Below are 57671 nucleotides of genomic sequence, written 5' to 3'. Positions count from 1 at the left end.
TGTCACATTAGAAACGTAGATCTTACCAAAAGGTTTAATTTTCGTGAAGTCGGGAGACTACCATGCCAATCCAACTTGATCGCCGGTCTTTTCTGGCAGGCACCGCTGGCTTAATCGCAATGCACCCGTTTTCGGTGCAAGCTGCAAACAACCAAGTTCATCTGCGTTTGATGGAAACAACAGACCTGCACGTCCATGTGTTCCCTTATGACTATTACGCAGACAAACCACGTGACACTGTTGGTCTCGCCAGAACCGCTTCAATTGTGAAAGACATCCGCGCAGAAGCGACTAACTCGCTTTTGTTGGACAATGGTGACTTTTTGCAAGGCAACCCGATGGGCGACTACATCGCTTATGAAAAGGGCCTGAAAGAGGGTGATACACACCCGGTGATTGCCGCGATGAACGCGGTCGGCTTTGATGCCTCGACGCTTGGCAACCATGAATTTAACTATGGTCTTGAATTCCTGGGCAAAGCACTGGCGGGCGCAAGCTTCCCTGTTGTCTGCGCAAATATCGCCAAGGAAGTGGGCGCAACCCCACGCGAAGACAAAACCTTGCTGAAACCCTATGTGATCATGGATCGTACCGTGACCGATGGCGCAGGCAACAGCCACCAGATCAAAATCGGTCTGATAGGGTTTGTTCCTCCGCAAGTCATGAACTGGGATCGTCGCCATCTGGAAGGCAATGTTCAGGCGCGCGACATTCTGGAGTGCGCCCGCGCCTATGTGCCGGAGATGAAGGAAAAAGGCGCAGATGTGATCATCGCCCTGTCGCATTCCGGTATTGGTGAGGCGAATGAAACCGAAGGCATGGAAAACGCCTCTGTGCCCTTGGCAGCGGTTGAAGGCATTGATGCGATCATGACCGGCCACTCGCATCTTGTGTTCCCCTCCTCAAGCTACGCAGATTTTGCGGGTGTGGACGCTGACAAAGGCACAATCCACGGCAAGCCTGCCACCATGGGCGGCTATTGGGGCAGCCATATGGGCCTGATCGATCTGATGCTGGAGCGTGATGGCAATGGCTGGCGCGTTGTTGGTCACGCTTCAGAAGCGCGTCCTATTTCACAACGTAACGAAGATCGTTCCATCACCGCGTTGGTTGAAAGCCAGCCTGATGTTCTGGCGGCAGCGCAGGCTGATCACGATGGCACCCTGGCCTATGTGCGCCGCGCAGTTGGCAAAACGGATGCTCCGCTGCACAGCTACTTTGCACTGGTGGCAGATGATCCATCCGTGCAGATCGTGTCCATCGCACAGACCTGGTACATTGAGCAGATGCTGAAAGGCACCGAACACGAAGGCCTGCCGATCCTCTCAGCTGCGGCCCCGTTCAAAGCGGGTGGTCGTGGTGGTCCTGAGTATTACACCGATGTGCCCAAGGGCGATGTTGCGATCAAAAACGTGGCAGACCTTTATCTTTATCCCAACACTGTACGCGCGGTGCGCGTGACTGGCCAACAGGTTAAAGATTGGTTGGAACGCTCTGCCGGGGCCTTTAATCAGGTGGAAGCAGGCAAAGCAGATCAGCTGCTTTTGAACGAAGAGTTCCGTTCCTACAACTTTGATGTGATCGATGGCGTGACCTATGAAATCGATCTGAGCCAACCTTCGATGTTTGGCCCCAAAGGTGAGCTGCTGGATGCTGCAACCAACCGGATTGTAAACCTGCAGTACAATGGCGCTGCGCTGGATCTGGATGCAGAGTTCATCGTCGCAACCAACAACTACCGCGCGTCAGGCGGTGGTGATTTCCCCGGTGCCAAAGGCGACACTATCGTATTTGAAGGTCCCGACACCAACCGCGACGTCATTGTGCGCTACATCGTGGAAAAAGGCACCATCAGCCCACGCGCAGACGCAAACTGGAAGTTCACCGCCCTGCCCGGCACCTCTGTCTTGTTCGACACAGGCCCAAAGGCAACGGATTATGCCGACAGCGTGCCCGGCGTTTCGATCGCCCCTGCCGGCGAAGGTCCAAACGGGTTTGCGCGGTTCAAAATCGATCTCTGATCGGATCCCAACGGCAAGTCTGATCATCGGAAGGGCTGCGCGATTGCGCAGCCCTTTTGTTTGGAGCGGGCAACGGCCTCTGCCTAAAACATAGCTGGGCGACGACACTTAACCCCATACGGGGTGGCGCAAAGAGAGAAGGCCACCCAATCGGGTGGCCTTTCTAAAATCATATATGTTGTGAAGCTTACTCTTCGTCGAGTGCTTCAACAGCTTTTTGCAGGTCTTCTTTAGAGACTTCTTTTTCTTCCACTTTTGCTTGCTCTGCAATGTGGTCGATCACTTTGTCTTCAAAGAGAGGCGCACGCAGCTGTTGCTGCATTTGCTGGTTCTGTTGGATGAATTCAAAGAACTGGCGTTCCTGACCAGGATACTGGCGCGCTTGCTGCATGATCGCTTGGGTCATTTCGGCATCGGTCACTTCGACCTCTGCTTTCTGGCCCAGTTCTGCGAGCAACAGGCCCAGACGCACGCGGCGCTCTGCCAGTTTGGTGTGCTCTTCGGTGGTTTCGATCTCGGGGTGATCGTGACCTTCTACCTCAGGGTTTTCGTCGTGCCACAGCTGATGTGCAATCTGCTTGGCTTCTGCTTCCACCAGGGATGGCGGCAGATCGAAGGACACTAGATCATCCAGCTTGTCCAACAGGCCACGCTTCATGACAGCACGTGCTGCACCGGCGTATTCTGCTTCCAGACGCTCAGAGATTTGGCCTTTCAACGCGTCCAGATCTTCGGCGCCAAATTTGGTTGCCAGCTCATCATTGATCTCAGCCGCTTTAGGCGCTTTGACCTCTTTGATGGTGCAGGTAAAGACAGCTTCTTTGCCCGCGAGATGCTCTGCTTGGTACTCTTCAGGGAAGGTGACGTTTACGTCTTTTTCTTCGCCTGCTTTGGTGCCAACCAGCTGCTCTTCAAAACCGGGGATGAAGGAGTTGGAGCCCAGAACCAATGGGTAGTCATCGCCTGCACCGCCGTCAAAGGCTTCGCCGTCAACTTTGCCCAGGAAATCGATCACAACCTGATCTTTGTCTTCGGCTGCTGCACCCTCTTCGCGGGCTTCATAGTCGGTTGCGGTTTCGGCCAGGTTTGCCAGCGCTTCGTCAACCGCTTCGCCTTCTGCTTTGACAACCAGCTTTTCCAGCTCAACGCCAGACAGGTCAACCTCAGGGATGGCAGGCAGCGCTTCATAAGACATCTCAACGTTGACGTCGTCGCCGGGCTTCCAGTCTTCGTTGGTCATTTTCACGTCAGGCTGCAACGCAGGACGATCACCGCTGTCTTCGAAGTGCTGGTTCATCGCGCCGTCAACAGCTTCCTGCATGGCTTCGCCCATCATGCGTTCGCCAAACTGCTTTTTCAGCAGTGCCAAAGGTACCTTACCTTTGCGGAAGCCTTTCATTTCGACTTCAGGCTGCGCTTCAACCAGTTTTTCGTCAACCTTGGCATTCAGCTCAGCACCGGTGATGGTGATGGCATAGCCGCGTTTCAAACCTTCGTTCAGTGTCTCGGTGACCTGCATCTTGTTCCCCATGAGAGAGTTTTGAGCATACGCACGGGGGCGCCGCTCACAGACAATTTCTGGCCTTCTATTGACAAGGCGCGCGCGGCGCAAGAGCCATTGGCCGATTGAAGGCCTGATCACGCTGCATTCAGCGCATTTCCGTGTAAAATCCGCTTTATCCGTGACGTAAAAACGCAAAACACGCCCGCAAGGGACGTGTTTCATATTCAAAGACTGTCGTAGTTTAAAAGCGCCAGCGTGCCCCAGCGATGACAACGTCCAGATCCTGGAAATCGGTTCCGCTGGTATCATCATAGGAATATTCGCGGTAAGACAGGTAGGCCTCAAGATTGAGCTTGTCGATATCCTGCACAACACCAATACCCCAGCTTTCAGCGCTGTCGCCATCTGTGACCGTGTCAGAGCCGTCATAGTAATCGATGAAGAACGAGCTTTCACCGACCGACAGCGCATTTACCGCATAGCCCAGTTTGACATAAGCATAATCACCGCCAATGTCGCGATCCCCGGCAGCAAGCGCGACAGAGACATTGGTTGGCTTGTGTTCAACGGCAAGAGAGCCGATGACATCTTGAATGTCTTCACGACCGGTCTGCTCATCCCAGGTTGCGGCCAGCGCACCTGCGATACGGAAATCGCCTAAATCGTCATTGTTATAGCGCAGGCTGATATCAAACACTTCGCGATCGTTGTTCTCGGCCAGAATATCGGTGCCAAAAGAGGCGGCAAAGCGGAACCCGCCAAAAGTTGGCGTATCGTAGCGCACACGGCCCAGACGACCGCCATCCAGATCAATGATCGAGCTGCCGACTGTAACGCCGCTCAGATCACCGGCAGAGGTGCGAAAGGCAAAGCCACCGGCAAAGTCATCAACTGCAGGTCCGCCAATGATATCTGTACCTGAGAAATCAACCTCAGCTGCGCCATCAGCCGCCGTTGACCCCTGCCCGAAAGAGAATGTGCCGTATTTGGGCGTATCAAGCGCAAAATCGATGCGCCGCAGATCGGTCCGGTCCCAATCGACGTTTGACCCGCTGTCGCCTTGCCCAAACGCGCTGGACGAGCGCAGACCCAGAGCCGTTTCGAATTGGAAGCGCAGTGTGTTTTCCCCCAAAGGCTGGCTCAACCGGAAGCCAACGCGGGAATTCAGCGCATTGTTGTCAACGAGACGATCAAAGGTCTGCTCGCCATCGTCAACCGACTGCAGGAACAGGTTGAAGTGACCGTAGAATGTGAACGTCCCGCCAGACGCGTTTTCATATGTCGGGCCTGCAAATGCAGGTGCCGCAGCAACAGTGGTTAAAAGAGCCGCGAGCGCGGTGTGCTTGAGTGTCATATCAGAGACCTCCTGTTTTCTGTACGGTCACGCGCGAAGCTGCGCCTTCTTCGATAAAATAACCTAGGCAAGATATGCTTCTGCAGACTTGAAATCGGTTGTGATCGAGTTAGGGACAGAGTCTTGAATTTTTCTCTAATTTTCAGAACCATGTTCCAAATTCGAAAATTCGAGCTGCGTCTTTGTGTAATTTGCCACACATAGCGCGCGGTCAAAATCACATGTTTGATAGCTGTTTGTTACCTCGCGCTTTTTTGCCAATATTAATGTGCAATAATAAACAGAATAAATTCACCACCCCAGAGTTCATCGTTGTTGCATCACGCCCATCTATTTTAAGAAAACCTTAAATACTTGACGGCCTAACGGGCACATTTCTGCCATTTTCCCTGCCTACCCCTGACCTACGCGCACTGGCTGAACTGCGCGCTGGGGTGAGTTAAGGAGAAAAGATATGTCAAAATCATTGGCGCTTGAGGAGCTCGGCCTGCGCCGTCGGATGCTCTTTCGTTTGCTACGTGGCTTTAGTTTTGATGCGCCGGTAGCCCGCAATGAAGCAATCAGCGAAACGGTTCCAAACTGGATGATCACGCCAGAGTTCAATCCGCGCTGATCTTGACGTCTTCACAGCAGATATACACAAAAGAGCCCGCTGCCATTTCTGGCAGCGGGCTTTTCATTTTCCCAAATGCAGCGCGTTTTAGAAATGCGCTGATTTGGTGGTTGAAGGCACCTGCAAAGGGGGTGCAAATTTGGTTAGGTCAATCCCATCAACTGCTTTGGTGTATTCCGCAACGGTGGGCGTGCGACCCAGAATGGCGGAGAGCACCACAACAGGTGTGGAGGCCAGCAAGGATTCACCTTTCTTCTCGGCGGTATCTTCCACAACGCGGCCCTGGAACAGGCGGGTTGAGGTGGCCAGAACAGTGTCCCCTTTTGCCGCTTTTTCCTGGTTGCCCATGCAGAGGTTACAGCCGGGGCGTTCAAGATAGAGAATGTTCTCATACTCGGTGCGGGCCTGTGATTTCGGGAAGAGATCATCAAATTCAAAGCCAGAATAGCGCTGCAGGATATCCCAATCGCCCTCTTCCTTCAGCTCATCAATGATGTTGTAGGTTGGCGCTGCAACCACCAGAGGGGCCTTGAATTCGACCTTGCCCTGATCTGCTTCCAGATTTTTAAGCATCTGTGCAACGATCTTCATATCGCCCTTGTGCACCATGCAGGAGCCGACAAAGCCCAGATCAACCTTTTTATCGCCGCCATAGTAAGACACAGGGCGAATGGTATCGTGGGTATAACGCTTTGAGACATCTGCGTTGTTCACGTCAGGGTCAGCGATCATGGGTTCAACGATTTTGTCCAGATCAACGACAACCTCGGCAAAGTATTTTGCATTGTCGTCAGCTGTCAGCGCGGGCTTGTCACCTGACTGGATCTCAGCAATGCGCGCATCTGCTTTGTCGATCAGGCCCTGCAGAACCTTGCCTTCGTTGTCCATGCCCTTTTCGATCATGATCGCAATACGCGATTTCGCCAGTTCCAGCGAGCCGATCAGGGTTTCATCGTTGGAGATACAGATCGAAGCTTTGGCCTTCATCTCTGCGGTCCAGTCGGTGAAGGTAAAGGCCTGGTCAGCAAGAAGCGTGCCAATGTGAACTTCGATCACACGGCCCTGGAAGACGTTATCGCCATGCTGATCAAGCATCTGCAACTGGGTTGCGTGCACCACATCGCGGAAATCCATGTGATCCGCCATAGTGCCTTTAAAGGTCACTTTGACAGATTCAGGAATGGGCATGGTGGCTTCGCCAGTCGCCAAAGCCAGCGCCACGGTGCCAGAGTCCGCACCAAAGGCAACGCCTTTGGACATACGGGTGTGGCTGTCGCCACCGATGATCACATCCCAATCATCCACGGTGATGTCGTTCAGCACCTTGTGGATCACGTCGGTCATGGAGTGATAGCTGCCTTCGGGATCACGCGCGGTGATCAAGCCGAAGTTGTTCATGAACTTCATCAGCTTAGGGATATTGGCCTGTGCCTTTTTGTCCCAAACAGACGCGGTGTGACAGCCAGACTGATAAGCACCATCCACGACAGGAGAGATCACAGTTGCAGCCATGGCTTCCAGCTCTTGGCTGGTCATCAAGCCAGTGGTGTCCTGTGAACCAACAATGTTGACTTTGACGCGCACGTCAGAGCCTGCGTGCAAAGTTGCACCCGGCGTGGTGCCAACAGCATTGCGGTTAAAGATCTTTTCAACCGCGGTCAGGCCTTGGCCTTCGTTTGAAATCTCTTTCGATGGAGCAAAGACGCGTGGCATCTCAACACCCAGAGTTTCAGCCGCAAATGTCTGCAGCTTTTTACCAAAGACAATCGCGTATGACCCACCAGCAACCATAAATTCGGTCTTTTGCGGGGTGAAGGCAGAAGCGATATCCGCCAGCTCTTCGCTGCCATCTGCGTTCAACAGTTTTTTGGTCTTGCTGTTGATTTTCATCACAGTGCCAGTCTCAACAGAGAACTTCTGTTCCAGCACCGGATTGCCATCATTGTTCAGAATAACCTTGCCGTCTTCATCCGTCTTTTTAACCCAGTTTTTCAGGTCCAGACCGATACCGCCAGTCACGCCAACTGTGGTTTGGAAGATCGGAGAGATGCCGTTGGTACCCGCAACCACAGGCGCGATGTTGACGAAAGGCACATAAGGAGAGGCTTTTTTACCAGTCCAAAGTGCAACATTGTTCACACCAGACATCCGCGAGGAGCCCACGCCCATGGTGCCTTTTTCTGCGATCAGCATGATCCGGGCGCCGGGGTGCTTCAATTTCAGCGCTTCGATCTCTTGCTGCGCCGCCTCAGAAATCATGCATTTGCCGTGCAATTCACGATCAGAGCGCGAGTGCGCCTGATTGCCGGGAGACAGCAGATCGGTTGAGATATCCCCTTCACCAGCGATATAGGTGACGACTTCGATTTCTTCTTCCAGCTCGGGCAGCTTGGTGTAGAATTCCGCCTTGGCGTAGCTTTCCAGAATACCCTTCGCAACTGCGCTGCCTGCCTCATAAGCGGCTTTCAGACGATCTGTATCCGCGTCATAAAGGAAAACCTGCGTCTTCAGAACATCTGCAGCCTGAGCAGCAATTGCAGCATCATCCCCCAGCGCCAGATCCAGCAGCACTTCGATAGAAGGGCCACCTTTCATGTGCGACAAAAGTTCAAAGGCAAATTCAACCGAGATTTCTTCAACCTGTGCGACACCCAGAACGATTTCTTTCAGGAATGCTGCCTTAACGCCTGCTGCACTGGTTGTACCGGGCAAGGTGTTGTAGATGAAAAAATTCAGTGAGTCCGCACGGTACGCGTTGCCCTGATCTTTGATCTGATCAACAAGTTCCTGCGTCAGCGCACCATCATCGATGGGCTTTGGGTTCAAACCTTGGGTTTTGCGAGTTTCGATCTCTGCTAAGTAATCTGTATAGAGGCTCATGGCTATCCCGAAGAGTAAGCTGTGGTAAAGAGTGAGCAGCGGGGCTCAGACTGATCTGAAGACCCCGAGATGGGGTTGTATGCGTTAGTATACAAGACAGTCTGAAGATGCAAGATATCCGATAGTCACATCTTTAATGACTGACAGGCGCCCGCTTTGACCTTAGGCGCAGGCTCTGCTTTAAGTCCTATATCGCAGTTCGCAAGAGATTGATTAATATTCTGCTCTCTTGTTGCGTTAAATAATCATATAGGCGCTAGATGCCTCTCGCACGTAAAATCGTGCCCCAAGACCGTGCAACAGCGCAAAGACGAACCACAAGATCGGTATATTTTATGTCTGATACGATCGCTAAATCAAGCTGTTGCACCCCGGCGCGCAGCGGACCAGATCTCCCCCCTGTCCCGATCGCAAGAAACGCAGATGTGGCAGCGCGCCTGCGGGCACAGGCCTGCGCAATCCCCGGTGGCACGGCCCTTGTTGGGTGTCGCAAAGAAATCATTCCCGGAGACGGGGAAGCGCCTTTACGAAAATCCCGGATCAAACCTTTCCGCATGACAGCGACAACCGTCACCAACGCAGAATTCCAGGCCTTTGTAGAGGCAACTGGTTATATCACCGAAGCAGAGCGGATTGGTTGGTCTTTTGTGTTCTGGCAGAATGTGCCGCCCGAGGTTGGCCCAACACAAGGTATCTTAAACGCGGAGTGGTGGCGCAGGGTCGATGGCGCAAACTGGCGTGACATCAACGGGCCAGATACCGCAAAAACGGCCTGGCAGCCGGATCACCCTGCAGTGCAGCTGTCGTGGAATGATGCGCGCGCTTATTGTGACTGGGTTGGTGGCCGCTTGCCTAGCGAAGCCGAATGGGAACATGCCGCGCGTGGCGGGTTGGGAGAGGTGCGGTATCCGTGGGGAGACGAAGAACCGGATGACGGCACGCATTTGCCCTGCAATATCTGGCAGGGTGATTTTCCACACCACAACACCGGCGCAGACGGCTACCTGGCCACTGCCCCTGCAAAATCCTATGCGCCAAATGGCTATGGTTTATACAACCTTGTTGGCAATGTCTGGGAGTGGACAGCAGATCCCTATCAGGTCAAATCCCTAAAAAAAGACGTGCGCGCGCGGCTTTCGACGATGAAGGGCTATAAGCTGTCCAAAGGTGGCTCATACCTGTGTCATAAGTCTTATTGCTACAGATATCGTATTGCCGCACGATCCGGGAACTCTCCGGACAGCGCGACCCCCCATCAAGGATTTCGCGTGATCTGGCCCGAGCGCTCCTAGTGCTTATGCGATATGAACCACCTGTGTGTTAAGGCCTCGAAAGCTTTTGCAGCCAATCTGTCACTGCCGCGACCTCTGGCCCAGTCAGGGGGCGGTTGATCACCCCATAGGCAAAAAGCTGCGCGGGCGCAGGCAAGACCCGCAGGCCAGCGGCGATGGTCTGCCCCGGCTGCAGTGTCACGCCTGTCTCATCAGCCCAAAATTCGGTTGCGTTGCTGCCCAGATCAGGAAGAACAGTGGTGAGCGCATCATCCACCTGATCAAAGACCAGATGTGATGGCGGATCTTGCCAAATGGGTTGCTGCGCAGATCCGCCACTTTGCACCGCATGCCCCGCATAAACCGCACGGAGAGAGATGTCATCAAAGGTGATGGATCCTGCGGGATTTGCGCCCCCCAAATTCATATAGCCCGTCTGAGTATCTTTGGCCGCGACGAAATAGCTATGCAATCCCGGTGTTTTATCCAAGACCTGATAGGCAAAAGGCCCACCGGCCGGACGTAAGAAAAGATCACCTGTGTAATCGGATGCCGAAATCCGATAAGTTAGCCGATAGATCGCGCCGGTGCGCGCAGGCTCTGCCAGAGCAACAGATGCTCCGGCCGCCAAGGTGCCATATGTGCGTGTTGAGAGTTCGGGGCCAAGGCTGTCCTGCACAGGATCAGAGAGCGGACCATGCGACTGAGACAGCGCAAGCGCAACCCGATCCCCTGCCCTTACAACAGGTATCTGTGCTGCCAGATCCTGAAACATTTGACCGGCTTTGAAATCAAAAAAGGCCCCCTGTTCGCCGCTGGAAAACAAGGTGCGCGGCGAAAACCCCCGCACCCGTTGTGCAGCAACACTGGTGACACCAACGCCGAAACCAAGGCTCACCATCAAAGCCAGCCCACAACAGTTGCTGTGGTGCCTGTGGCCTCGACCCCAACGGCGGAAAATTGCAAAAGCTCGCCCGTGGTGACCGGATAAGACAGCACAGTGCCCGCCGCATCGCGAATAGAAACGGTTCCTTCAGAGAGCGCCTTCAGCACACGGGGCCGAATTGCGAGATCTACGTCATCTTGCGGCGTGATGGGAAAATGACGTGTGCAAGGGCTATCAAAACTGCGCGTGCGGTCGGAGAATGGATCGATCTGAGGCATTTGGAGGTTCCTTTTTCTATCTCAAAAGGCACCATAAAAGCGCAACCTTTCGCAGCGCCTACCTCAGCGTGCGCTGCCCCTGCAGCTGCTCCGAGGCCCATGACATACACGGCATACGAAGTGATGCGCCGCGCGCCCACACAAAGCACTAAAACGGCATTCAAGGTGCCGCAAACCGTGCAACAATATACCACGCGGCCAACAAATTCTGATTTAATCCATCGGTTTGTCGGTCGATGTGCGCAGCAATCAGCCTATTGTTAAAACACAACTTAAAGTAACGGATTGGCAGAGCCATTAAACGCTGTTAACCACAATCTGAGCGACCGCGTTAAGACTTGTTAATTAATTTGAGGGTTCGAACAGATGACCACATATACCGTTGATGCCATTTTTGCCCGCTATGATGATTTCGGTGATATCATTGATGTTACATCCGGTTCTGTCTCAGCCGTCACACAGGGGCGGCAAAACAGTTTCTCATACAGCACGCTAGAGAGCTTTAACGGCATTTCTCAAATTCAATTCGACGTCGACAGTTTTTCCAGTCTGAATTTCAGCAGTAGTGCAAGACTAGACCCCAACAACATTTTTGCGCTCATCTCGGAAATCGAAACCGATTTTGGCACCTCAACAGTTCTTATCCTGTCTTTCTTGCAAGGCAGCGTCGAACACGAATACACAATCGTGCTGGATGGTGCAGAAATCCCGGTGCCCAGCTCTCCGGCGGCTTTTGAACAGATCGGTGCGTCAATCAGCAGTTTCTCGATTCCAGACGGTGCGTTTTCAGATGGGATCGATATCCGATACTCCTCCCTTCAAGACGTAGAAACCACACAAAATGATCTGTTCCAAGGCACCGGTTTTGAAGATCGCTTTAACGGCGGTCGTGGCAATGACCGTTTGATTGGGTTTGGCGGCGACGACGTTCTCTTTGGGGGTTTAGGGCGCGATCGCTTGGTCGGTAATACCGGGCGCGACGAACTGAACGGCGGCGCGGGCCGTGATCGCCTGCTTGGGGGCGGCGGCAATGATACTTTGGCCGGCGGAAACGGCAACGATGCCGTGATTGGCGGTGCCGGGCGCGATGTTTTGAATGGCGGCGCGGGCAACGACCTTTTGGTGGGCGGCAGAGGCCTTGATACCTTTGTCTTTCGTGGCAGATTTGGGTCAGATGTGGTCCGAGACTTTAATGCAAACCAAGATGGCGAAGACATTGATCTGTCGGCTGTCGGCACCATCCGGAACTTTAACGACCTGAGCCGCAATCACATTGAACAGGTCGGCAATGATGTTGTCATCGATGCGCTGAATGGCAACACCATCACATTGCGCAATGTCCAGCTTGATGATCTGGATGCAGGTGATTTCATTTTTTAATCCCTCCTAAAGGGTGGGCGGCGCGTCGTCGCCCACACTAGGGTTTGCGACACCTACATCTGCGTTACGTCCACTCAAGAACACAACCTAAACCAGAAATTCAAAAAGACCTTTTTCTGACACAGTTGGCCATTAATGTAATTTTAAGGCCTTAATTCTCGCACATTTACACATCATACTTGTTTCAAAGCCCTGATATCGGAGCTCTTCCTCGTGACCGGGGCTGAGAGCTTTTAATGAAAGACGTTTGTTCATGTGTGAACTCTGCATTCTGACACAGAATTTTGACCCAGCCCGCCACACGCATAACTTGCCCTGGGGCACGCCAACGAGCGACGATACAGAGGTGGTTGTTCCCCCGACAGGCACCTTGGATGAGTTGGCCGACTACCTGACAGATGGGTTTTGGGAGGATGTTGGCGGCACTGGGCGCAGCTTTGATTTCTCGCCGGGCGAGAACACAGATTATGTGGTCACGGTCAATCTGACCGAGTTGACCAATGTGGGTCAACGTCTGGCGCGCTGGGCGCTTGAGACCTGGGAAACCGTTGCAGATATACAGTTTGTCGAAGTGCAATTTGGCGGCGACATTCAAGTAGATGATGAATTCGACGGGGCTTTTGCACAAACCACCACGGATCGAACTGGCACGGAAATCACAGAGGTTTTTGTCAACGTCGACAAGACATGGATTTCAGATTTTGGCAGCACATTAGATTCCTTCACCTTCTCAACCTATGTGCATGAATTTGGCCACGCGCTGGGCCTTGGCCATCTAGGAAATTATAATGGCAGCTCTGGCGCCGTTACATTTGCAAATGATAGCTATCAGCAGTCTGTTATGTCGTATATCCCACAAGATCAGGTGGATGCGACAAACGCCAGCTTTGCAGAGCCGACTGGGCCGATGATGGCTGACATTCTGGCCATTCAAAGCCTCTACGGTGCCTCTACGATCACTGCAGGAGACACCGTTTGGGGGCAAGGTGGCACCTACTCCCGTCATTTTACCACCTTGTTTGCCGGCATTGATGACGAAGACGACAGCACACAGGAAGCAGGCCCGATCGCATTTACGCTGTTTGATGATGCCAATGACGATGGGGTAGATCTGATCGACCTGCGCCCAAGTACGACAGATGATGTATTGAACTTAAGAGCCGAAACATTCTCTGACGTCGGGGGGCTCACTGGGAATGTAGCCATTGCCCGCGGATCCGCATTTGAAAATGCCCGCATGGGATCAGGCAGTGACATCGTGATCGGCAATACGCTTGATAATATGCTGTGGGGGCATCGGGGGGCAGACAATCTGTATGGTGCCAGAGGTAATGATACCCTCTTTGGTGGTCGGGGCCGTGATGAGCTTTTTGGCGGCGGCGGGCGCGATAACCTTTTTGGCGCTCAAGGGAGAGATGACCTTTTTGGCGGCCGTGGAAGAGACGCCTTACGCGGCGGCAAAGGCGATGACTATCTGGATAGCGGTGCTGGCAACGATGTGATGACCGGTGGCGAAGGGCTGGATCAGTTCTTTTATGGATTTGGTCATGATCGGGATCGCATCACCGATTTCAGTCTTGGCGAAGACGAGCTGTTGTTCAGCGCAATCGACTTTGAAAATTACAACGCTGAGCGCTTTGTTGAAACCTACGCCGTTGAGCAGGCAAATGGAGTGGCTTTCGAATTCGGTCAAAGCGTATCGCAGGGTGCAGACTACAATGATCGCTTGGTGCTGGTTGGGGTCTTTGACCTCGACGCGCTGGTTGATGACATCGTTTTCATCTGATCGCATTCGACCTGCATAGATCTTGCAGCTAGGTATCTCGACACTGGCTGCCTTTCACAAAGGCAACTGGGTCTTCCTGATACACTGCGGTTGCAACCACTGACAGGCAGCTTTCTGGTTTGATATCTGGTGGCACGTTGACGACCTTTGTCAGTGTCCCCTCCCCAACACTTAGCCAACAAATGACACCAAGCAAGTTATGCGGAACCGCATCAGAGAGGCTTCCGCCCATATCTGTTTGCTTGCTCGTCTTCCGGAGTAAAGGTCTGCAGTGAAACCACTTTGATACCAGATAGATCTTTTTCAAAGCGGATGCCCAAAAGGTAGGCCGAACCATCTGGACGTATAAGTTTCCAGTAGCGGAAAAAAGCCATAAATTTATGTCGCCATCCAGCTGGATGTTTAAGAAGCTTTGTAACATCATCATAGCTGTGGTGTCGTGCTAAGCCATGAGGAAGATCAGAGGCCCAATTTTGAAAGAATACACATTGCGTTAGGACTTCGGTCCTGTCGTTCATGCCCGCGCTATCTAGACTAGAAAACATAACAGTCAGGCCAAGAGCGTCTTCGCGATCAATCTCAATCCGGCCAGTATCGTTGTAAGAAAGATGGTTTTTGTCCTGTTCGAGCGCATCGATCAACTGTGTGACGGGAGCCGCTGTCATAGGCTGATAGAGCAGTTCTAGGAGTGTATTCGTCTCGAGAACGTCATCGAACCTCATGTCTTGCGCTACATAGAGATTACCCCCAATTTTGCCGACGGTATCCTTATGATTGACTTCAACATATTGGTACCATTCGCGGAAATTTTTGTGCTCTTGCATCTGTTCTAGGTAGAGATTGGCCTCCTTGATGTCGAAAAGCATAGAAAGGCCGTTGTGAAATTCCTTCAGGCTTGTATCGAATGCAATTCTCGTGTCTTGGAGTGTTTCGAGAGAATGATCGTTCCTCAATTCTGCCAAGTCCGGGTGCCAATTTGACCGCGTTTGCCAGACACGTTCTGTCGATTTATCGACTGAGGGAAACATGTACTGGTCAAGCGCCATCAATGCAAAAAAAGCCGGTAGGCTGGGCGCGACCATAGAATAGTGACCGTCTGCTGAAAAAAAGACAACTGGCGGGTCACCAGCCAGTTCTGGATAGCACCAAAGTGCATATTGCCCGCCTTCTCCATCCTGCGCAAATTCATAGAATTGCAAGCTCAGGACCTTTTTCAAATCCTCAGGAACAGACATCGCATAGCAACAGTCGTTCAGTCTGGGCATAAAGATTGAGTTCACGGACTGCACCCGATCCAGGTCATAGACATGCTGGGTCTCACACCATGTTTGCACGAACTCTAGAATTGCGATGGAATTATCGTCGAGATGAAACAAAACAAACCTCTTTCGAGCGTGTACATGGTATAAAAAATTTACGGTTAGAACGTTCAACGCCAGCGCAACAGGCGGGTTTCTATAAGACCGATCAGGGCATTTATGCACACGCCCAACACTGAGAGAATGACGATCCCCGCAAACAGGCGTTCCAGATCGTAAAGCGATCCAGCTTCTAAAATATATGCTCCGATCCCATATTCTGCACCTAGCATTTCTGCCGCAACAAGCAAAATGATTGCGATCGAAAGGCTGATCCTAAGACCGGACAGAATGCCAGGCAGCGAACTGGGGAAAATGATTTTTCGCACGATAGACCACCACGGTAGTCCGAAGCTTTGCGCCATGCGGACCAAGGAGCGGTCTACATTGTCAACGGCTCCATACGTTGCAACAACTGTTGGTGTGAAAGTGCCAAAAGCGATGAGCGCATATTTCGATCCTTCCCCTATGCCGAACCAAATTACAAAAAGAGGAAGCAATGCGATTTTCGGAATAGGGAAAACCGCTGCAACGAGGGGAACAAGCCCGGATCGCACGTGGGAAAACAGACCAATAAGTATGCCGATAGATATGCCCAGACAGGTGCCGAACAGCGCTCCAAAGGTCAGACGCGCCAGAGAGGGCGCAAGATGCTGAAACAGAAGACCAGATGAATAAAGGTGCGTCAGCGTTTCAAGCACATTTGATGGCCTTGGCAGCGTAAGCGGTGAGATCCAACCGGCGCGCGTGCCCAATTCTGCGAAGGCGACCAAAAGGACAAATACAACTAAACCGACCCACCTTTTAGGAGAGGGTGCAAATCCGCCACCTCGAAAGACGATGCGTTTCTTTTCAATCTCAGACACGTAGCAGTTCCTCATCCGCTGCACGTGCTTCATCACGCAGAAGCGTCCACAGATAAGTTTGATGGGTCTCTAGATCCAGATCGCCGGTCTTTCTTTCAGTGAGTGGCTTTTTAATATGAATAACGTCACGAATTTTCCCCGGGCGACGTGATAGGACCACCACCTGATGGCCAAGGCGAACAGCTTCTTCCAGATTGTGCGTCACATAAATCGCGGTGAAAGGTCGTTGCTGCCACAGGTCGATAAAGTCCGCCATCAACAACTCTCGGGTTTGACTGTCCAGCGCGGACAGTGGTTCATCCATCAACAACACCGCGGGGTTCACCGCCAAAGCCCGTGCAATCGCAACGCGTTGTTTCATTCCACCAGAGAGTTGTTTGGGGAGCGCGTGTGCAAAGTCCGTGAGTTTGGTGCGAGCAAGCATATCTGCGATGATGGCTGCTGCCCTTTGCCCAGATATATTGTGATGTTCAAGAACGAGGGAAATGTTGCCGTAAACCGAGCGCCAAGGCAAGAGTGCGAAATCCTGAAAAATATAGGTCAACGGATTGAGGCACCCTTCGGGTGTATGACCTGATTGCAGGATCTGACCTTTTTGTGGCTGTTCCAATCCCCCGGCAAACCGCAATAGCGTAGACTTGCCACACCCTGACGGGCCAACGATACAGACGATTTGCCCATTTGGTACAGTAAAATTGATGTCGCGTAGGACTTCGGTGGGGCCATAGGAATGACTTATATCCTCTAGGATAATTTCCAATGCTCAATCCTATCTTGTAAGATATGCAAGGCGCTAAATTGCGCCTTACACTAAGGTAAGCTTACGCTTTGGTGATGTTTACATATGAGGGGTCAACCAGTGCATCCAGCGGAATGTGATCACTGACCAGACCTTCAGATTTGAACCAATTCAATTGGTCTTGAACAGAGTGGATGTTTAAAGCGGCCTCCGTAGCCAGACGCATGCTGCCATTCACGATAGAAGGGGCTGCTTTGGCTCTTTCCCGATCAGTATATACATATTTGTGGATCAGATCGATCATATCGTCCTGGTTGGCTGTGCCGTCGATCATTGATGCTGAATAGTCTTTCACCCCTTGTGAGTAACCGGCGAGGAAATCTGTAGTCTGCGCGCGCTCTTCTGCAGCATTTTTTGCAGATGTGAAAACAGTGGTTACCTGATAGTTTGGAATATAGTCAGATACATTGCCGACAATGTGCCATGCGCCAGAAGCAGCAAGCGGTTTTGCGATATGAGGGACAATTGACCAGCCTGCGACTTGGCCAGATTTCATCGCCCCAATAATCGCGCCTACTTTCTGCAGAGGCGTAAAGCGAAGTTTTATATTCTCGGCCGCAGCCATTTTTGCGCCCATGTAGTGAAAAGAGGATCCAGCCTGCGTAAGCGCAAATTTCTGATCATCAAGGCTCTTCAGGGTTTTGATGCCGGATTGATAAGCTGCATCAGATATCAGATATTTTTGACCATCAATTCCCGCCTCTTCCTGAAGCGCGCCGCCGATCACTTTGATGGCGCCCTTGTCTGCGAGATTGATCAGCGCACCTGAGATCGCGGTTATAGCATAGTCAATGCTGCCACTTGCGATGGCAACCGCCATAGGTTGGGCCGCCTGAAAAAATTCAAATTCCACGTCCAGCCCGGCCTCATCGAAATAGCCGCGTTCTTTGGCGATAAAACTACCGGAGTGCGAGGTGAACCGAAGTGCGCCAACTTTAATTTTACGTCCACTTGCCACTGCAGGGGCAGCGAGCCCACCTGCCGCGACAGATCCGGTCAGAAGGGCGAGCGCACGACGGCGGCTAAATTTGAGCATGGTCTTTCCTTTATGTTGTAGATCAATTTTTTTCGTCAAAATCTTGAGACAGCTTTCAGCCCTTTTTGCCCATTTGTGTCGCAAACAAGAGGCAGAGCAGGCCCAAAAGCCAAGGGAGTGCAGCGAGCGTCAGGAACTCTGAATCAAGATAGTCACTGAATTCGGGGCCACAGCCCGTTACATTGATTTTATAGGCGCACCCAAGCGCAACCACATAGGTCCAGGCGACCAGAGGGCCCAACAATAAGACCCCTGCTGCAGTGAAGAGGACGTATTTCATAGAATGTCCCAGTGTCTAAGTGATAAATCAACATGTGTTCTATAGCACATGCTTCGGTTTGCTCTGAACGGATGGAAGATGTTCACCATGGGTATATGGACGGCGCTCTCTTTGTTCTTAGCGCGGAACCGTATCGAAATGCAGCCATAAGGTTTGGCCACATTGGCATATGACGCTTCGCCCTTTTGCGTGTTCGTCCGACCATGTTATGTACTGCACCTCATCTGCCTGCAGCGTTCTATTGCAAGATCCACAACACAAAGACAGGAAAGCTGCATCTGCAATACGTTCAGAATAGCGCCGATGAAGAAAAGATGATGGCCTGGTGATTGTGAGGCCCTGCGTTTCTGCCTCTAGAAGGGATCCAAGCATCGTTTCGCATTCATTTTTCATCTGCTGCTGTATCTTGGAGTCCGGGTTTCGCTCTAAGCTCCTTTGGTGAAGGGAAATCGCTGCGCGCAAGTCGGCTTCTAAGGTCGCATCAAATACCGTGAAGGTAGTCGGATCTGCAGGCGCTTGCCCCGAAGTGTGGTATTGGGGAACTCGAAAGGTGACATCCATGACGATTGCGCGGTTCTAATAAAGACAACCAAAAGTATGACATTTGTACGCACAGTTGCTTAGAACTGTAAGGCTCCCAATCAAGAAAACGAGTTTCATCCGCATGTTGATTTCCTTTTTTGATACTATTGAGAATACAGTGTTGTGCGCAGGACTTGAGAAAGTCCCACTTCGTTTAGTGTTCTAACACAAGTTCAACTCTGCGATTGCGCGCCTGACCCGCAGCTGTGTCATTGCTTGCGATCGGGGCCGCAAAGGCAACGCCAATTGCCCGCAGACGATCAGATTCAATGCCAGCGCTGTTCATCAGATATCGCTTAACGCTTTGCGCCCGAGCTTCTGATAGCTCTCTATTGTGGTGGAATGTGCCTTGATTGTCGGTGTGACCAACCACAAGAAACCGCGAACCTGGGTTGGCCTTCAGATAATCCGCTATCGTTTTAAGTGCAGAGTTTGAGGCTGATGTCAAAGCTGCACTATTGCTTTCAAACTCCACGCCCTGCAGCAAAGCACTACCTTTTGTGGAGATTTCAGTCCGGAGTTTGTCCTCTGAGATCGCGAGTGTGAGTTCGTTTCCTGAACCTTCTTCATAGATATCAAAGGCATATTGGACATTGGCCGAATAGACGGTTTTGGCCGCAATTGCCCACAATCGCAGATCGCCCTTTTGCGCAGAGAGCATCCCAAAGCTTGCTTTGTTTAAGTTGTAGATGTCCCTGAACGCTGCAAATCGATTTTTCGCGGTCGTTTCTGACAAGATCTGATGTTGAAGGAAAGAGCCGCATTCAGCATTTTGTGCGGTGGCGTGGCATATCATCTCAATGGAAAATCCACGCTGTTGCAAGCTGCTTTTCAACGATCGAATGACTTCGAGCGACGTAATAGGCACTGAAGATGGCAGCTCATATACGATTGTCGTCCGCTTGCCTTGAACTTTCCAGGCCTCAAAGCTTTCAGGATTGGAATAAGAGTTTATGGAGCGCGGTATCAGGCCTTCCCCATAACTTGTTTCAGTGAAACCTCGAATTTCAGACTGGGGGAAGCGACCGATCTCAGGGTGGTCAAAACTATTGGGGATATCTTCGGCCTGCGCGGTTGAAAGTGTGGTTGTAGCCAGAACAAACGCAGCTAGATTTCTAAAAAACATCAATTTATTCCTGAATACTAAAAGGTAGAATGGCCCGGCGCTGACAAGGGGGAACCGCCGGGCCAAGTACCAGCGGTTTTAACAACCTGTAATCGTTACAAAAATGAAATCATTCTTTTCAACAACTTCGAAAACCCCATCTTTCATAGCGTCGTCGAGCGCTTCTGTGACCTTTCCGTGGAGCAAGTCGTCAAGTTTTGCACGTTTGGCGGGTTTGACCTTTGCCATTGCAAACAGGGTTTCTTTGACGTCTTTTTGCAGTTGCTTTTCCATATCCCGACTGAATTGAACTGTGCACTTATCGCTCCTGACTTGCATCCAATCGCGAACAACCGAAACGATCTGCACATCACTGATCCCATTCACCCGGCGCGTATTTGCATCCGCAAGGGAGGGTTGGGCCAGCCCTGACCAGCAGAAACACGCGAGAACAGCTGCAACACGGAATTGGCGGTGAAATTGCATTCCAAAGATCTTTCTTATGTTTGATGATGTCATAATGCGGGAAGCAGAGAGTTTGTTGCCCCAGTCAATACCTGGAATTTAGCAGTGTGAGGGGCCGCCATTTTGGGCTGAGTATTTGTAGACGCGGTCTAAATCATCCAGCATATCGACGAGGTCCCACGCATTATCAACCCGGTTGCGCGCAAAGCGCACACTCAGAAAAATGTCGTATTCGCCAATAGCGTTAACCCCAACGTCCGGATGTGTGGTGAGATCAAGAACAGGAGTTTCTTTGAGGAATGTTTTGAAACTGTCGCCACCCGGTCGTTTCAAAAATCGATTTAATTTTCCCTCAAGATAAGCCGTTAAAACTTGGCGTTCGCAACGCTCAGATGGGTCTAGCGTGTCATATCGAAAAGGAATACCTGAACTGCTGAGCGCGAGCACATCCAAGGCCTCTACATCTTTGTTTAACAATGCCAGCCGCAATTGCGGCCAAAAGATACTAAATTCCTCGCTGCGTTTAACATCCACGCCAAGCGCGGCACCGCTAAATGCTGTAAGGATTGTTGCAGCGAAACCAATCGCTGCCAATGGATTTGCTTTTGTAATATGCATGACGGCTGGTCCCTACAGCTTAGAGATTAAGATCGCTGGTCTGGATGGATTGATCCGCAAATTGCAGCACATCAATGTTGAACAACATGTCGGTGCCTTCATCAATTCCATCTTGGCCACCATCTTCTGCGTCGGTCACAAGAACGACGGAGACAAAATCATCAATCTCTTCTTTATAAAGCTGTCGGAATTCAAAGCTGTAATCTGACATATGCCCGGCAAATACTGCCGTATCGGTGCCAGTGTTCAGATTGGTCCCGTCGTCGCCGATCAGGACATCATTGCCATTGCCGCCTTCGAGGCTGTCATCGCCCTGACCGCCTTGCAACTCGTCATGACCGGTGCCACCCAAAAGGCGATCATTATCTTGATGACCAAAGATAAAGTCATCCCCTGCCCCACCAAGAAGAATATCTGCCCCCGCGCCTCCGTAGAGCCAATCCATACCATCCAGACCAGATAGAATGTCGGCGTCTGCGGTGCCATCAAGCTCTTCCATAGCGTCTGTTCCAAACAGGATATTCTGCCCAGTTGAAACCTCGACACCGCTTTCAATCATTGTGATCACGCTTTGCGTGTCGATCGCCCCGGTATCAAATTGGAGGCGCTCTATATCAATCAAAATGTCGGTGCCGTTTGCGGCAGTTTCAGCGGTTGCACCGGTGACGTTCAACAGCGTTTGTTGCAGGCCTGCATCGTCCAGAATAACGGTGGTATGGTAGGTATAATCACTAAAACTGCCTGAGAAGACGGCGATATCATCGCCCGCAAGATCATTGTTACCATCTTGGTCGCCAATCAACAGATCGTTCCCCAAACCTCCTTCAAGCGTGTCGCTGCCCACGTCACCAATCAACAGATCATTTCCAGCCAATCCGGCAATGTGATCATCGCCTGCTGTACCGTGTATGTAATCATCGCCGCTGGTCGCAGAAACTGGATCATCAGGGTCTTGGTCTGGCGTCCCATCGCCAGGATTTGTATCTGGATCTGGGAGATCAGGCGTATCTGGAATGATGATCGGGGTGGGCGCTGTTGTTGCCAGTTCAGGAAATTCTGAGATCAGGTCAATAGTCCCATCAGCAAAAGACAAGAACTCAACGCCAACGATCCAATCTGTGCCTTCGTTTATGCGTAAGCTGCCATCTGAAAGATCTTGTACAGAGACACCACCGACGCCGTTACGCACATCGTATTGGATCAGATAATCCGCGCGGTTGCCGCTAAACAGGGCTTCGTCTTGCTCACCTGTGCCACCATGTATCCAGTCATTGCCGCCGTGGCCTGCTATGATGTCGTCTCCGCCTGAAGCAATCAGATAATCTTCGGCGTGAGTTCCGGTGAATTGTTCATCTTCCGCACCACCTGAAAGATAAACGCCGTGTTGGAAATGTTCACCACCGCGATCTTCCCACCAAGCAGGTGTTTCTGCGTTGAGTTCGTCCAACAGCACGGCGCGTGGATTTTCGTCTGTCAGGCTTGAACGCAATCCCCAAGAGCCCCAATCGCCAACACCCGCGACATCCCCAAATTGCATTTGCGGGCCATCACCAAATTCAGCCCAGCCTTCCCACAATTGTTGATAGAGCGATGCCATATCATCGCTTCGTACATATTGAATAAAGAAATCAATAAGCTGAGATGTGTCGCCTTCAACACCAAAGAGGTGATGGATGTGTTGGCCCCCTTCATAAATTATGACGTCGACGCCATAATTGTCTGCCATGTCATTTATCAATCGAAGTGTCTCCAGCACTTGTGGGACGGAGCCTTCGAAGTCGGGGTCTCGCATACGTTCAGTCAGCCAGCTTGCTGCGGTATCATAAGAGATATCGAGCTGTGCAATCAGCTCTTCCCTAAGAGTATCTTCGAGTACGATTGAGCCGCCGAAATATGTGGTGACGGCTACGGAATCGAACAGACTGTGAGGCGCAATGTAGTTCTCTGGGTCAGCGGCTTGCCAGGAAGGGGCTTGCAAAATGAGATCGACAGTGCCGGGATCACCGGTGAAGACACCCAATGTGGTATGAAGCGCATCAGGCGTATCTGCAAAGACGTCTTCGAGGATAAGCGCCATATCAACAGCCGCACGACCATAAGCAGAGTGGTGATCTGGATAACCATAAAGGGTGAGGCCGAAATCCTCTTCTGCAATTGCAGATAAGGTATGGGTTTGGTCGAATAAGAAATTCCAAGTTTCGTTCGACAATTCAAAGGTTGCGACCAGACCGGGGTCCAGATTGTCGCGTACATAAGTTGCAAATTCACGTATAAATTCGTCACTTGCGCCAAGTGGCATGTTGAACCAGGGATCGACACCCAATTCGTTTGAAAGACGTACCATCGCCTCAAGTGGAACCATGCCAGGCCCGTTCCAAAAGGCGTCATCCATGGTGTTTAATTGCGAAAATTCAGTGATCTGCGAGTTGTTGGTGTCCATCCAATCCATAAAACGGAACTGCCGAGAGTCATTGATCAGTGCTGTCCATTCCGGATTAAAAATAGCACCGGCTTCGAAAAGCTCGATATGATCTTCGCGAACGATGGATATGTCTCGGATATGATCTCCTGTTCCATTTGGATCTGTTTCGGTGATCCCCAAAGAAAATGCAGTGCCATTGGGATTTTCAAAAATGATCCGACCGTTCTCTTGGCTGAGAATGTTCACACCATTTAGCTGCAGTGTACCTTCGCCCTCCCATTCTAAAACATAGACGCCTGCGCGGCTCTCAGAAATGCCTGAGATTCCGTAGGTCTCATCTCCGGTAGCCCCCCAGTCATAGATCACTTCCAATTGGCCTAATCCGTCTGGGATTTCTGTTGGGTAACCGTTTTGATCAAGCAGGCCCAGATCCTGGAGCATTTCATTGGTGAAACTACCAGGTAGCCCGCCGTCAAGGGCTCCAGAAAAGGGACGTCCCATTTTCATGATGTCGATAAAGGGCATTTGGGGAGAGTAGTCTACAACGCCATTTAGATTGTAAGCGAGGGATGGGTCGGCGAGGCCTTGTAAAGATGTTGGCATGTCAAAACTCTCTGATCAATGTCTCTTTGAAGGCGTGAAGGCCAAAAGGGCAACACGCAGGATTTCATTTCCTCAATACTTTGGGGGTCTTATGATCTGTGAGCGCCTACCCGTCTTGCCGTATTGGGTCAAAAATGCCGGGAACGGGTCACGAATTTACCGATTGGTTAAAAAAAAGCCCGCGTTAATCGCAGGCTTCAAATTAAGAAAAATTTTCAATAAAATCAGAGCAATGCTAACTCTCGGAATGTGCTTCTTCAGCGCTTTTATCCCGTCTGTAACGCAAAGGCGTACAGCCGAACCGGGCTTTGAATTGTTCGATGAAATGTGACGTGCTGTCGTAGTGAATTTCGAGTGCAATCTCGGTCACGGAAAGCGACCCGGTCTCCAAAAGATCCCGTGCTTTGTTCAATCGTTGCTCTCTGAACCATTTTGCCGGTGAACTTTGGAAGATACGCTGAAAATCACGTTTGAACGAGGACATCGAGCGCCCAGTGAGCAACGCCAAGGTTTCAAGTGGGATCTGTTCTAGCGCGTAACGCTCGATCGTTCGCTTAAAGTTACCGGATGATTGCGCGGATCTGCCACTAAAAAGGAGTTCTTTTATCTGCTCTTTGCCGATCAATGTGGACAGGAGCAACAGCAGCTCGAGCAACTTATTCCTCATCAACTGCTCATCCACCTGAAGGTCATGATAGATTGCATGTGTGCTTTTGATGAATTGGGTCAGGTGTTCGTTCGCATCAACTTTGAGGGGATTTGCAATCGGCTGCGTTTCAATCCGGGTACCCGCTTCATCCAGAAATTCATCAATAAGACGGTCAGAGAAGAAGACGAGAACTGCGCGAAGCGGTCCATCCTCCATTTTGAAATCTGATCGCATCAGTTGACCGCGAGGAACAAAAATCAGGTCTCGGTCTTTGAGAACGAGGTCTTCGCCGTTTTCTGAATAAAACGTCTCTGTTCCATATATAATGTGAGCCACACACGGATGCGTGGAGATAAAATCAACATTTCGCAAATCATCATGAACAATTTTTCGGATAACAGAACCGTAGCGTCCCTCCCAGATTTGATGTGCAAAGGAATAATCGGTGAGCTGATCCGGGAGAATCTTAATGTCTTTGTTCAAACTGGCTGTCATCGCAAAATCATGAGCAAATATCTGGGTACTTTTTAAGAGAAGACGTATGAGTGCGGCCTGCTCATTTTCTTTGGGTAGATCTCAAAAATCTTCTTCTGGAACCGTTCGGATATCGAATTTGAACGGATCAGTTTTTTTCGAGAATGAGACCTTTTTTCAACAAATACAACCTGTTGATCACGGCGTCCCGCTTCTCGTCCAGTTCTGCTTTGAGCCGGTCTATGTGTTCTAGCTTTTCAGTCAGCTTTTGGACACCGCCCTCGCATGGCCCGGATCCGTCGTCAGAGAGGCAGGCGCTCATCGCCCGGATTTCACGTGTTGAAAAACCTGTTGCAATGAAATCCCGAATGCGTCCGGCGCGGCGCAGATCGGATTCCGAGTAGCAGCGATACCCGTTCAGCGTTCTGCTAACATCCAAAAGGCCCTCTTTTTCGTAATGGCGTAACATACGCTGTGTAATTCCGAGCCGATCCGCTGCTTCTTTGGCCTGCATATTAGATCCCTTCTGCTATGCGCAGTATAAATTTAAATATCCAGCGCGTAAATCAAGGGGAACCGGAGGGTTGTTTGCACCAAACCATCCCAATTACTAGCTGCAAAAAGACCGGCCACCGCCAATTGTTAGATCCTGTCTGAACCGCCATTCGCTCTTGGAATGTAACAGACGTAGAACCCACAACGTGATGCCCGCAGTGCCCCCAAATGCCCCAGAGGGGTTTGCGTTGCCTCTCGCGCTTCGGCCAGTAGTTGGACCACTCTCGAAATATAAAACAATACCTAACTGGAGACTGTCAGGTATCCGGTTGGGCGCAGCCATTGAAAAGGTCAGGTCCAACGCCTCCGACGGGCGCGCAAGCTGTCCCAGCGGCATCTAACCTCCTGAGAGATCGACAATATTGCCGCCGATCTGCTCGCATATTCTGTGTCGTAATCCAAAACCATCCGCACCGCTTTGGTGCGTAATTCTTCTGGACAACGTGTTCCGTTCTTCGTCTTGCCCGTGACCCAATGTCCTTACTTTTGGGACTCCCGCAAACAAGGCGCGGTTCGCTTGGCGCAAGGTGGTATTGGACGACTAAAGATCATTTCAATCCATTTACGTTTAAATAAACCGAATAGAGCGAGCTCGTCGCGGCAATAAAGAGCCGATTGAGCTTACTGCCACCGAAACAAACATTCCCAACAATTTCGGGAATGTGCACTTTTCCGATCAGATTTCCGTTCGTATTTAGACAATGAACACCGTCGGCCGCAGAACTCCAAATCCGCCCTGCGCGATCCAAGCGGAACCCATCAAAGAAACCATTGGTGCAGTCGGCAAAAACCGCCCCCTTCGTCAGCTGCTTACCGTCGTCGGAAATTGGTATTTTTCGGATATGCGCTGGACCACCGTCTTGATGAGTCCCACCAGTGTCCGAGACAAAAAGAAACTTTTCGTCCGAGGAAAAGGCGAGACCGTTTGGTTTTACAAAATCCGTAGCAACAGCTTCGATGTTCTTAGTTTCAGGATCCCAGCGATACACATGGCAGGCTCCGATTTCACTATCAGCACGGTCGCCTTCGTAATCCATCATGATGCCGTATGACGGGTCGGTAAACCAAATCGAGCCATCTGATTTCACCACCACATCGTTAGGCGAATTCAACTGCTTACCATCTATAGCATCAGCGATGACAGTAACGGTTCCATCAAAATCAGTCCGGGTCACGCGACGTGTCAGGTGCTCGCAAGACACCAAGCGCCCCTGCTCGTCCACTGTGTTGCCGTTGGTATTGTTCGAAGGTGCGCGGAACTCGGACACTGAACCATCGGTCTCGTCCCATCGCATCATGCGATTGTTTGGAATGTCCGACCAAACCAAATAGCGTCCCGCTGGAAACCAAGCTGGGCCTTCTGACCAACGTGCGCCAGTCCAAAGTCGCTCAACACGCGCATGACCGATGAAGCATTCGTTGAATTCAGGTTCGATGGCTTCAAACCCCGTGCCTTCTAATAAGCCAAACATCAGCCAGCTCCTTCTTGAAATTTGATTTGATTTGGTGGTCCTCACGTCGCGTCGCTAAGTCGCGCGCCTTTGGTTCAAGTCCGCAGCCTGACGGGCCGTCGAAAACGGTGAACGCGTCTTCTTCCATCTCGAAGTCCTCGCACCGTTTTAAGAGGCTCTCCAGTTGAATTTTGGGCATTCTTCCCCCACCTTGTTATCGGTCACAATATCAAATATGGGACCGGTAACATAGATATTTAAAATAAAATATATCAGTGACTTAGAGATTTAATTTAAGGAGATTTCAGACTGTCACGAAACTCTATGGTCGGAGGCAAATTGATGTGCTGCGCGGAATCGGGCGCATTCTCTGCGAGGGAAAGCAGATCAACGATCAGGTTTCCGGTCGCCTGACCAATAGCCGCCGGATCTACAACCACCGTGCTGATGGTCGGAGAAGCAAATCGAGACACCTCAAAGTTACCAAACCCGACCACAGAAATCTGTTCAGGAACAGGCACTCCCATCGCCTTTAACCGACTTTGCACACCGAATGCAGCCATGTCTGAAACGCAGAAAATACAATCCGTGTCCGGATATTCTTTTAGCACCAGATCGATCGCGGCGGCGCCGTCCTCGATAGACAATGGCGGCGTACCAAATCGGATTTCCGCATCCGGATTGCGTCCTGCTTCCAGCATCGCCCGCTTAAAGCCTTTGCGCCTTGCCGCTCCACGGGTCCAGTCATCTTTGTTTTCGCCAAGAAAAACAATATTCTTGAAGCCGCGCTTTAGCACCGCTTGCGTCATATCGTAGGCGGCCTGCTCGTTTGAAAAACCTACTGTATGCTCAATAGGCGCTGTTGGCTTTTCCCAGATCTCCACCACCGGGATGGAGGCATCACGGAGAAGTTCAACAGTGCGTTCTGTGTGGCCGTCATAAGACAGGACCATTGCTTCGGGGCGCCTGCGCAGCATGGTTTCAACAATCTGCTCTTCTCGATCCGGCTTGTATTCTGTGTGCCCCAAAAGCAGCTGTAAGCCCTGCTCTTCGATAACTTCGGTCAGCGACTGAACGGTCTGTGCAAAATGAAGGTTGTTCAAAGAGGGCAAAAGAACACCCACAAACCCTGACTTCTTTGTGGTCAGCGACCCGGCCATCTGGTCGGGAACATAGTTCATGTCTTTAACAACTTTCAAAATATATTCGCGCGTTTCTTTGGAAATCGGACTGTCCTTTTTCAACGCGCGGCTGACAGTCATTCTCGATACACCTGCTGCTTTTGCAACATCTCGCATCGTCACGGGTTTATGACCGGGGGTTTTTCTGCCCATTGTTTTTCTCCGGTTTTCTCAGAGAGTAGAACAGTTTTTTCCCGGTCACAATCAGATCATTTAACCTTGTAGCTCAGCTGGAAGCAGTGCTTCTGGGATGTTTTGGTAGCTGATAGGACGCAGCCACCGCACAATCGCCAACGTACCAACGGATGTTGCCCGCGTATCGGTGCTCGCCGGGTAAGGGCCGCCGTGCATCATGGATGAACAGACCTCGACCCCTGTTGGAAATCCGTTGGCCAGAATGCGACCCGCCTTTTCCTCAAGGATCGAAAGAAGCCCGGTTGCCAATACGGTGTCGCCCTCATCCAGATGCAGGGTTGTTGTAAGCTGGCCCTCCAATACTTCGGCCAACGCCTGCATTTCAGCGACATCTTCGCAAAGCACGATGATACCCGCTGCGCCAAAGACTTCTTCTTGAAGTTGACGATTTGCCATCCACTCCTTGGCTGAGACTTTAAAAAGCGCAGGTAAAGCTGAGCGTTTAGCAGATGCAGTGCCACAGGAGCCAACTTCAATCATCAGCTCTTTGAAGGTCTGAACACCTTGTTCGAATGCGCCGTGAATGTCATCTGTCAGCATTTTCTGCTCTGCAACGCCCCTTAGGGTACCCACACAGGCTTCTTCGAGCGTGTCGGCCTGAGGGCCTTTGACCATCACAGCAACGCCCGGGTTGGTGCAAAATTGGCCTGCTCCCATAGTGAGCGATGCCGCCCAGCCTGCGCCGATCTCAGCAGCACGGGTTTCCATGGCAACGGGCAGACAAAACATTGGATTCACAGACCCAAGTTCACCATAAAACGGGATCGGTGAAGGGCGCGCATGACACAGATCATAAAGCGCACGCCCTCCAGCCAATGAACCCGTAAAACCAACAGCCGTAATCTCTGGGTGCTGCACGAGTGCGCTGCCTACCTTTCGACCAGAGCCTTGCAGCATCTGAAAAGTTGCCTTGGGCATGCCCGTCAGTTCAATTGCTTTCGCAATCGCTTGGGCCACCAGTTCAGCTGTACCGGCGTGCGCACCATGACCTTTCACGATCACAGGACAGCCTGCAGCCAAAGCCGAAGCCGTGTCACCGCCAGCGGTCGAGAAAGCGAGCGGGAAATTCGACGCTCCAAACACGGCAACGGGACCAATAGCTTTGTGCATCAGGCGCAGATCCGGACGTGGAAGAGGTGTCCGATCCGGGAGGGCATCATCTTTACGGATATCAAGATAACCTGTTTTTTCGATCAGATCCGCAAACATGCGCAATTGACCGGTTGTGCGGCCACGCTCACCGACGAGGCGGGCTTCGGGAAGGCCGGTTTCCGACATGCCGGTTTGGGTTATTTCATCGCCCAGAACATCTATCTGTTCAGCGATGGTACGCAAAAATACGGCACGATCAGTGCGTGACGTACCACTATAAGCACGGAAATCGCGGCGGGCAGCAAGGCAGGCTTCATCAACCTGTTCGCTTGCCGCTTGAGCAAAGCTTTGGCCCTCAAGATCATGAGATACTGCCATTTCTTCAGAGCCAACCCAGGCCCCGTCGATCAAGTTCTTACCAAAAATCATATTATTTCCCCCAGTTCAGGACCATTGGGTCCAGAGGTTTCAAAAGATCAATCATACGTTTGCGAATGGCCGGATGCAGCGGTTCAATCGGATGCCGACTGGCTTCGGATTTGATCACGCCGCCTTCGACCATGGCTGCCTTACAAGACAGCCAACCGCACTGGCGGTTCTCGTGGTTGATCGCCATAGCGACACGGCCATAAGCAGCGGTCGCCTCTTCATATCGACCCGCATAATAATGCGTCAGAACCGGTTTGATCTGATCCACGATCATACCCGAAGTCATCGAGCCAGTTGCCCCACCGTCCAGATCTGCCAGAAGCGTAATCGCCTCTTCGCCATCGAAAGGTGCTTCGATGGCATCGCCGCCTGCCGTAATCAGATCGCGCAGCTTGTTTGCAGCCCGTGGGCACTCGATTTTGAAGAGCTTCACCATGTCGATTTCCTGCGCCATCTTCACAAGAAGCGGTACAGACAGATCGACACCAGACAACGGCGCGTCCTGCACCATAATCGGAATGCCAACCTCACCCACCGCCTTGAACTGATCATAGGTCTGCTGAGGCGACCCCTTGAGTAAAGCGCCATGGTATGGCGGCATCATCATCACGATGTCCGCCCCCAGATCTTTGGCGAATTGCGCCCGTTCCACGGCAATTTTTGTGGCATAATGGCTGGTGGTCACAATCACCGGCACGCGACCTGCTATATGCTCGATGCACAGACGGGTGAGGGTTTCACGTTCGTCATCGGCGAGCAAAAACTGTTCGGAAAAATTCGCCAGAATGCAGATCCCATTTGCTCCCTGATCGATTAGACAATCCAGAACACGCTTCATGCCTTCGAGATCAAGCGAGCCATCCTCTTGGAACGGTGTTGGTGCAACCGGCCAAATTCCTGTGTAGCTGAAGGACATGGTTACTCCTCAATCTCAAAGTGTTCGAGGTGTTTGTCGCTGATCGAGATCCCCAGACCTGGCAGGTTGTCATCCAAATCTAAGAAACCATCAACCGCATCAGGATCGCCTTCGAAGATGTAGTAGAAAAGCTCGTTCCCGACCTCGACGTCGTGCACAGGGAAGTATTCGCTGATCATGCAGTTCGCATTGGCCATGGTCAGGTGATAGTTGTGCATCTGACCGGCGTGCGGGATGACCGGAATCTGGAATGCTTCTGCAATCGCGTTGATCTTCTGCGCTGCAGTGATCCCACCTACACGGTTTGTATCGTATTGAAGAACGGAAACGGCTTTCTTTTCGAGCAGATCTTTACAACCAATGACAGAAAATTCGTGCTCTCCGCCTGAGATTGGCACGATGTTCATCGCATTCAGTTCGCGGTAACCTTCAACGTCATCCGCAATCACCGGCTCTTCCAGCCAGCGCGGTTCGTATTTCGCGAGCTTAGGCAGCATGCGTTTCGTGTAGTCGAGGTTCCAGCCTTGGTAGCATTCCAACATCAGGTCAACATCGTAGCCGACGACTTCTCGAACAGCTTCAACCCGTTTTAGGTTCTCTCGCATACCAGCCATTCCGTCTTTCGGACCCCATCCAAAGCGCATCTTGTAGCCTTGGTAGTTGTTTTTCTTGGCCTCTTCCGCCTCGGCTTGCATAGTCTCAATTGGTCCGGCATAGAGTTTGGAGTAATAAACCGGAATTTTCTCTTTGGTGCGCCCGCCAAGCAGTTTGAACACTGGCTTGCCCGCGAGCTTGCCCAACAAGTCCCAGATCGCGAGGTCGATGGCCGACATCGCTGTCATCCCAATGCCCTTACGTCCCCATGCATGGGAACGACGGTACATCTTTTCCCATATGTAAGCATAATCAAACGGGTCCTCTCCGATCACCATTGGCGCGTACCAATTGTCGATGGCTTTCTTAACGATTGTTGGCGCAAGGGCTGCGTTGCCAATACCAACAGTGCCATCGTCGGTTTCAATCTCGCAAGTCAGCCAATTGTGGAACCGGAACGACGACATCGCGTCGCCTTTGTCCCACAGCACATCGGATGCATTCGTACAAAAGTTGCCGGTGGGTGGAACCGTTGGACCGGTCCAATTCCACACGCGCGCGCGGACAGATTTAATCTTAGTCATGGGAATCTCCTTAAGCCGCGTCGCGTTGGGCGCGGTGTGTCTTGGCCATTCGAACCAACAGATCAAACGCCTGCCGTGTTGCACCGAGATTGGCTTTGTTCTGCCCAGCAATATCGAAGGCTGTTCCATGTGCGGGGGTCGCCACCGGGATCGGCAATCCACCAGCAACCGTCACACCGCGTTCAAACCCCATCAGCTTGATCGCGATCTGTCCTTGATCGTGATACATCGTCACAACCGCATCCACTTCACCACGTTTTGCCTTCAAGAAAACGGTGTCAGACGGCCATGGGCCAGTCACATCCATTTGTTTTTCCTGTGCTTTTTTTACCGCAGGCTCAAGAACATCGATCTCTTCGCGACCGAATTTCCCGTTGTCACCCGCATGGGGGTTCAGCGCAGCAACAGCGATACTTGGGCGAGCCTTGCCCGCTTTACGCAGAGTGTCATTCGCCAAATTGACCGCCTTCAGAATGCCCTCTTCCGAGATATTCGCAGCGACGTCTTTCAGACCGATGTGCGACGTCACTCGCGTGGTCATCAACTCGTCCAAAACGTTGATTTCAGAGTGGTAGCCTTCATAGCCCAGATAGCGGGCCATATACTTGTGTTCGTCTTCAGCGTTCAGACCAGCAGAGGTCATCGCTGCCTTGTTGAACGGACCAAAAAGAACGCCATCAACCAGCCCCACTTGCGCCAGATCCAGCGCTTTATCGAGGCAGCGCAACGAAGTCGTTCCGCCAGCAACTGTGACTTCGGCAATTCGAATGTCAGATGGGTCAATGGTGTTTTGTTCCAGGTGAGAAATGCCCGATTGCTCTGCAATGTCATCTTCGAAAATCGTGTTCAGCGGTACATCTAAGCTCGTCTGTTCCGCACCCTGCTGCCATAGGTGGCTGTCGCCAACCAAGAGCACATCTGCGGCCTCCAGGACGCCTTCGTCATTCACCAATTTGGCGATCAATTCAGGCCCGATGCCAGACGGGTCGCCCGGCACAATGGCTATTCGAGGCTTCGTCATGCCCTGTTCTCCCAATGTTTAGAAAATCCATCCGGCAGGATGACCATCACATCTGGTTCCTTTCCGGTGTCGAAGGTTTGTACCACTTCAAAGGTGTCTAGGTTGAAGCGCTGCACCTGCTCGCAATCGATCGCGATATAGGCGTAAGCCGCCTCATCATCGATGCAAAGCGCAAGCGGGTTCGCAGGTGTTTTCTGTTCGTGCAGCATCTCCCCTGTAGCTTCGTCAAAGACAGAGAACGAGCCGCCAAAATGGTTCATGGTGACGAGACGATTGCGTTTCCCGTCATAGTAGATGCGACAGGGGTCATCAGGTGTCGGGAATTGGCGTTTGATTTCCATAGTTGCTGTGTCGATCACGGCGACAGTGTTGGAAATTCGTTGAGACGTATAAAGGATACCTGCATCTTCGCGTAGACATCGGCCCTCAGGTTTCTCACCGGTTTTGATCGAGATCGGCGCAACCGATTTGTCGTAAGGGTTGAAGACGGTGACATCACCTGAGGTCAGGTTCATCGAATACGCTGTGCGGCCATTGCGGGTTAGCGCAAAAAGATGACATTTTGTGCCGCCAGTTGGCGTGATATGATCCCAACCTTGATCGAAAGCTCGCGGGTTTTCTTTCACAAGGAGGTGTCCTGTCCACTCGGAGAGCACATAGAGGCGCCCTTCTCCATCAAGGCCAATGCCGTGCGGACGAGCATGTTCACCCAGTTCGTAGATATGCGCGATCTCTTGCTTACGGATATCAATAACGATGACTGAGCGCCCGTCTGTGCCCTCAATACCAGAGTTCTGCACACCGTAGTGGCCGACGTAGGCGTAGCGAAAATCGTTATCTACGACAAATTCATGGGGGTAATCCGGCAAAGCCAAACGACCCTGCATCGCACCAGTTTCAATATCATACCAGCTGACGCAGTGACTGCATTTTTCGATGAGCATCATGGATTGCGCCACGAGAACCTCCTTAAATAGCCTCACCGTGACCGGTCACAGTGTTGCCGGTCACAATTTCGATCATCAATCCCCGTTCTAGGGGAGACCGGGCCTGTACAGCCCGGTATTCTGTTCTTTATCGTTCGAGAGCGCCCACGCCTGAGAAGCGGAAGGCTTCCTGTTCAAGCGCATCGATCTCCTCGGCCGACATTTGGTCATGTGCCACAGTGATGCGTCCTAAAAAGACAAACGGCAGTTCGCTTTCGCGCTCTTCCAGATGCGCTTTGATCGCTTCTGCGGTCGCAGCACCGACATCGTCGCCCATGCGCATCGGGGTTGCGTCCAGCTCTCCGCGACGGATCGCATCGAGTTCCAGACCTGTGCCGCCCCAACCAGTCGAGAAGATCTCTTTCTCTTTTCCCAAAGCAACCTGAGCTTCGACAGAACCCATCGCCATTGCGGTATTGGCGTTATGGATGATCGTGGCTTCTGGATAAGCCTGCATGATTAGGGATGTACCTTCAAAACCGCCTTCACGCTGGTATTCACCATAATGCTCATAGGCGGTTGTCCAGTTGCCCTTCTCTTCCACACAGGCTTTAAAGTCACCTGATCGCTGATTATCCGTGATACCCGGGATACCGCGGTTCATCGCCATAGTTACATCCGTGCCCAAGCGATCCAGCATATAGTCACACATGGTCAGCGCACCGGCTGCAGAGCTGAAATCAAACCATGCATCCGGTTGATTTTTCAAATCTTTCAGAGGGGTATGAAATGCCCAGACAAAAGTTGAGAACCCATCAGATTGCGCCATCTTATCGATATTGTCTGCTTGGATCGCCAGCTCGGATGGGCCAAAGATCACAAAGTCATATAGATCCGAGTCCTGAACAACTTGGTTCGCGTAGGTTGACTGCAGCGAGTGCTCGATCTGACGGCTCGCGAACTCAGTGGTTTCAAATTCAATACCAAGCTCTTCCAAACGCTTGGTCATCGCAATGTAATTACGTGCCCAAAAGTCTGACGTATCCGCTGATGGGTAGATCAGTGCTATTTGAATTGGACCATCCTGCGTGCCGCTGAACTTCACAGCTTCCTTGCCGACAACCGCCTGCATTGCCTCCAGTTTGCCTTCGGCGTTCACTTCACCGGGTACCCAATAGTCACGACCTTCGATGCCTGGCAGTTCAACCAAAGGCAATTTGGTGTGACCCTCAGCAAATGCAGCTGTGGAAAAGGTGCAGATTGCACTTGTAGCCAGTAGTAGTTTGTTGAATGTATTCACGGTAAGTCCTCCCTTTCGCGAAAAATGTGGAGCCTTGCAGGTGCGTTGAGGCTCCTACCCTCAGCGCACCAACATCTTTATCCTTAGCCGCTTGGCGTCGGATCAGTTGCCAGTCCAGCTCCAGCGGCTAGCAACAGGATCAGCAGCCCAATCAAGAGCGCTGAGAATTTCATGAGTTTTTGTGCTTCTGTCGTGCGCAGACCCGCCAGCAAACTACGTGCCCCATCGCGGTCTTTCTTCTGCATCCATGTGTAGAGCGCCACAGAGCTGACGATCACGACACCAGAGGCCACAGACTGCCAAAAGAACTCAATACGCAAGGTAACAAGCGCGTTGATCATCATGGACAGCAGCAAAACACCAGCCAAAGAGCCAATCATAGAAGCACGGCCCCCAAAAAGTGACGTACCACCAACGACCACTGCCGCAATGACATGCAAGTTGAAGTAAGGTGCAGAGGTCGCTTGGATCGCATTTAGCTTACCAGTTAGCATGACGCCTGCCAGAGCAGCACAAGCTCCCATCAGCACATAAGCGTAGATCTTGTGGCGATCAACAGCGATGCCAGTCATTTCACTTGCTTCTGGGCTTGAGCCAATAGAGATCGTGTAGCGACCGAAATGGGTGCGGGTCAGAGCCCAGTAACCCAGTGCCATAGTAAGCAATCCGATCACAACGGGAACAGGGATGAAACCCGGAATTTGACCGCGGCCAATGTCCGTTAGCAAATCCGGGAAACGCGCCAGCACGAGACCTTTGGCGATCACAAGCGCAAGGCCGCGATAAACAAGATCCATAGCCAACGTGCCGATAAGATCAGGTACTTTGAAACGCGTGATGATCAGACCGTTGATCAGCCCCATCACGGCTCCCATCAGGATCGCCAGTGGGATCGCAATGTAAGCAGAGAAACCATATTGCTTGATCAAGAAAGCCATAAGGATGCCAGACAAGGCAGCGATGGAACCAATCGACAGATCGATCCCACGTTGGGTGATGACAAAAGTCATGGCCATCGCCATTGGCATATACAATGCCGCGTCGAGCAGGATTAGATTCAAGTTTGACAGGCGAAAATACCGCACTGGTTCGGCAATACCCATGAACAGAAGGATCGCAAAGATCATGACCATCGGACCGATGAAGGTCAGATAAGGCTCGAGCCGGTCCATAAAGGTCTTTTCGGTTAGGTTTGTTGTAGTAGCAGCCATCGTTTTATCTCCTTACGCCACGGCGTCTTGCGCGCCAACAATCAGGCCAAGGACCTCTTGAACGGAGCTTTCAGCAGTTTGCACAACACCCACGGCGCGGCCGCGACGTTGCACGTGAACGCGGTCTGCGACCTCGAAAACATCATCCAGTGAGTGGCTGATCAGGATCACAGCGAGGCCTTGCTCTCTCAGGGTTTTGATCAGCTTGAGCGTACGGGCTGTCTCTTGTGGACCAAGCGCCGCTGTGGGTTCATCCATGACAAGCAGACGCAGGTCTTCATGATAGACTGCCCGGGCAATAGCTACCGCTTGGCGCTGCCCTCCTGACAGGCTGTCAGTCTGCACATCCATCGAACGCAGGCGCACGCCAAGACGTTCATCCAATACACGGGTCGCTTCAGATTTCATGCGCGTGTTATCGAGCATCTTGATGCCCATAACAGTCTTGGTCAGTTCATTGCCCAAGAACATATTGTTCGCAGGCGTCAGATGATCTGCCAAAGCCAGTGTCTGGTATACAGCATCGATACCCACATCGATTGCGTCAGAGTGGCTCGCCATTTCAAGTGGCTTGCCATCCAGAAAAATCTCGCCTTCGCTGGCTTGGTACACACCAGTCAGGATTTTGATTAGGGTGGATTTGCCTGCCCCGTTGTCTCCAACGATGGCCAGCACTTCACCGGCATAGGCTTCCAAATTCACGTCTTGCAAGGCGGTCACGCCCCCAAAACGTTTGGTAATTCCGCGCATCTGCACCAAAGGCTGATCGCTCATTGTTCTTCTCCCACTGCGCAAAGCTCCGCCATGTCGGGCAAAGACCCGATTGTGTGCATCGCGCTTATTCGTGTTTTGATTGGCGGCCCTTCCTCAGGAAGTCGCGAAAGAGCCGCCGAGGGGTTGAGGCTTACTTACCCCAAATCGCTGAGTAGGCTTGACGGTACGGGCTGTCTGGATCGAACTCGTTTGAGTCGCCCAGTTTTGCCAGACCTTCTTGCGTCACCAGAGCTGGCGACGTCACATAGCCCGAGCAGGCCTCGCCTTGGATGGCGCGGTTTAGCTCGTCGACCAACTGCCAGCCTTGCAGGTTTAGCGGCTCCGCAACTGTGATCGTCTGATAGTTGCCAGAGCGAATGCGTTGGAACGCCGCTTCAGACCCGTCACCGGCAGACCCGGCTTGTGGGCCATCGGCGCTATTGATGCCAACAGCCGCCAGTGCCGGGCCCATGAAGTCAAAGTACAGGTCGTTGATTGCCAAAGCATGTGTCCAGCTGTCGCCATATTTCTGTAGCAGGCTGGTGGTCAAAGGCCCCATGCGGGACGAAGTATCTGCGATTGGCGTATCGACATACTCCAGAACCGTCCCCCCCATGCTTTCGATGGTCTCTTTGATGCGATCAGCTTTGTCGATGGCAATTTGATAGGTGCTGTCTGTGAAGATGATGGCTCCTACACCGTCACCCGCGTCTTTGATCGCCCATTCAGCCGCCACTTCTGACACGGTCATCGCATCGGTGGAAACATTTGCAAAGATGCCACCCGGTGCGTCACAACCGATCTTTGGGCCTGAATGCCAGGCTACAATTGGGATGTTCGCCCTCACGACACCTTCAAGCGCAGCTTGCTGTTCAACGGTGTCAAAGCCATTGATAATGATCCCATCCGGGTTCAACGCCAGCGCCTGGCCGATGGCCGCTGTGCGACCTTGGATCGAGCCTGCGCCATCCAGAACCCTCAGGTTCCACCCGATGGTGTCTACGGCTTCCTCGACGCCGTTGGTCACGCCCAGGATACCGCCATTTTTTAAATCCCCCGCAACGACGACAATGGACTTGCCTTGCGCTGCCGCAGGACCCGTGGTTGGGCCATCAAAAGGTGTTTCTGCGAAAACCGGTACACCGAGACCGGATAGTAGAGCGGTTGTGGATACCGCCATTAGGGAACGTTTAAGCATAATCTCCTCCTTATGCTTGGTTCACTTTTTTGCGCCTTTGCGCCGTTGGGCATAACCAGCGATGCCGATTGCGATCAGCAGGGTTACACCGTTGAACATCGGTTCGACCCAGAAGGATCCTCCGAATTGCTGAATACCCGAGATGCCCACAGCAAGGATGGCAACACCAATAATGGTGCCCCACACATTTACGCGGCCGGGTTTAATGGTGGTCGAGCCAAGGAAGGCCCCAACGAGCGCTGGCAGCAGGAATTCCAATCCGACGGACGCCTGACCAATGCGCAGCTTTGAGGCCAGCAACACACCCGCGAAAGCTGTGATGAAGCCGGAAGACATAAACGCGCCAATAACAAACTTACGGGTCGGAATACCGTTCAATTGTGCCGCACGCTGGTTTGCTCCAATGGCGTACAAGTAGCGTCCGATTGGCGTGTATTCGAGGATCAACCACATCGCGACTGTAATCCCAAGAACGTAATAACCAGTGATGGGCAAGCCAAAGACAAAGGTACCGTTGATGGCATAAAAGCTGTCCGGAAGGGATCCAACCATCTGGCGGCCGCCTGTGTGCCATAACGCGAGCGCATAAAGCACTGTCCCGGTCCCTAGGGTCGCAATGAAGCTGTCAATCTGCGCAACTTCTACCAACAGGCCATTCAAGAAACCAGTGAACAATCCCAAGATCAGGACAATCGCGACAGCCATTGGCCAAGGCAACCCATAAAGCGTTTGCAGTGAAATTGCCAAAATGTGCCACAAAACAATTCCATAGCCGACGGTCAGGTCAATCCGACCCGCAGCCATTGGGATCATGGCGCCAAGCGAAAGCAATGCAATGATCGCCTTGTCCGAGATGATCGCCCTCAGGTTCAAAACCGTCGGAAAAGTGTTCGGTAACAGAATTGAAAAGAGGACGATCAACAAGCCGGTCAGAATGACCAAGCCATAGACAGGCAACAGGCGCATCGCACGCGTGCGCGTACTGGCATTTTTCAACTCTGCTTTGGTTGGTTCAAGTGCGTTGGATTCAAGCGATTGCATGATGGTTCCTCAGTTCGTCGTCGCGTTAGACGCGGATGCGACCTGGATCAGATTTTCAGTTGTTAATTCGGTGCCAGAGAGTTCACCGGCGATTCTGCCTTGGCTGAAGACAATGGCGCGATGACAGATGGCGGCAACTTCCTCAAAGTCCGTTGACACCACAATAATCCCCACACCACCTTCAATGGCCGTATTTAAGAGTGCATAGATTTCCGCTTTTGCGCCGACGTCGACACCCGCAGTTGGATCTTCACAGATCAATAGCTCACGTTTGGTTTCCAGCCAGCGGCCGATCACAACCTTCTGCTGATTGCCGCCTGACAAACTTTCAACCGACATGCTCTGATCATTTGGCGACAGCGCCACCTCAGAGCCAATACGCTCCGCCAGAGCAGTTTCGACGCGCGGGCTCATCAGGGAAAATAACTTACGACCCACTGCTGCAGGGTTGATGAACGTATTTTCGCGGATCGACAGCGACATTGCGACGGACTCTGCTGTGCGATCCCGCGCAACGAGCCCGATACCAGATTGCAGCGCGGTCTGAGGGGATTTCAGATTTGGCGCGCGTCCGTTTAGTGAAACGGACCCAGAATACGGTTCACATCCAAACAGCGCCCGCGACACATGTTCGTGCCCTGCTCCACGCAATCCCACAAGGCCAATAATCTCGTTCCGATGCAGACTGAAATCGACTGGCCCTGCAGCATCCACCTGTAGATTGCGCACACTCAATATGGCATCTCCTGGTGCAGCCTTTGGTTTGAGAACCTGACGTGTCTTACGGCCCACAATCATGTAAACAAGTTCTTCGGGCGTGGTATGGCTAATGGCCCGCATACCAACCAATTCTCCATCTCTCAGAACCGCTACGCGATCTGCAATCTGGAATATTTCATCCAAGCGGTGAGAAACATAGATCATCCCCACCCCCTGCTCTTTCAGCGGGCGCAAAGCTTCAAACAGGCGCTCTACCTCGTCAGCAGGCAACGAAGCCGTTGGCTCATCCAAAACCAGAAAGTCGCAATCAACCGCAAGTGCACGGGCGATGGCAATCAGAGATTTCTCAGTCCGCGAGAGATCCTGAACCCGAGTTGTCGGATCAACGTCGCAGCCGACCTTGTCCAGCGCGTGCTGAGCAAAATTTTCGACCGATTTCCAACGGATCAATCCACCCTTCCGCGAATACCCCAATGCCAGAGCGATGTTCTCAGCGACTGTCATCCATTCAATCATACCGAGGTCTTGGTGAATGAAGGCGACCGATTGACGTTCTCCAAATCCACCAGGGCGATGCTCATAGAGATCGCCATCAATCAAAACACGACCTTCATCCGGCTTGTGGATACCACCCAGGATTTTGATCAGAGTGGATTTGCCTGCGCCGTTCTCACCAAGCAAGGCAACGATTTCACCACGCTCAATGTTCAGTGAGACATCCCGCAGCGCATAGGTGCCACCAAAGTGTTTTTGAATGCCGTCAAAAAACAGATTGTTCTGCATTGCCCCCAACACGCGGTATCCTCCCAAATGACCAAGGTAACTCGATGCTCCTCAACATCCTCGTTGAGTTACCCGTAACGTTACGCTAGCATTCTCTTGATTAACGCGCCTGTCAACAAAAAGAAGTTACCCGTAACGTAAGCGTAACAAACATGAGTAAAATCCAAAAAAAATCGTTCAAAAATAATAAAGTAAGCCTAGCACAGATCGCAAAGGCTGCAGGTGTCTCTAAGATGACTGCGAGTCGGGTATTGCGTGACGAAGGCGGTTTTTCCGAGAGTACCCGCACCAAAGTTATGGCTGAGGTTGAGCGTCTTGGTTATGTTCCGAATCGATTGGCGACAGTTTTTGCAGGCGATCAGAAGTCCACATTTGTGGGAGTCGCCATCCCCGAACTCGGCAATGAAATCTTCACACAGGTTTTAGAAGGTATCGACCGTAAGCTCGGCGCGTTTGGGCATCAGACCGTGCTGGGCATGACAGACCATTCTTTGGAGCAAGAAGAGAAGTGGCTGGAGACAGTCCTGTCTTGGCAGCCCGCGGGATTGATTGTCACTGGCAGGTCTCACACACCGAAATCAATTCAGCTCCTCAGAGGTGCCGGAATTCCGCTCGTAGAGATTTGGGATTTCAACTCAAGCCCCCTAGATATGTCCGTTGGTCTGAATCATTTCGACAGTGGCTATGGCATGGGACGCTATCTTGCTGGACTCGGATACACGAAGTTCGGTTACGTCGGTACGTCACATGATACCGCCAATGCTGCGAGCGCCCGATTGGCAGGCTATGGCAAAGTCATTGAGGACTCAGGCGGCACACTTCAAAAGCAGCTGCTTTTAAGGGACACACCTGGTTTTTACACCGGCTATTATGGCACAGAGCAACTATTGGCCGCCCACGATGATATCGAAGTAATCTATTATCAGAATGACAATATGGCCATTGGTGGATTGAATTATTGCCAAAAGCGCGGGCTTTCAGTCCCGAATGACATTGGGATCGCAGGCTGGGGTGACCTGCCTATTGCCTCCATTCAACCCTACCGCCTTACATCAACCTCCGTTCCACATTTAAGAATTGGACAGATCGCAGCAGAGATGGTGCTTTCTCAAATTAATGGCGAACCACAAAGGCGTTCACATGATGTTGGCTTCAACTTAATTCCCGGATCGACCGTGATAACGCGTGAAAAACTACACCGGTAAAGGAATTGCTTTGAAGTTTAATAGCGAAAGCTTAGGTTCAAGACCCATCGATTTCAGTTTGGTGGCACATGTCTTTCGTCAGAGTTTTTGGAACCATAGGCGGCCTAATCTAAGAGAGGGTTTGGCTCACCTGATTGGTTTGATCATGCGGCGTGTTGGCTGTGATACAAGCGCCGCGTTTCGAGCGCCTTTTGTGTCTGACATCAGTGCCTATGGGGCCCAAAACCGCATTTTGGAGCTGTCGCGGTTTGGTTCCGCTCTTTTGATAGCATTTATTGCAGCCAAAGAGACGGACTATGGGACTGAAACGGACGGACGAATTCCGCCAAGATGCAGTGCGGATCGCGCTGTCCATTGGGCTAATACGCAAGCAGCTGACCTGCCAACCGCAGACAGTGGTCGGATATGGTGACGTTGGCGCACATTAAAGTACAATCGCGCCTGAGTTTGTGCAGCTATGGCCGCCCACGCATGACAGAAAAGCTGAAAGAGATTGGCTTAGATGTGGGTCACCGCCGTATTGGCAGGCTGATGCGCCAGAACGGCATATCCGTCGTCACAATCCACAAACACAAGGCGACCACGGACAGTGATCACAAGTTCAACATCGTACCTAACCTGCTCGACCGCGACTTCACGGTGGATCTGCCAAACCAGATGTGGGCGGGCGATATCAGCTATGTTTGACCCCGTGAAGGCGGGCTGTATCTGGCTGTGATCTTAGACTTGCACTCCCGGCGGGTCATCGGCTGGGCCGTGAACAACCGGATGAAACGCGACCTGGAGATCCGGGAATTGAGGATGGCGATCTTCGAATACATCAATGGCTTCTACAATCCGCGACGTCGACACTCAGCACTGGGCTGGAAAAGCCCCGTCGTTTTCGAAAGGAAAGTGGCCTAAACGAGCACTTGGGGCGGCACAAAAGCGTGACAGGTCCAAGTGGAGCTTGGCGTTTTGGGCACACGGCGAGGGCATACCAAACCAGCCGTTCGTTGAGCGTGCGGCGAAGGTCCGGCTTCCGCCCGTTCCTGCAGAGCGACGACCTAGATGTGCGAGCGCGTTATCGTTGTTCATATGGCATGCAGCAATCGCATGAGGCGCTTGTTTATCGGTCTCCGTTCCACACGCCCGTATGTAAATAGGACTATTTTCTTGTAGGTTTGCGATTATTTGTTCTGTTTATGTTCTCATTTGTTAACTTCAATTGATTGGAGGAGATATGAATGATGAGCAGAACAAAAATCAAAACCGCAAGGTAAACGGGGGTAGAACACCCTACATGTTGGGCTATACCGTGCGCCCGATGGGGGATGGTCAAAAATCCCATTGGAGCAAAGTGGCGGTGGCCTGGGCGCATAAGGATGGTCAGGGGTTTTTCCTTTCAAAGCGCGGACGAGTTCTTTGACAAGAGCCATCGCCATCAGGATCGGTTTGGCCAACCCGTGGAAAAGTTCGAAATCCAGTTCATTGATGGCGAGGAATTGGACGCGGAACTGGCCAAGGCCATTGGATTAAACCAAGCGAATTTTGCCGATTTTCTGACATGCGCCGAGGACTGGGACACAGATCAAAAGACCCGCGTGATCATTGCGGTGGGCGAAGGAGGCTATGCCTTCGATCCCAAGGTCGACCCCGACAGCTATAACATCGATCTGTACCAGTTGGACAGCCTGCGCGAGTTGGCAGAACTGTTTATTGACGAAGGTCTGTTTGGCGACATCCCCGAACGGCTGAGTTGCTACCTCGATTATGACGCCATCGCGCGGGATCTCTCCTTTGACTACCGCGAGATCACCCTTGGCGGCACCAATCTGATCTATCGCCTTTCCTAACCGAACTGCACCCGCAAGCCCCTGCAAACAGGGCGGGGGCTTTGGGGTGCAGTTGGGCACCAAACCCATTTTCAACACAGGAGACAGACGATGGAACTGACATTTATTGACCTAGAACAGCTTATCCCCTCACGCCGCAATGTGCGCAAACTCGGTGCAAAAGACGTGCAGGATTTAACCGCCAGTATTGCCGCCTTGGGGCTGTTACAGCCCTTACTCGTGCAGCCCTTTGAGGAGGGGTTGTCTGCTTAAGAGCGTCGCTCGCATCTCGCCCAACTTGCTCTAAAGTGTTATCTGTCTTCGTTGAAGGTTTTTCCTTGACGATTCTTCAAGGTTGCGCGATCTTAGCAGCTCTTACGGTAGTTTTTACAACGTTTTAGGTTTAAATATATACTGATCGTTAGGGGGGCTTGAAAGCGTCTCAATGAATTTAAAGCGCAGGCTGGTCTGTGCTCTGAACGCGGGCATATTCGATGATAATGCGTCATCACGACAGATACCTCTAAAACCATTGTTATGGATTTGGGAGTCGATAACAGCTTGTTTGTTCGTGCGAAAATTCAACGTACAAAAGCTACCATCTAAATATCAGCTAGTATAGCTGATAAATATCAATAAGGTTGCCTATGATTGGTTTAGTACTCATTTTAACATCATTGGTATTTTCGACGTTTTGGTTATCTCTTTTATTCGGCAATAGACAATCGACAATTTTAGGTATGCGCTACGAGACTCTGATGTTCGTTAGTATCGCTAGCGCAGTGCTCGGAAGCATTTTGATTAGGGTAGGTATATAATGTCAGATCCAACACAATATCTCCAAGTAACAAACACACTTGGTTATCAGGTCACTATTCCATTGGTCGGTCCATTTGAATCTGGAATAGCAGTGAACCCCGACCAAATTGGTGTCTATATGACAACGCCTCTTGCACCAGATGACAGTCTAGTTCGGGCTCTCAGAATGGTTAATACTATCTCATCTGAGCAAGGTTTTGGAAATATGATTGATCCCGGCCGCCTAGACGAATGGGATTCAATGAATGGTACCTCTTTTGGTCTTCGCGGCTTTACGGGAGTGAACTTTGGTGGATATATCGGCTCTATCGAGGAGTTGTCGAGTTTTCATCCAGACGGTTCGGTCAATCCGTCTATAAATCTTTCTGGTGCAGCGTATGGCTACAATGTCGCCGTAATCGTACCCGCAGAAGGCTTGACGGAGGCTGATGGCTTGCCATCTGGGACTGGGATCACAATTGGTTTTGGAGTTGGTCTTGGGGTGTCGGGTACACCCACAGTAACATTTGCAATTCCGCTGATAGGTGAGAACGGGGTGTTTTTAGATGGATATGACTTCTTAAGTTCTAGCAGACAGCTGGAGCAATATCTCAGAGCGAATAATCTGGAGAGACTTCCTACAATAGATGAAATTCGAGAAATGGATCAAAAGTGGTACGATTCGTTCATTGATAGTTTCGCAGATGTTGCTTCTACCATGTTGATCGTTGCAGTTGGACCGGTTTTAGCTGCAGAGATATTGAAAGCTCGGGGTGAAGAATGCTTCGGTCCCGAAGTTTCTATCGATATGTGGCCTCTTGATCCTGATCTTATACCCGGCCCTGACGGTATCTATGACCAAGACGAGGTGTACGCCAAAATTTGGAAGAAGCCGATTGAGCAGATCGAAGTCGGCGATTTGGTGGTCTCGTTTGATAAAAACGAAAATCTGGTTCCGGGCCCGGTTACGCGATTGTTCAGAAATGACGCTAAAATCCTGCTGGATTTCCACGGCACGCGTGTGACACCCGGCCACGTTTATTACCGCGCCGACAGCAAAAAATCGTACAAGTTTGAGACCTTGATTGATGTGTTGCGTGATGACGGTGTCATTCAGCAGCAAGATGGTACGTTGATCCGTGCTACCACCAACGTACCGGTTGGCGATCTACGGGACGGCTTTGTGCGCGCGGTCACGGGAACGCTGAAATCAGACGGTAGTGTTGATGTGAAAGATGAGGGCCGCATCCGAGTTGGTACGCGTTTCATTGTAGGAGAAGGCAAAGAACGCAAATCCTTTGCTGTCGCAGACCTCATTCAAGCTGGGGGAGGCGTTGTTGGCGATGATGAATTGATCCGCGTTGATGACGGTGAGCCGATGCCGTTCCACTGGGAGTTTGGCGACTTGTTGCCCAAGCCTGAAGACTTTGTTCTTGCAGGTTCAGGCACCACACTTGAGGACATCTACAAGGCCGCTGAATGGGAAAGCCAAGGCCCGCGCTTGCCCGCGCCAATGGTGTTGGATGGTGGCCCGGTGCAGCCTTTGAAGGGGGCAGAATTGTCAGCCATGCCACGCAATGAGCCTTTGAACTTGGGTCATATGCCGGAAGCGCGACAAAAGCCGTATCGCATGATGAACCGCAAACACGCCGGTAGCTGAGGGGCATGGTATGAGCAACGACCCCCCCCAAGCCTGGTGAAGGCGTCCGGGCGTTTTCGGTCAAGATCACAGATGACATTCCGTTTGAGAGGCTGCCGAGCAAGCCTCAGCAATTCGTGGAATGTCATCTGCGACCAGTCCCGAAGACGGTCACGCTTTACAGCTTTGAAGTGGAGGGTGGGCTAGGTTTCACCGCCCATCCACCAGAGCCAACGCGGCAACGCAGTGAGGTTTTCAGCTTGCCTAGCGCTGTGCGTCAGGTGCCCGAAAATCGTCCTATCAGCCGGAGAAGCATTTTAACTCCGGTTTACCTCCTTTCTCGGGTTTTTCAGTTTATTATGACAAAAGAACACAATCTTACCACTTCACCTCCTACTTCTGATGAATTCACTAAGGCACTTGGTCAAATCACCTGGCTTATGACCGTGTCAAAAGACCACCGAGACAAGCCGACCTCTTGGATCGAGACACAAATTTGCGCGCCGCTCATGTTTCGGCAAGTGCGTGTTTTTGTCAAAGATAAGCGGCCACTAGCCGCGTTGACATGGGCCTATGCGTCTGATGACTTGCAGAGCCGATTACGGACCGCTGGTCACATTATGTCGCTGCAAGACTGGCGGTGTGGATCTGAGGTTTCGATTGTTGAGTGTATCTCAGCTCTGGGCAATTCACAGCCATTTATAGATCAATTCATGGCTGAAGTCGCGACTTCTCGCGACGCAAAAAACAATATTTCTTAAGGAAAAAATTAAATGATAAACTGTTCAGGTCATTCTTCTAGAAAAGCGTTTTCTGCTGAAACTGCACTAAACAACCTTGAGACAAAGAGTCTATCAACAGAGTATGTAAACCCAAGCGATGATCTGCGTACAAGCTATCACCGCGTATACAACTTTGAAGTAGCAGAACATCATACGTACATTGCCGATGGTATTCGCGTTCATAATACATCTATTTTAGGGTTGCTCAGTGATGCTGATTTGGCTTCAATCGCGGCAGGCACGTTGGTTATTGAAGATCTTACCGATAGCGATCCGACCCAGCCTGGCCTCGACCGCATCGTTTTCAACCTCCCAAACGGCGAAGGTAGAACAGAGTACAAGGTCACATTGATAAATGGTGAGCCAGGTTTAGAATTCTACCATACATATTCCAACCTACAGGGCGAAATTGTACAACTTCAAGGTGTCCGTGATGCAGACGGCAATATCGCAGGTGAGCCAACTGTTGTAGTATTGGAGGGGGCCCGTCGTGGGGAGGAGGTTGGAACTCTGTTGACCCCCTTCCTCGTTAATGCGCTTATCGGTGAAGACGCAAGTCCATTTGAGCAAATTGCCACAACAACTATCCTTGGTACATTCGTTGAAAACCTATTTGAAGCAACCGGAGGGCTGATTGGCGCGCCGTTACAGTCTGATTTCAACGAAGATGGCGCCATGGACGGTATTGCGACACTTGCTTTCCAAGATTTTGGAATCGACCTGGCTGAAACCGGTATAGACAATGCGTCCGCTTTGTTGTCGCAATGGATTAGCGCTGAAGTTTTTTCTGGTCTTTCGTCAGACACATTGGCTGAGGACGTTGTAGGCCGGCTGCTTAACACCGGAGTTGACTATATCATTGATATTGGGATTCACGCGCTGCTGTCAGAAATTGGTGCTGGCCCCGCGCTCCTTGACAGGATTGACCCTGGGCCAATCAAAATTTTAACTGCAGATTTTCCACTAGCAGGCGTCGGAGGTTTATTTTTAACAACGGCTCTGAACCGCGCTCTGCCAGATATTGAAACCGTAGAAGGCCAGATTGCCGCGGGCTTCACAACTTTGGCCATCAAAGAGTTTTTACCGAACCTTCACAGTCTTGGCACTGGTATCTTTGGCAGTGGCGCTGGGGTAGTTCAGTTTCACCCCGCCACTATCTTAGTATCTTTTGCTGTGGGTAAAATTTTTGATACACTTTTCGAGAAGAACCCTGAAGCCTATACAAATGTCATCTATAATGATGTGACCGGTCTATTTGAGATTGGCAGCTCTTGGGAAGAGGATGGCGGCAATGTCGAACTCTCAAAACAGCTTGCTGGTTATTATGTTGAGTTTATGAATGGAATATTCGAACAGACACAGTCGCAATCTAATAATTTCAATGAAATCGGTGATGAACTCCGACTGGTTTTTGGCCATTATGAGGAACACATTCTCAACGGTGGAAAGCGCAGTTTTGAGAATCTTGATTCCGCATTTAAAGCTCGGGTGATAGACACTATTCAAGAAATTGATCTTATTGATGGTGAATTGAAGTTTGGCGATGTTATCGCGCGCACCGCAGCAGAGGCAGACTTTATAGACTATGCAACGCATTACTACTTCCAAGTTTACAGTGGAACTTTTAGAAAAAAGACTAAGATAACAGAAATTAACAAAGGTGTTGAAACTGATGGAGCTTCAAACGAATTACTAATTTCCATTGTAGAGCAAGCTGATTTAGCGGACGACGGCGATATTCGTAGTTATATAACAAACCAAGCGAACAGGCTATATGGCGATATTCCTGATTTTTATGCAAACGGAGCGCTTGAGGCTGCCTTAAAACATTTTTCTACCGAAGATTGGAAACAGGGGTATCTACTTACAAAAACAGAAAGTTTTTGGAGGCAGACCGGTGATGGAGAGGAGTGGACCACTCGAACAGTCTATGATGAAGAGCTTGGAATCCAAATAATTTCGAACGTGCTTTATTTGCGAGCAGTTGTTTTAAAACTGGAAAGTAAAGGTTACGCGATAGATACAAAAACGGATGTAATTGACGCCTTGATAGAGTCCGAAATCTTTATCAAACCGAAAGGTTTGGTTTTTGAAGAGTTCGAATATAGTCGGCAAATTGCAGCGGATTATCAAGAATACCTTGCCAACCAAGAAGCCTACGACGCCGCCTTCATAGCTGCGGGCCCAAACAATGGCTTTACACAATCCTGGGCGTTGACCTTCCAGGAAGCAGCACGTCTTGGTTTAATAGACGACTATAATCGGACTGGTGATGATGCTGACAACCTGTTTCTAGCCTCCGGTGGCGGCGATACAATTGATGGGGCTGGAGGCGATGATCAAATTCACGGTTATTCTGGCGACGATTCTCTCTTAGGTGGAACTGGTGACGACACCCTTTCTGGCGGTTTCGGCCAGGATACCTTGATAGGTGGCCAGGATGCAGACTCCCTCTTAGGCGACTCTGGTGACGACAGTCTGTCGGGGGGGGCTGGTGACGACAGTCTGTCGGGGGGCGCTGGTAACGACACGTTAACTGGTGGCATGGCAGAGGATCATCTGTTTGGTGACGCCGACAATGACCATATATACGGTGGCAACGCTGATGATATGCTGGATGGCGGCGACGGCGACGACTGGTTGATTGGCGGTGAAGGGGCCGATATCCTCCACGGGGGCGAGGGCTTTGATACCGTCAGTTACCTCCCCTCGAACGAAGGGGTCACGATCAATCTGCGCAACGCGACACAAATCGGCGGTGACGCACAGGGCGATAGCCTGTCTGACATTGAAGCGGTTATTGGCTCTGATCACGCGGATAGGATTTACGGCAGCGACATTGACAACCTCATTCTTGGTCAAGCCGGGAACGATCGCCTGTTTGCCCGTGATGGTGATGACACGGTCGAAGGTGGCGCTGGAAACGACCAGATCGGTGGTGGCAATGGCGACGATCTTTTGTCAGGGGGCGTTGGAGATGATGCGCTTTACGCCAGTGGTCAAGATGATACCCTGATTGGCGGATCCGGCGCAGATACCCTTTATGGTGGTAGCGGTTTCGACGTGGTCGACTATTCAACATCATACGCCGGAGTGATCATTAAACTAACGACCCATATTCAGAGCGGTGGCGACGCGCAGGGAGACCACCTGTATACAATCGAAGCTGTGACTGGCTCAGAGTTCTCTGATCAAATTTATGGGAGCCATGACAATAACTTCATCTCCGGCGGCAGCGGTGAGGACACACTCTATGCCAGCCATGGTGATGACACAGTCGAAGGTGGAGGAGGTCGTGATGAGATTGGCGGCAGCTACGGGAATGACGTCCTGCATGGGCAGAAAGGGGATGACTCTCTCTTTGGTGGCTCGAATAATGATCACCTCCACGGCGGTCTTGGAAATGATGAGCTTTATGGTGGCACCGACAAGGATACGCTTTACGGTGGCAATGGAGATGACACGCTCTTTGGAGGAAGCCATGCGGATGTGCTTGACGGCGGAGCGGGCATTGACGTCGCAAGCTATGAAGGCTCGAGCGTTGGAGTAGACATCCGCCTTGCAGATGACCTTCTGCGCGGGGGGGATGCCGCTGGGGATAGCTTAGTCGACATCGAGATCATCCATGGCTCAAACTATGCAGACCGGCTCTATGGCGACGATCAAGCCAATACATTCTATGGGCTTGATCGGAATGACACCATCTACACGCGTGACGGAGATGATACTGTTTGGGGCGGCACTGGTAACGACGTGATCGGCGGCGGAAACGGCGATGATTCTTTAAGTGGAGGACATGCATACGACACTCTGTATGGTGGCAGCGGAGATGATTATATCTCAGGCGATGGGCACCGGGATGAACTCTATGGGGGTGATGGCAACGATGCCCTATTTGGCGGACTTGATCGCGACACACTGTATGGTGGCAGCGGTGATGATTATATCTCAGGCGATGAGCACCGGGATGAACTCTATGGAGGTGATGGCAACGATGCCCTCTTTGGCGGATATGATCGCGACACACTGTATGGTGGCGGCGGTGATGATACCCTGCAAGGTGGCGCCGGCGCGGATGTTTTTGTCTTTGAGAATGGCTTTGGCAGCGACGTGATCAAGGACTTTGACGCTTCTTTCAGCGCTGAACATATCAACCTTTCAGGTGTCTCAGCCATCACCAGCTTTGGAGACTTGCAGTTCAATCACCTGAGCCAGTCTGGTAACGATGCTGTTATCAGCGACGGAAACGGCAATACCATCCGACTAGAAGGTGTCTCTATCTCAACCCTATCGGCGGACGATTTCATATTCTGAGTAAATGCATCGAAAATGGAAGGAGCTGCTTTGGACGGCTCCTTTTTGTACTTTGCTGTGCAGGCGGCCCAAATCGGGCGGTTACGATCCCTCTCGCGGTGTTGCCTGCTGCGCCGACTGCAATACGCCGCTGCGCTCAAGCTGGTCGAAAGGCAAGTATAAGCACTACGCCTACTACCTGTGCCAAACCAAAGACTGCGTCTCATACGGCAAATCCATCCCTCGTGAAAAGGCAGAGGATGAGGTTGGTGAAATCATCAAGTCACTCCAACCCAGTAAAGGTCTGGTGGCTTTGCTACGCGCCATGTTCCGCAGCGCTTGGGGCGCACGCCGGGCTCAGGCCAGCGCAATCCGCAAAGAGGGGCAAGCCCAACTGCGTGACATCGACAAAAAAATGGAAACACTGCTGACCCGCAGTCTGGAAACAGACAACGCGACCATGATCAGCATGTGCGAGGCAAAGCTAACGGAACTGCAGAAACAAAAGGCAATTCTGACTGAACAGCTTGCAAAACAGGTGGAACCCAAGGGAGCGTTCGACGAAAAACTAGAACTCTCGCTGAAATTCCTATCAAGCCCTTGGAAAATCTGGGAAAGCGGTGACATCACCCTACGGCGTATCGTCCTCAAACTGGCCTTCACAGACCACGTGCAATACTGCCGAAATGAGGGGGCTAGAACTCCAGAAATAGCCTTTCCGTTCAGAGCCTTAGGTAAACTTAGAGAGCCAAATCTTAATAATGGTGCGCTGCAACGGAGTAGCTTCAAACCAAATATCACCTTCATTTTCGTCTGAATTCGATCCTGATTTTGAAGCCATTTTCGAAGAACTTGAACGGTGGAGTGATGTCCTCAAAGATCATCGCCATGAGTTGCGAGGGCCACGTCCATGAGCCGCCCCGCACCTTTTTCACTTCGTCTTACGCCAGACGAACGGACACGACTTGAAGCGAAAGCTGGGTCGATGCCGTTGGCGTCATACATCAAGTCAGTGGTTCTGGCAGATGACGCGCCCAAGTATCGCAAACGGCGGCAAGCACCATCGGCTGAGCAGCAATTGTTGGCCGAAGTGCTGGCGCGGCTCGGCCAAACCAAACACGCCAATAACCTCAACCAGATTGCAAAGCACCTCAACCAAGGCACCTTGGTTTTGGATGAGGAACTGGCGGCGGATATCAATGCGGCACTAGCTGATATTGCGTGGATGCGCACGAAGCTGATGGAAGCATTGGGGGTCCAATCATGATTATTGTCGCCTCTCAACGCTCGGGCGCGGTGGCCTTGGCGGATCACCTGATGAACATGCGTGACAATGACCATGTTGAGGTCATCGAGATTGATGGCTTCATGGCGGATGATCTGCACGGGGCCTTCAAAGAAGCGCATGCAATTTCTAAAGCAACAAAGTGCCAGCAATTTTTGTTCTCAGTGTCGCTGAACCCGCCAGAGCAAGAAATCGTCAGTGATGATGATTTTCGCGAGGCAGCGGATCGTGTCGCTAAGGCCGTTGGTCTGAAAGGGCAACCCCGTGCCATTGTCGTGCATGAGAAAAACGGGCGGCGTCACACGCACGCCGTATGGTCGCGCATTGATCTGAATGAAATGAAGGCCGTGCCGCTGCCCCATTTCAAAAACAAGCTGCGGGATGTCGCACGGGATCTGCATTTGGATCATGGATGGGTTCTGCCTGATGGGTTGGCGACCTATGGCAACAAGAACCCGCTGAGCTTTACCCTTGCGCAATGGCAGCAAGCCCTGCGCCAAGGCCATGATCCGCGTGAGGTGAAACAGATTTTTCGCCAAGCGTGGGACCGTAGCGACGGGATCAACGGATATAAGGCCGCATTGGAAGAGCGTGGCTTTTACCTCGCCAAAGGGGATCGGCGGGGTTTTGTCGCCTTAGATCATCAGGGCAATGTCTATGCAGCGGGTCGATGGTCTGGCGTCAAAGCCAAAGAGATGAAATCCAAGCTGGGATCGCCGGATACGCTGCGCTCGGTTGCTGAGACGCAATCCTATCTGCGCACTCGCATGACGCAGCAGGTGAAGAGCTATATCAGTGAGGTTAAAGACCGCCATACGGATGAGCTGGAGCCGTATTTGGAAGCCCGCGCAGGCATGGTGGCCGCGCAACGGGCAGAACGCAAAAACCTGAAAGATAAGCAGGAACAGCGTTGGATCGCGGAAACCAAAGTCCGGTCTGATCGGCTGAACAAAGGCTTGCGCGGTTTGTTTGATCGCCTCAGCGGCAAAGCCAAAAGAACGCGCTTAGACAATGAACGTGAAGCAATGGAAAGCGCCAAACGGGATCAGGACCAACGGGATGATTTGATCATTGCCCAGATGCGGGACAGGCAAGGATTACAAAAGGATATGCGCGTCATCCGTGATCGCCACAAAGAAGAACGCAAGATATTGGCGCGCAATATCGCAGATTATCTACGCCGCTCGCCGCCAGATGCAGATCAAGCGCAAGAAATGCAGCGCCAGCAAGAACGAACTCGTCAACGAACGCGGGGCTGGGATTTATCGCCCTAGGAGATCCGGTCCTTACCCGAAAATACCGGACTCTTACCCGCGAGAATCGCACGCATCATGTTTGATGTGAGAGGCACCGAAACTCAAAATTGAGGAGACGTGCTTTGACACATCACACCAACAAACGCGCCCAATGGGGGGCGATATTTGTAACCGCAGGGCTAAGCAGCTTTATGCTGGCAACGCCCGCATCGGCATTTCTGGCTGACTCCGTATGGGGCGGCGGGTACGGCTATATCACCGCTGAGGATCGCGCGATCTTTGCAGTTATGCGGCTGATTTTCATTGGGATCTCAACGCTGATTGGCTTTGCCTGTGGTTGGATCTTGTCACCTGAAGGGCGGCATGTGCGTAATGCAGCTTTGCTGATCATGGCGGTGCTGATTGGCAGCTTCACCCTGCTGGGTGTTGGGCCAATGGCGCAAGGGCTTGCGATGACATTTGCCTTTTGCGGGTTTTGTTGGGGGATTGGCTATTGGCTTGGCCGTGGCGTTAAAGCCTTGATGCAACCGCCTACAACCTTTGGATCGTCCCGTTGGGCCACTGTCGAACATCTGGAAGATAAAGATCTGCTTGACCAAGACGGGATTATCCTTGGCTCTTTCTATGATGGGGAAACAAACCGTACCATTGCTTATGCAGGGGATCGGCATTTACTCACCTCGGCCCCGACCCGTGGTGGCAAGGGCGTATCGCATATCATTCCTAACTTGTTGAGCTATACCGGCTCAACTCTGGTGATTGATCCAAAGGCTGAAAACCTGCTGGTCACAGCCAAAGCCCGCATGGAGATGGGGCAAGAGGTTATGGCCATTGATCCTTGGAATATCGGCGCGGCCAAAGTTGGTTTGTCTCCCGCACGGATTAACCCGCTTGATTGGTTGAAAGTGTCAGACATTGACGCACCCGAAAACGCGATGTTGCTGGCGGATGCGCTGATCCAGAAAGGCAGTGGCGAGGCGTTTTGGCAGGAAGAATCCAAAGCCCTGTTACAAGGCCTGATCCTGCTGGTGGCCTTTGATGATCATTATGCGGCGCGCCGTCACTTGGGCACCGTGCGTGATCTTCTCTTGCTCACGGGTGAAGAGCAAATTGAGTTGTTCACCTATATGGCAGGGTCGGTTCATGCGCTGATCGCCAGCACTGGCGCGCGGTTCTTGCAAAAAGATCCTAAGCTGATCTCCAATGTTTTGGCCTCGGCACAGGCAGAAACCCACTTTCTGGATAGTGCCCGTGTGCGCGAAGCGCTGTCAGCCTCCGACTTTGACTTTGCGGATCTGAAACGTACCCCAATGAGTGTGTTTGTCATCCTGCCTGCGGATCGGCTGGACGCCTTCAACCGCTTTTTGCGCCTGATTGTGCAGCAGGCCATTACGGTGAATGCGCGCAACATCGAGGACAAACCTGCCAAGCCTGTGTTGTTCATTCTGGATGAAATGCCAGCCCTTGGGCGGCTGACCATGGTCGAACAAGCCTATGGTTTGATGGCAGGCTTTGGCGTTCAACTGTGGGGCATTACGCAGGACCTCTGCCAGCTCCGCCGTGTCTATGGGACGGATTATGAAAGCTTTATCGCCAATAGTGGCGCAGTGGCTTATTTCGGGTCGCCCGACAAAACCAGTGCTGATTACTTCTCAGGGCTTTGCGGTGAAACCACCGTGTGGAACTTGTCCACGGCAATCTCAAACTCGGTGAGCTGGGCGGCCAAAGGTGGAATGAGCACAAGTGATGGCAACACCAACACAACGTCAGGCGCGCAACGCAAACTGGCCTATCCCGATGAGCTGCGCCGTATGTCCAAGGATCTGCAATTGCTGCTGATTGAGGACAGTGATCCGATCCTAGCGCGGAAAATCCGTTGGTTTGAAGATCCAGCCTTCTTGGGCAAAGGCACCAATACCCACAAGCAATAACGGGCATTGCCCCTCAGGAAGGCCGCACAGGCCTTCCATTCCCTTCCAAGATATGCGGCGAGACCATGGAAGACCAAGCCAGACAAGCATTCAAAAACGCCAATCTGCCCAAAACACCAACCGACCAGATCCGCGACAAAGACAACGCGCAACTGATCCCCAAACCACCGGCGGGCGCAAAGCATCCACCAAACCTAGCCCTCGCAGGCGCACTGGGCATACGGCGCAATCTGGTTCCGAAATCCCCCAACCAAAGCCAAGATCACAAGCCCAGCCCCAAACGCGATTGGTCGTTTGATCGCGACCGCTAAAACCCAAACCTAGGATCATCATCCTACTGAAGGATAGCACGCCCTGTGCTATCCTTTTGTCTATGCGCCACCAAGAATTTGCACAATATATAAGAGACTTAGACGACGGCAGTGTATTTAGATCGACCGTCGCACGCAGCTACAAAAATCATCTCGGCGCTGCGGAGATGATTCTGCTACCGCAAAATCAGGGTTAATCAATAATTAACCCGCATAAGGAATGTATACTTCAAGAATTTCAATCTTAAGATTTTTCCCAAGACTGAGTATGGAGACTGCCAGATGGCAACTACGAATTCCGACCTAACCGTGAACAGAAACACCATCAAGCTTCTTGGCGATAGAGTGAGCAACGGCGTTCATGAGGCTAATCTACAATTCAAGGTCGACAACCGTGGTAATGATGCCGCTGAAGCCTCCCGTTATAAGGTGGTGGTGCGGAACCCCTTTGATGGCAATAGCGAAATTGTCGTTGCCGAAGGGGATATTCCTGCCATCGGACAAAACCGATCCGCAACGATTACAGCGTACGATGTTACCGCTGTGCTGCAAGAGAGCTACCCTGAACTGATGGGATTGGACCTGAAATTCGAGCTCACTGTCGACAGTGACAATGTCATCGTTGAGAGCAGTGAAGGTAACAACACAGCATATCGGGTCTTTGACATCCCTCATCTCGACCCTGACCTGACCATGTACAGACACAACATCAAATTGCTTGGCGATAGGGTGAGCAATGGTGTTCATGAGGCCAATCTGCAATTTAGAGTCGACAACCGTGGCAACGATGCTGCTGAGGCATCCCGCTATAAGGTAGTCGTGCACAACCCCCTTGATCGCAATAACGAGATTGTCGTTGCCGAGGGTGACATTCCCGCAATTGGACAAGGCCGCTTTGCGACCATTACCGCACTTGATGTCACCGCTGTGCTGCAAGAGAGTTACCCTGAATTGATGGGGCGGGATCTGAAATTTGAGATCACTGTCGACAGTGACAATATCGTCGTTGAGAGTAATGAAGACAACAACACGGCGTATCAATACTTTGACATCCCTCACCTCGACCCCGACCTGACCATGTACAGACACAACATCAAATTGCTCGGTGATAGGGTGAGCAATGGTGTTCATGAGGCCAATCTGCAATTTAGAGTCGACAACCGTGGCAACGATGCCG

General features: G+C 51.6%; 49 protein-coding genes and 1 pseudogene. 20 read left to right on the top strand and 30 right to left on the bottom strand.

What is annotated here, in order from left to right; translation table 11 throughout:
• The first annotated feature begins 62 nt into the window (after positions 1–62).
• Positions 63–2021 (top strand): bifunctional 2',3'-cyclic-nucleotide 2'-phosphodiesterase/3'-nucleotidase, encoded by a 1959-nt coding sequence (locus BLP79_RS16080; protein ID WP_090220677.1) that lies wholly within the window; start codon positions 63–65, stop codon positions 2019–2021.
• 187 nt (positions 2022–2208) lie between these two features.
• Here the strand turns inward: BLP79_RS16080 and tig are convergent, their stop codons facing one another.
• Positions 2209–3540, bottom strand: a complete 1332-nt coding sequence (tig, locus tag BLP79_RS16075; protein WP_090220780.1) for a trigger factor — start codon at positions 3538–3540, stop codon at positions 2209–2211.
• Between the two features lie 226 nt (positions 3541–3766).
• Entirely contained in the window at positions 3767–4879 is a 1113-nt protein-coding gene (locus BLP79_RS16070; RefSeq protein WP_090220675.1) for a porin, read from the bottom strand.
• Between the two features lie 454 nt (positions 4880–5333).
• Here BLP79_RS16070 and BLP79_RS19720 point away from each other — a divergent pair, with 454 nt between their 5' ends.
• Positions 5334–5492 (top strand): hypothetical protein, encoded by a 159-nt coding sequence (locus tag BLP79_RS19720; protein ID WP_170830513.1) that lies wholly within the window; start codon positions 5334–5336, stop codon positions 5490–5492.
• Positions 5493–5579: 87 nt separating this feature from the next.
• Here BLP79_RS19720 and BLP79_RS16065 read toward each other — a convergent pair whose 3' ends face one another.
• Positions 5580–8372 (bottom strand): bifunctional aconitate hydratase 2/2-methylisocitrate dehydratase, encoded by a 2793-nt coding sequence (locus tag BLP79_RS16065; protein ID WP_090220673.1) that lies wholly within the window; start codon positions 8370–8372, stop codon positions 5580–5582.
• 335 nt (positions 8373–8707) lie between these two features.
• Between BLP79_RS16065 and BLP79_RS16060 the strand changes: the two genes are divergently transcribed.
• A complete protein-coding gene (locus BLP79_RS16060) occupies positions 8708–9664 on the top strand; it encodes a formylglycine-generating enzyme family protein (protein ID WP_090220671.1) in 957 nt (318 codons plus the stop codon).
• A gap of 28 nt (positions 9665–9692) precedes the next feature.
• Here BLP79_RS16060 and BLP79_RS16055 read toward each other — a convergent pair whose 3' ends face one another.
• Positions 9693–10541 (bottom strand): hypothetical protein, encoded by an 849-nt coding sequence (locus BLP79_RS16055; protein WP_139163225.1) that lies wholly within the window; start codon positions 10539–10541, stop codon positions 9693–9695.
• A 2-nt stretch (positions 10542–10543) separates the two neighbouring features.
• On the bottom strand, positions 10544–10807 hold the full coding sequence (locus BLP79_RS16050) for a spike base protein, RCAP_Rcc01079 family (RefSeq protein WP_090220668.1): 264 nt from the start codon (positions 10805–10807) through the stop codon (positions 10544–10546).
• A 366-nt stretch (positions 10808–11173) separates the two neighbouring features.
• On the opposite strand from BLP79_RS16050, the gene BLP79_RS16045 reads away from it, so the two are divergent.
• Entirely contained in the window at positions 11174–12187 is a 1014-nt protein-coding gene (locus BLP79_RS16045) for a calcium-binding protein (protein ID WP_090220667.1), read from the top strand.
• 253 nt (positions 12188–12440) lie between these two features.
• The gene (locus BLP79_RS16040; protein WP_090220665.1) at positions 12441–13973 is read left to right on the top strand and encodes a M10 family metallopeptidase C-terminal domain-containing protein; all 1533 of its coding nucleotides are present in this window, start codon (positions 12441–12443) and stop codon (positions 13971–13973) included.
• 28 nt (positions 13974–14001) lie between these two features.
• On the opposite strand, the gene BLP79_RS16035 is transcribed toward BLP79_RS16040, so the two are convergent.
• The 25 genes from BLP79_RS16035 to BLP79_RS15900 form a co-directional block, all read right to left on the bottom strand.
• Complete coding sequence (locus tag BLP79_RS16035) at positions 14002–14205, bottom strand: hypothetical protein (RefSeq protein ID WP_090220663.1); 204 nt, start codon at positions 14203–14205, stop codon at positions 14002–14004.
• Positions 14186–15253: a hypothetical protein gene (locus BLP79_RS16030; protein WP_139163224.1), complete on the bottom strand. Its 1068-nt coding sequence runs from the start codon at positions 15251–15253 to the stop codon at positions 14186–14188. Before BLP79_RS16030 ends, BLP79_RS16035 begins: the two co-directional genes overlap by 20 nt.
• Before the next feature lie 149 nt (positions 15254–15402).
• Positions 15403–16197 carry an ABC transporter permease gene (locus BLP79_RS16025; protein ID WP_408607923.1) on the bottom strand — a complete coding sequence of 265 codons (795 nt, stop codon included), beginning with the start codon at positions 16195–16197 and terminating at the stop codon, positions 15403–15405.
• Positions 16190–16957 carry an ABC transporter ATP-binding protein gene (locus BLP79_RS16020; protein ID WP_090220658.1) on the bottom strand — a complete coding sequence of 256 codons (768 nt, stop codon included), beginning with the start codon at positions 16955–16957 and terminating at the stop codon, positions 16190–16192. The genes BLP79_RS16025 and BLP79_RS16020 overlap by 8 nt, the downstream gene beginning before the upstream one ends.
• Before the next feature lie 61 nt (positions 16958–17018).
• Complete coding sequence (locus BLP79_RS16015; RefSeq protein WP_090220656.1) at positions 17019–18032, bottom strand: ABC transporter substrate-binding protein; 1014 nt, start codon at positions 18030–18032, stop codon at positions 17019–17021.
• A 55-nt stretch (positions 18033–18087) separates the two neighbouring features.
• Complete coding sequence (locus tag BLP79_RS16010) at positions 18088–18312, bottom strand: hypothetical protein (RefSeq protein WP_090220654.1); 225 nt, start codon at positions 18310–18312, stop codon at positions 18088–18090.
• A 736-nt stretch (positions 18313–19048) separates the two neighbouring features.
• Positions 19049–20020 (bottom strand): OmpA family protein, encoded by a 972-nt coding sequence (locus tag BLP79_RS16000; protein ID WP_090220651.1) that lies wholly within the window; start codon positions 20018–20020, stop codon positions 19049–19051.
• 78 nt (positions 20021–20098) lie between these two features.
• The gene (locus tag BLP79_RS15995) at positions 20099–20485 is read right to left on the bottom strand and encodes a hypothetical protein (protein WP_090220649.1); all 387 of its coding nucleotides are present in this window, start codon (positions 20483–20485) and stop codon (positions 20099–20101) included.
• Between the two features lie 78 nt (positions 20486–20563).
• The gene (locus BLP79_RS15990) at positions 20564–21082 is read right to left on the bottom strand and encodes a hypothetical protein (RefSeq protein WP_090220647.1); all 519 of its coding nucleotides are present in this window, start codon (positions 21080–21082) and stop codon (positions 20564–20566) included.
• A 19-nt stretch (positions 21083–21101) separates the two neighbouring features.
• On the bottom strand, positions 21102–24107 hold the full coding sequence (locus tag BLP79_RS15985; RefSeq protein WP_090220646.1) for a calcium-binding protein: 3006 nt from the start codon (positions 24105–24107) through the stop codon (positions 21102–21104).
• Between the two features lie 235 nt (positions 24108–24342).
• Complete coding sequence (locus BLP79_RS15980; protein WP_090220644.1) at positions 24343–25251, bottom strand: helix-turn-helix domain-containing protein; 909 nt, start codon at positions 25249–25251, stop codon at positions 24343–24345.
• A gap of 127 nt (positions 25252–25378) precedes the next feature.
• On the bottom strand, positions 25379–25744 hold the full coding sequence (locus BLP79_RS15975) for a MerR family transcriptional regulator (RefSeq protein ID WP_090220643.1): 366 nt from the start codon (positions 25742–25744) through the stop codon (positions 25379–25381).
• Between the two features lie 589 nt (positions 25745–26333).
• Complete coding sequence (locus BLP79_RS15965; RefSeq protein ID WP_090220640.1) at positions 26334–27257, bottom strand: SMP-30/gluconolactonase/LRE family protein; 924 nt, start codon at positions 27255–27257, stop codon at positions 26334–26336.
• A gap of 272 nt (positions 27258–27529) precedes the next feature.
• The gene (locus BLP79_RS15955; protein WP_090220636.1) at positions 27530–28570 is read right to left on the bottom strand and encodes a LacI family DNA-binding transcriptional regulator; all 1041 of its coding nucleotides are present in this window, start codon (positions 28568–28570) and stop codon (positions 27530–27532) included.
• Positions 28571–28630: 60 nt separating this feature from the next.
• Complete coding sequence (locus BLP79_RS15950) at positions 28631–30133, bottom strand: aldehyde dehydrogenase (NADP(+)) (protein ID WP_090220635.1); 1503 nt, start codon at positions 30131–30133, stop codon at positions 28631–28633.
• Between the two features lies 1 nt (position 30134).
• Positions 30135–31049 (bottom strand): dihydrodipicolinate synthase family protein, encoded by a 915-nt coding sequence (locus BLP79_RS15945; RefSeq protein WP_090220633.1) that lies wholly within the window; start codon positions 31047–31049, stop codon positions 30135–30137.
• A 2-nt stretch (positions 31050–31051) separates the two neighbouring features.
• Positions 31052–32227 (bottom strand): L-rhamnonate dehydratase, encoded by a 1176-nt coding sequence (locus BLP79_RS15940; protein ID WP_090220631.1) that lies wholly within the window; start codon positions 32225–32227, stop codon positions 31052–31054.
• Positions 32228–32237: 10 nt separating this feature from the next.
• A complete protein-coding gene (locus tag BLP79_RS15935) occupies positions 32238–33248 on the bottom strand; it encodes a 4-hydroxythreonine-4-phosphate dehydrogenase PdxA (protein WP_090220629.1) in 1011 nt (336 codons plus the stop codon).
• Positions 33245–34207, bottom strand: a complete 963-nt coding sequence (locus BLP79_RS15930; RefSeq protein ID WP_090220628.1) for a YncE family protein — start codon at positions 34205–34207, stop codon at positions 33245–33247. Before BLP79_RS15930 ends, BLP79_RS15935 begins: the two co-directional genes overlap by 4 nt.
• A gap of 115 nt (positions 34208–34322) precedes the next feature.
• Positions 34323–35474, bottom strand: coding sequence for a substrate-binding domain-containing protein (locus BLP79_RS15925; RefSeq protein ID WP_198511971.1), 1152 nt, complete (start codon positions 35472–35474; stop codon positions 34323–34325).
• Between the two features lie 83 nt (positions 35475–35557).
• Positions 35558–36685 carry an ABC transporter permease gene (locus BLP79_RS15920; RefSeq protein WP_090220626.1) on the bottom strand — a complete coding sequence of 376 codons (1128 nt, stop codon included), beginning with the start codon at positions 36683–36685 and terminating at the stop codon, positions 35558–35560.
• Positions 36686–36697: 12 nt separating this feature from the next.
• The gene (locus tag BLP79_RS15915) at positions 36698–37459 is read right to left on the bottom strand and encodes an ATP-binding cassette domain-containing protein (protein WP_090220625.1); all 762 of its coding nucleotides are present in this window, start codon (positions 37457–37459) and stop codon (positions 36698–36700) included.
• Between the two features lie 130 nt (positions 37460–37589).
• Entirely contained in the window at positions 37590–38636 is a 1047-nt protein-coding gene (locus BLP79_RS15910; protein WP_090220623.1) for a substrate-binding domain-containing protein, read from the bottom strand.
• Positions 38637–38657: 21 nt separating this feature from the next.
• Positions 38658–39677, bottom strand: coding sequence for an ABC transporter permease (locus BLP79_RS15905; RefSeq protein ID WP_090220621.1), 1020 nt, complete (start codon positions 39675–39677; stop codon positions 38658–38660).
• A gap of 9 nt (positions 39678–39686) precedes the next feature.
• Positions 39687–41192 (bottom strand): sugar ABC transporter ATP-binding protein, encoded by a 1506-nt coding sequence (locus BLP79_RS15900; RefSeq protein WP_090220620.1) that lies wholly within the window; start codon positions 41190–41192, stop codon positions 39687–39689.
• A gap of 140 nt (positions 41193–41332) precedes the next feature.
• Between BLP79_RS15900 and BLP79_RS15895 the strand changes: the two genes are divergently transcribed.
• The 15 genes and pseudogenes from BLP79_RS15895 to BLP79_RS15835 form a co-directional block, all read left to right on the top strand.
• On the top strand, positions 41333–42385 hold the full coding sequence (locus tag BLP79_RS15895) for a LacI family DNA-binding transcriptional regulator (RefSeq protein WP_090220618.1): 1053 nt from the start codon (positions 41333–41335) through the stop codon (positions 42383–42385).
• Positions 42386–42681: 296 nt separating this feature from the next.
• The gene (locus BLP79_RS20190; RefSeq protein ID WP_269799306.1) at positions 42682–42813 is read left to right on the top strand and encodes a hypothetical protein; all 132 of its coding nucleotides are present in this window, start codon (positions 42682–42684) and stop codon (positions 42811–42813) included.
• Positions 42764–43288, top strand: a pseudogene (locus BLP79_RS15890) (DDE-type integrase/transposase/recombinase); the annotation flags it as partial. The gene BLP79_RS20190 and the pseudogene BLP79_RS15890, both read left to right, overlap by 50 nt.
• Positions 43289–43607: 319 nt before the next feature.
• On the top strand, positions 43608–43793 hold the full coding sequence (locus tag BLP79_RS19715; RefSeq protein WP_157843948.1) for a hypothetical protein: 186 nt from the start codon (positions 43608–43610) through the stop codon (positions 43791–43793).
• Positions 43750–44220, top strand: coding sequence for an antirestriction protein ArdA (locus tag BLP79_RS15885; protein ID WP_090220616.1), 471 nt, complete (start codon positions 43750–43752; stop codon positions 44218–44220). Before BLP79_RS19715 ends, BLP79_RS15885 begins: the two co-directional genes overlap by 44 nt.
• A gap of 90 nt (positions 44221–44310) precedes the next feature.
• A complete protein-coding gene (locus BLP79_RS15880; protein WP_090220615.1) occupies positions 44311–44472 on the top strand; it encodes a ParB N-terminal domain-containing protein in 162 nt (53 codons plus the stop codon).
• A 544-nt stretch (positions 44473–45016) separates the two neighbouring features.
• The gene (locus BLP79_RS20040) at positions 45017–46657 is read left to right on the top strand and encodes a hypothetical protein (protein ID WP_232716264.1); all 1641 of its coding nucleotides are present in this window, start codon (positions 45017–45019) and stop codon (positions 46655–46657) included.
• 338 nt (positions 46658–46995) lie between these two features.
• Entirely contained in the window at positions 46996–47397 is a 402-nt protein-coding gene (locus BLP79_RS20295; RefSeq protein WP_139163223.1) for a toxin-activating lysine-acyltransferase, read from the top strand.
• Positions 47398–47409: 12 nt separating this feature from the next.
• Positions 47410–51732: a hypothetical protein gene (locus BLP79_RS15865; protein ID WP_090220613.1), complete on the top strand. Its 4323-nt coding sequence runs from the start codon at positions 47410–47412 to the stop codon at positions 51730–51732.
• A 4-nt stretch (positions 51733–51736) separates the two neighbouring features.
• On the top strand, positions 51737–52528 hold the full coding sequence (locus tag BLP79_RS15860) for a recombinase zinc ribbon domain-containing protein (protein ID WP_100269061.1): 792 nt from the start codon (positions 51737–51739) through the stop codon (positions 52526–52528).
• A gap of 93 nt (positions 52529–52621) precedes the next feature.
• Entirely contained in the window at positions 52622–52978 is a 357-nt protein-coding gene (mobC, locus tag BLP79_RS15855) for a plasmid mobilization relaxosome protein MobC (protein WP_232716266.1), read from the top strand.
• The gene (locus tag BLP79_RS15850) at positions 52975–54270 is read left to right on the top strand and encodes a relaxase/mobilization nuclease domain-containing protein (RefSeq protein ID WP_090220610.1); all 1296 of its coding nucleotides are present in this window, start codon (positions 52975–52977) and stop codon (positions 54268–54270) included. The genes mobC and BLP79_RS15850 overlap by 4 nt, the downstream gene beginning before the upstream one ends.
• A gap of 104 nt (positions 54271–54374) precedes the next feature.
• The gene (locus BLP79_RS15845; protein ID WP_232716268.1) at positions 54375–56183 is read left to right on the top strand and encodes a type IV secretory system conjugative DNA transfer family protein; all 1809 of its coding nucleotides are present in this window, start codon (positions 54375–54377) and stop codon (positions 56181–56183) included.
• Positions 56184–56248: 65 nt separating this feature from the next.
• Positions 56249–56494: a hypothetical protein gene (locus BLP79_RS15840; protein ID WP_090220609.1), complete on the top strand. Its 246-nt coding sequence runs from the start codon at positions 56249–56251 to the stop codon at positions 56492–56494.
• Positions 56495–56776: 282 nt separating this feature from the next.
• A partial coding sequence (locus tag BLP79_RS15835) for a CARDB domain-containing protein (protein WP_139163222.1) occupies positions 56777–57671 on the top strand: 895 nt, incomplete at its 3' end.

Source organism: Epibacterium ulvae (genome assembly GCF_900102795.1).
GTDB lineage: Bacteria > Pseudomonadota > Alphaproteobacteria > Rhodobacterales > Rhodobacteraceae > Epibacterium > Epibacterium ulvae.
This window is presented reverse-complemented; position numbering and strand designations above follow the sequence as displayed.

Coding starts and splice junctions, on each gene's coding strand:
- BLP79_RS16035 (WP_090220663.1), bottom strand. CDS start 14,205: ATGGGCGGAAGCCTCTCTGATGCGGTTCCGCATAACTTGCTTGGTGTC.
- BLP79_RS15955 (WP_090220636.1), bottom strand. CDS start 28,570: ATGGGCAGAAAAACCCCCGGTCATAAACCCGTGACGATGCGAGATGTT.
- BLP79_RS15935 (WP_090220629.1), bottom strand. CDS start 33,248: ATGACGAAGCCTCGAATAGCCATTGTGCCGGGCGACCCGTCTGGCATC.
- BLP79_RS16050 (WP_090220668.1), bottom strand. CDS start 10,807: ATGCCTCAGATCGATCCATTCTCCGACCGCACGCGCAGTTTTGATAGC.
- BLP79_RS15975 (WP_090220643.1), bottom strand. CDS start 25,744: ATGCAGGCCAAAGAAGCAGCGGATCGGCTCGGAATTACACAGCGTATG.
- BLP79_RS15840 (WP_090220609.1), top strand. CDS start 56,249: ATGGAAGACCAAGCCAGACAAGCATTCAAAAACGCCAATCTGCCCAAA.
- BLP79_RS15865 (WP_090220613.1), top strand. CDS start 47,410: ATGATAAACTGTTCAGGTCATTCTTCTAGAAAAGCGTTTTCTGCTGAA.
- BLP79_RS20295 (WP_139163223.1), top strand. CDS start 46,996: ATGACAAAAGAACACAATCTTACCACTTCACCTCCTACTTCTGATGAA.
- BLP79_RS15995 (WP_090220649.1), bottom strand. CDS start 20,485: ATGCAATTTCACCGCCAATTCCGTGTTGCAGCTGTTCTCGCGTGTTTC.
- BLP79_RS15965 (WP_090220640.1), bottom strand. CDS start 27,257: ATGTTTGGCTTATTAGAAGGCACGGGGTTTGAAGCCATCGAACCTGAA.
- BLP79_RS16040 (WP_090220665.1), top strand. CDS start 12,441: ATGTGTGAACTCTGCATTCTGACACAGAATTTTGACCCAGCCCGCCAC.
- BLP79_RS16045 (WP_090220667.1), top strand. CDS start 11,174: ATGACCACATATACCGTTGATGCCATTTTTGCCCGCTATGATGATTTC.
- BLP79_RS16065 (WP_090220673.1), bottom strand. CDS start 8,372: ATGAGCCTCTATACAGATTACTTAGCAGAGATCGAAACTCGCAAAACC.
- mobC (WP_232716266.1), top strand. CDS start 52,622: ATGAGCCGCCCCGCACCTTTTTCACTTCGTCTTACGCCAGACGAACGG.
- BLP79_RS16010 (WP_090220654.1), bottom strand. CDS start 18,312: ATGAAATACGTCCTCTTCACTGCAGCAGGGGTCTTATTGTTGGGCCCT.
- BLP79_RS16060 (WP_090220671.1), top strand. CDS start 8,708: ATGTCTGATACGATCGCTAAATCAAGCTGTTGCACCCCGGCGCGCAGC.
- BLP79_RS16000 (WP_090220651.1), bottom strand. CDS start 20,020: ATGTTTTTTAGAAATCTAGCTGCGTTTGTTCTGGCTACAACCACACTT.
- BLP79_RS15860 (WP_100269061.1), top strand. CDS start 51,737: ATGCATCGAAAATGGAAGGAGCTGCTTTGGACGGCTCCTTTTTGTACT.
- BLP79_RS15905 (WP_090220621.1), bottom strand. CDS start 39,677: ATGCAATCGCTTGAATCCAACGCACTTGAACCAACCAAAGCAGAGTTG.
- BLP79_RS15915 (WP_090220625.1), bottom strand. CDS start 37,459: ATGAGCGATCAGCCTTTGGTGCAGATGCGCGGAATTACCAAACGTTTT.
- BLP79_RS15980 (WP_090220644.1), bottom strand. CDS start 25,251: ATGACAGCCAGTTTGAACAAAGACATTAAGATTCTCCCGGATCAGCTC.
- BLP79_RS15880 (WP_090220615.1), top strand. CDS start 44,311: ATGGAACTGACATTTATTGACCTAGAACAGCTTATCCCCTCACGCCGC.
- BLP79_RS15985 (WP_090220646.1), bottom strand. CDS start 24,107: ATGCCAACATCTTTACAAGGCCTCGCCGACCCATCCCTCGCTTACAAT.
- tig (WP_090220780.1), bottom strand. CDS start 3,540: ATGCAGGTCACCGAGACACTGAACGAAGGTTTGAAACGCGGCTATGCC.
- BLP79_RS15885 (WP_090220616.1), top strand. CDS start 43,750: ATGGTCAGGGGTTTTTCCTTTCAAAGCGCGGACGAGTTCTTTGACAAG.
- BLP79_RS15910 (WP_090220623.1), bottom strand. CDS start 38,636: ATGCTTAAACGTTCCCTAATGGCGGTATCCACAACCGCTCTACTATCC.
- BLP79_RS16015 (WP_090220656.1), bottom strand. CDS start 18,032: ATGCTCAAATTTAGCCGCCGTCGTGCGCTCGCCCTTCTGACCGGATCT.
- BLP79_RS19720 (WP_170830513.1), top strand. CDS start 5,334: ATGTCAAAATCATTGGCGCTTGAGGAGCTCGGCCTGCGCCGTCGGATG.
- BLP79_RS15850 (WP_090220610.1), top strand. CDS start 52,975: ATGATTATTGTCGCCTCTCAACGCTCGGGCGCGGTGGCCTTGGCGGAT.
- BLP79_RS15945 (WP_090220633.1), bottom strand. CDS start 31,049: ATGTCCTTCAGCTACACAGGAATTTGGCCGGTTGCACCAACACCGTTC.
- BLP79_RS16070 (WP_090220675.1), bottom strand. CDS start 4,879: ATGACACTCAAGCACACCGCGCTCGCGGCTCTTTTAACCACTGTTGCT.
- BLP79_RS20040 (WP_232716264.1), top strand. CDS start 45,017: ATGTCAGATCCAACACAATATCTCCAAGTAACAAACACACTTGGTTAT.
- BLP79_RS15990 (WP_090220647.1), bottom strand. CDS start 21,082: ATGCATATTACAAAAGCAAATCCATTGGCAGCGATTGGTTTCGCTGCA.
- BLP79_RS16080 (WP_090220677.1), top strand. CDS start 63: ATGCCAATCCAACTTGATCGCCGGTCTTTTCTGGCAGGCACCGCTGGC.
- BLP79_RS20190 (WP_269799306.1), top strand. CDS start 42,682: ATGGGACTGAAACGGACGGACGAATTCCGCCAAGATGCAGTGCGGATC.
- BLP79_RS15950 (WP_090220635.1), bottom strand. CDS start 30,133: ATGATTTTTGGTAAGAACTTGATCGACGGGGCCTGGGTTGGCTCTGAA.
- BLP79_RS15920 (WP_090220626.1), bottom strand. CDS start 36,685: ATGGCTGCTACTACAACAAACCTAACCGAAAAGACCTTTATGGACCGG.
- BLP79_RS15940 (WP_090220631.1), bottom strand. CDS start 32,227: ATGACTAAGATTAAATCTGTCCGCGCGCGCGTGTGGAATTGGACCGGT.
- BLP79_RS19715 (WP_157843948.1), top strand. CDS start 43,608: ATGAATGATGAGCAGAACAAAAATCAAAACCGCAAGGTAAACGGGGGT.
- BLP79_RS15895 (WP_090220618.1), top strand. CDS start 41,333: ATGAGTAAAATCCAAAAAAAATCGTTCAAAAATAATAAAGTAAGCCTA.